At 58.8% G+C, this 57,671-nt stretch carries 40 protein-coding genes (2 of these 40 only partly in view); 11 read left to right on the top strand and 29 right to left on the bottom strand.

All coding sequences use genetic code 11. The features are described from left to right. The 9 genes from IGW04_RS04030 to IGW04_RS03990 form a co-directional block, all read right to left on the bottom strand. A protein-coding gene (locus IGW04_RS04030; RefSeq protein ID WP_194711732.1) for a glycosyltransferase family 2 protein crosses the window boundary here: on the bottom strand, positions 1-715 show its 5' portion. It extends 233 nt beyond the left edge of the window; 715 of the gene's 948 nt are visible here — the first part of the coding sequence; the start codon lies at positions 713-715; its stop codon lies beyond the left edge, outside the window. After that, positions 712-2,022 carry an O-antigen ligase family protein gene (locus tag IGW04_RS04025; RefSeq protein ID WP_194711731.1) on the bottom strand — a complete coding sequence of 437 codons (1,311 nt, stop codon included), beginning with the start codon at positions 2,020-2,022 and terminating at the stop codon, positions 712-714. Before IGW04_RS04025 ends, IGW04_RS04030 begins: the two co-directional genes overlap by 4 nt. A 347-nt stretch (positions 2,023-2,369) precedes the next feature. Continuing rightward, entirely contained in the window at positions 2,370-3,350 is a 981-nt protein-coding gene (locus IGW04_RS04020; RefSeq protein ID WP_194711730.1) for a hypothetical protein, read from the bottom strand. 2 nt (positions 3,351-3,352) lie between these two features. Further along, positions 3,353-4,819: a flippase gene (locus IGW04_RS04015; RefSeq protein ID WP_194711729.1), complete on the bottom strand. Its 1,467-nt coding sequence runs from the start codon at positions 4,817-4,819 to the stop codon at positions 3,353-3,355. Between the two features lie 244 nt (positions 4,820-5,063). Continuing rightward, positions 5,064-6,197 carry a DUF1972 domain-containing protein gene (locus IGW04_RS04010; RefSeq protein WP_194711728.1) on the bottom strand — a complete coding sequence of 378 codons (1,134 nt, stop codon included), beginning with the start codon at positions 6,195-6,197 and terminating at the stop codon, positions 5,064-5,066. A 540-nt stretch (positions 6,198-6,737) separates the two neighbouring features. Beyond that, on the bottom strand, positions 6,738-8,951 hold the full coding sequence (locus tag IGW04_RS04005; RefSeq protein ID WP_228526817.1) for a polysaccharide biosynthesis tyrosine autokinase: 2,214 nt from the start codon (positions 8,949-8,951) through the stop codon (positions 6,738-6,740). A gap of 111 nt (positions 8,952-9,062) precedes the next feature. After that, positions 9,063-9,497, bottom strand: coding sequence for a low molecular weight protein-tyrosine-phosphatase (locus IGW04_RS04000; RefSeq protein WP_194711726.1), 435 nt, complete (start codon positions 9,495-9,497; stop codon positions 9,063-9,065). Further along, a complete protein-coding gene (locus IGW04_RS03995) occupies positions 9,497-10,531 on the bottom strand; it encodes a polysaccharide biosynthesis/export family protein (RefSeq protein ID WP_228526815.1) in 1,035 nt (344 codons plus the stop codon). The genes IGW04_RS04000 and IGW04_RS03995 overlap by 1 nt, the downstream gene beginning before the upstream one ends. A 756-nt stretch (positions 10,532-11,287) precedes the next feature. Then, complete coding sequence (locus IGW04_RS03990) at positions 11,288-12,682, bottom strand: undecaprenyl-phosphate glucose phosphotransferase (RefSeq protein WP_194711724.1); 1,395 nt, start codon at positions 12,680-12,682, stop codon at positions 11,288-11,290. A gap of 534 nt (positions 12,683-13,216) precedes the next feature. On the opposite strand from IGW04_RS03990, the gene IGW04_RS03985 reads away from it, so the two are divergent. Genes IGW04_RS03985 through IGW04_RS03955 form a run of 7 tightly spaced genes read left to right on the top strand, consistent with a single transcriptional unit; the run spans position 13,217 to position 21,750 of the window. After that, positions 13,217-14,236, top strand: a complete 1,020-nt coding sequence (locus IGW04_RS03985; protein ID WP_194711723.1) for a hypothetical protein — start codon at positions 13,217-13,219, stop codon at positions 14,234-14,236. 59 nt (positions 14,237-14,295) lie between these two features. Continuing rightward, complete coding sequence (locus IGW04_RS03980; protein ID WP_194711722.1) at positions 14,296-14,958, top strand: TetR/AcrR family transcriptional regulator; 663 nt, start codon at positions 14,296-14,298, stop codon at positions 14,956-14,958. Between the two features lie 2 nt (positions 14,959-14,960). Next, positions 14,961-16,118, top strand: coding sequence for an efflux RND transporter periplasmic adaptor subunit (locus tag IGW04_RS03975; protein WP_194711721.1), 1,158 nt, complete (start codon positions 14,961-14,963; stop codon positions 16,116-16,118). A 12-nt stretch (positions 16,119-16,130) separates the two neighbouring features. Further along, complete coding sequence (locus IGW04_RS03970) at positions 16,131-19,349, top strand: efflux RND transporter permease subunit (RefSeq protein ID WP_194711720.1); 3,219 nt, start codon at positions 16,131-16,133, stop codon at positions 19,347-19,349. 42 nt (positions 19,350-19,391) lie between these two features. After that, positions 19,392-20,057 carry a protein-L-isoaspartate O-methyltransferase family protein gene (locus tag IGW04_RS03965; RefSeq protein ID WP_194711719.1) on the top strand — a complete coding sequence of 222 codons (666 nt, stop codon included), beginning with the start codon at positions 19,392-19,394 and terminating at the stop codon, positions 20,055-20,057. Between the two features lie 9 nt (positions 20,058-20,066). Next, positions 20,067-20,390: a rhodanese-like domain-containing protein gene (locus IGW04_RS03960; RefSeq protein WP_194711718.1), complete on the top strand. Its 324-nt coding sequence runs from the start codon at positions 20,067-20,069 to the stop codon at positions 20,388-20,390. 19 nt (positions 20,391-20,409) lie between these two features. Beyond that, on the top strand, positions 20,410-21,750 hold the full coding sequence (locus tag IGW04_RS03955; protein WP_194711717.1) for a TolC family outer membrane protein: 1,341 nt from the start codon (positions 20,410-20,412) through the stop codon (positions 21,748-21,750). A gap of 196 nt (positions 21,751-21,946) precedes the next feature. On the opposite strand, the gene IGW04_RS03950 is transcribed toward IGW04_RS03955, so the two are convergent. The 7 genes from IGW04_RS03950 to IGW04_RS03920 form a co-directional block, all read right to left on the bottom strand. Continuing rightward, a complete protein-coding gene (locus IGW04_RS03950) occupies positions 21,947-23,671 on the bottom strand; it encodes a DUF192 domain-containing protein (RefSeq protein ID WP_194711716.1) in 1,725 nt (574 codons plus the stop codon). Between the two features lie 7 nt (positions 23,672-23,678). Continuing rightward, positions 23,679-24,206 (bottom strand): REP-associated tyrosine transposase, encoded by a 528-nt coding sequence (locus IGW04_RS03945; protein WP_194711715.1) that lies wholly within the window; start codon positions 24,204-24,206, stop codon positions 23,679-23,681. A gap of 125 nt (positions 24,207-24,331) precedes the next feature. Further along, positions 24,332-25,009, bottom strand: a complete 678-nt coding sequence (locus tag IGW04_RS03940; RefSeq protein ID WP_194711714.1) for a hypothetical protein — start codon at positions 25,007-25,009, stop codon at positions 24,332-24,334. Next, positions 25,006-25,719 (bottom strand): hypothetical protein, encoded by a 714-nt coding sequence (locus IGW04_RS03935; protein WP_194711713.1) that lies wholly within the window; start codon positions 25,717-25,719, stop codon positions 25,006-25,008. Before IGW04_RS03935 ends, IGW04_RS03940 begins: the two co-directional genes overlap by 4 nt. 3 nt (positions 25,720-25,722) lie before the next feature. Further along, positions 25,723-31,095: a DUF6531 domain-containing protein gene (locus IGW04_RS03930; protein WP_194711712.1), complete on the bottom strand. Its 5,373-nt coding sequence runs from the start codon at positions 31,093-31,095 to the stop codon at positions 25,723-25,725. 366 nt (positions 31,096-31,461) lie between these two features. After that, positions 31,462-35,031 (bottom strand): hypothetical protein, encoded by a 3,570-nt coding sequence (locus tag IGW04_RS03925; protein WP_194711711.1) that lies wholly within the window; start codon positions 35,029-35,031, stop codon positions 31,462-31,464. Positions 35,032-35,204: 173 nt separating this feature from the next. Beyond that, positions 35,205-35,849, bottom strand: coding sequence for a TetR family transcriptional regulator (locus tag IGW04_RS03920; RefSeq protein ID WP_194711710.1), 645 nt, complete (start codon positions 35,847-35,849; stop codon positions 35,205-35,207). Between the two features lie 232 nt (positions 35,850-36,081). Here IGW04_RS03920 and IGW04_RS03915 point away from each other — a divergent pair, with 232 nt between their 5' ends. From IGW04_RS03915 to IGW04_RS03905, 3 genes are read left to right on the top strand one after another with little or no spacing between them, the layout of a single operon-like run. Further along, on the top strand, positions 36,082-37,302 hold the full coding sequence (locus IGW04_RS03915) for an efflux RND transporter periplasmic adaptor subunit (RefSeq protein ID WP_194711709.1): 1,221 nt from the start codon (positions 36,082-36,084) through the stop codon (positions 37,300-37,302). A 12-nt stretch (positions 37,303-37,314) separates the two neighbouring features. After that, on the top strand, positions 37,315-40,467 hold the full coding sequence (locus IGW04_RS03910) for an efflux RND transporter permease subunit (protein ID WP_194711708.1): 3,153 nt from the start codon (positions 37,315-37,317) through the stop codon (positions 40,465-40,467). Next, positions 40,464-41,882, top strand: coding sequence for an efflux transporter outer membrane subunit (locus IGW04_RS03905; RefSeq protein WP_194711707.1), 1,419 nt, complete (start codon positions 40,464-40,466; stop codon positions 41,880-41,882). The genes IGW04_RS03910 and IGW04_RS03905 overlap by 4 nt, the downstream gene beginning before the upstream one ends. A 186-nt stretch (positions 41,883-42,068) precedes the next feature. Here IGW04_RS03905 and IGW04_RS03900 read toward each other — a convergent pair whose 3' ends face one another. Then, positions 42,069-43,601: a leucine-rich repeat domain-containing protein gene (locus tag IGW04_RS03900; protein ID WP_323744807.1), complete on the bottom strand. Its 1,533-nt coding sequence runs from the start codon at positions 43,599-43,601 to the stop codon at positions 42,069-42,071. A gap of 214 nt (positions 43,602-43,815) precedes the next feature. After that, the gene (locus IGW04_RS03895) at positions 43,816-45,357 is read right to left on the bottom strand and encodes a leucine-rich repeat domain-containing protein (protein WP_194711705.1); all 1,542 of its coding nucleotides are present in this window, start codon (positions 45,355-45,357) and stop codon (positions 43,816-43,818) included. A gap of 426 nt (positions 45,358-45,783) precedes the next feature. Here IGW04_RS03895 and IGW04_RS03890 point away from each other — a divergent pair, with 426 nt between their 5' ends. After that, positions 45,784-47,175, top strand: coding sequence for a peptide MFS transporter (locus IGW04_RS03890; RefSeq protein WP_228526813.1), 1,392 nt, complete (start codon positions 45,784-45,786; stop codon positions 47,173-47,175). A gap of 17 nt (positions 47,176-47,192) precedes the next feature. Here IGW04_RS03890 and IGW04_RS03885 read toward each other — a convergent pair whose 3' ends face one another. The 11 genes from IGW04_RS03885 to IGW04_RS03835 all read right to left on the bottom strand — a co-directional run. Next, the gene (locus IGW04_RS03885; protein ID WP_407672028.1) at positions 47,193-47,387 is read right to left on the bottom strand and encodes an oxidoreductase-like domain-containing protein; all 195 of its coding nucleotides are present in this window, start codon (positions 47,385-47,387) and stop codon (positions 47,193-47,195) included. 5 nt (positions 47,388-47,392) lie between these two features. Next, on the bottom strand, positions 47,393-48,667 hold the full coding sequence (waaA, locus tag IGW04_RS03880; RefSeq protein WP_194711702.1) for a lipid IV(A) 3-deoxy-D-manno-octulosonic acid transferase: 1,275 nt from the start codon (positions 48,665-48,667) through the stop codon (positions 47,393-47,395). Next, positions 48,667-49,542 carry a Kdo hydroxylase family protein gene (locus IGW04_RS03875; protein ID WP_194711701.1) on the bottom strand — a complete coding sequence of 292 codons (876 nt, stop codon included), beginning with the start codon at positions 49,540-49,542 and terminating at the stop codon, positions 48,667-48,669. Before IGW04_RS03875 ends, waaA begins: the two co-directional genes overlap by 1 nt. Before the next feature lie 34 nt (positions 49,543-49,576). Beyond that, complete coding sequence (waaC, locus tag IGW04_RS03870) at positions 49,577-50,566, bottom strand: lipopolysaccharide heptosyltransferase I (RefSeq protein ID WP_194711700.1); 990 nt, start codon at positions 50,564-50,566, stop codon at positions 49,577-49,579. A gap of 39 nt (positions 50,567-50,605) precedes the next feature. Continuing rightward, positions 50,606-51,982 carry a phosphomannomutase/phosphoglucomutase gene (locus IGW04_RS03865; RefSeq protein ID WP_194711699.1) on the bottom strand — a complete coding sequence of 459 codons (1,377 nt, stop codon included), beginning with the start codon at positions 51,980-51,982 and terminating at the stop codon, positions 50,606-50,608. Positions 51,983-52,088: 106 nt separating this feature from the next. Continuing rightward, positions 52,089-54,023 carry a polysaccharide biosynthesis protein gene (locus tag IGW04_RS03860; RefSeq protein WP_194711698.1) on the bottom strand — a complete coding sequence of 645 codons (1,935 nt, stop codon included), beginning with the start codon at positions 54,021-54,023 and terminating at the stop codon, positions 52,089-52,091. Between the two features lie 161 nt (positions 54,024-54,184). Continuing rightward, positions 54,185-54,550, bottom strand: a complete 366-nt coding sequence (locus IGW04_RS03855; protein ID WP_323744806.1) for a GtrA family protein — start codon at positions 54,548-54,550, stop codon at positions 54,185-54,187. Continuing rightward, positions 54,540-55,526 (bottom strand): glycosyltransferase family 2 protein, encoded by a 987-nt coding sequence (locus tag IGW04_RS03850; RefSeq protein ID WP_194711696.1) that lies wholly within the window; start codon positions 55,524-55,526, stop codon positions 54,540-54,542. The genes IGW04_RS03855 and IGW04_RS03850 overlap by 11 nt, the downstream gene beginning before the upstream one ends. A gap of 324 nt (positions 55,527-55,850) precedes the next feature. Then, entirely contained in the window at positions 55,851-56,411 is a 561-nt protein-coding gene (locus tag IGW04_RS03845) for a sugar transferase (RefSeq protein ID WP_194711695.1), read from the bottom strand. Next, positions 56,408-57,424 (bottom strand): NAD-dependent epimerase/dehydratase family protein, encoded by a 1,017-nt coding sequence (locus IGW04_RS03840; protein WP_228526811.1) that lies wholly within the window; start codon positions 57,422-57,424, stop codon positions 56,408-56,410. Before IGW04_RS03840 ends, IGW04_RS03845 begins: the two co-directional genes overlap by 4 nt. Beyond that, a protein-coding gene (locus tag IGW04_RS03835) for a glycosyltransferase (protein ID WP_194711694.1) crosses the window boundary here: on the bottom strand, positions 57,411-57,671 show its final stretch. Its footprint extends 468 nt past the window's final position; the window shows 261 of its 729 coding nt (coding positions 469-729); the start codon falls outside the window, past its right edge; its stop codon occupies positions 57,411-57,413. The genes IGW04_RS03840 and IGW04_RS03835 overlap by 14 nt, the downstream gene beginning before the upstream one ends.

The following is a 57,671-nucleotide window of genomic DNA, read 5'->3' as shown; positions in this document are numbered from 1 at the left end:
GGTTAAGAGGCGATAACATGCCGACAAATCCTTGTTGACCGCGGGAGGACGATTGCACTACGTGCAGCACGAGTGCAGATGGCTCATAACGAATTTGCCAACCGAGTTCCTGTGCTCGTAAACAAAGCTCCAAATCTTCTTCGTACATAAAGAAGCGCTCATCGAAACCACGTAAATTTTCCATGAGATTACGTCGCACTAACAAAGCGCAGCCACTCGCGAAAGATACTTCCCTAGGTTGCATTGCTAACGGTGCATCACTTGGGCCTAGATAACCAGGAGCGACGGCTGCACCACGAATCCAACTTACCTCACCTCCACCATACCAAAGTCTATCTGGCGTATCCATAAATACGATTCTTGGGGTTGCAATTCCAGCTTTTGGAAAAACATCTAGTGTGGCTTCTAGCTTCGCTATTGTGTCCGGTTCGACTTTAGCGTCATTGTTCAGTATAAATATGAATTCGCAATCAGTTTGTGAAAGTACCCATTTAATGCCTAAATTGTTTCCAGCACCGAAACCCGCATTTTTCGGCGAGTAAATTAGATGCACTTTAGGGTAGCAGGCCAAAACGTCCGCAAGATCAGGATCATAAGGCGTGTTATCTACTAAAACGACAAGTGGTACCGGGTCACATTCATGTAACGACAGGAGACACATATCTGTATCTTTTGCCCCTTTATAATTCACCAAAACCACTGCAGTTCTACTCACCGCGCCCGCCTTTCATCAGCCATAATATCGACTTTAAATTTTTTAACTGCGCAATACAACACTCCAGTGAACAAGAAGCCTTGTTCGAACGAAAACGCAAAACGCCCCGTTGTGATCGAGTTAAATGCCAAGAAAACCAAATAACCACTTATTGCGTCCGTCAACCGGCTATGCAAGCCTCGCTTGGCAGAAAGCGCTCGGATGTAATGCCATATAAAATAAAACTGAAAAGATAATAATAAAAATCCGAAAACGCCAAATACGAAAATGATTCCGTAAAATCCGATATCAGAGGGATGAAAATAACCAATTACATTATAAAACCCACCTGACCATTGATTACTTATAAATCCATTTCCCCAAAGCCAGTTCTTTCTAACGTATGGCTCGGCCGTCGCAACTTCCGATATCCTAGCGTTTGCTGATACATCTTCGGACTCCTGGCCTGTCATTACGACGTGTATGGCATCACCAAACTTCTCTTGAAGATTATCAACCTTGTTCGAAGGGAATAAAAATAATACCAAAATAAATAAAAAGCCCGCTAAGATTAACCTCCCATATATAGCTATTAATCTTGATTTTTTACTCCACTTAAAAAGTAGGAAAAAGAACGCGGCCATCACACTTATTAACGCAAAACGACCTCCCGAAATAAAGATCAAATAAGAAAGGAACAACATAGCGCAACCCAGTCTCGTGCGACTCGTCACTTGAAGGTTTGAAAAAGCGTAATAAAAGAAACCAAAGATAATAAAAGCCGTATCGAGCTTTAACTTTCCATCACCCTCCCCCATCCCTACTGAGCTAAAACCGGCCTGCTCTTCCAATAAGTTTGGATCTATCATCATATTGCCTAAAGTATTCGCGATTAAACTAATCCACGCCAAAAACAATAATGCCGACTCAACTTCAAATAGGGAAAATTTCTTAGTTCGAAATAAATGCAAAAATACGAATGTAGCAGAAATTAGAGCGAACTGACGTTGACTCAAATAACCGTAAATAAACGGTTGACCAAACTCGACATAAGACGCATATGCAGCCATAACAGGGGCGGCCAATAAAACTACCATGCCATATTTCTCGAGAGACCCAAACCTCAGTTTGTTTTGCAAAACTGCAAAAAAAAGAATAGCGCCAAAATACAAGAAAATTAATAGAGTATAGGCATCTTGGACAACCAACATTCCAGGAAAATATTTTGTTACCGAAAAAGAAAATAGAAAAAAAACAGAAAGAAAAAATATAGAAAATCTCGATTTTTTCGAATTTACCGGGCGGAAATGAATTGATGACAATTTCATAGAGAGATCAGACAAACATAAACATATTTCAAAAAACCCGATCAGTTTCGCTAAAAAAGGCATTTATCAGTTTTATAGGAATGTATCTTGCTGTTCAAGTGAAGCATTCCGACAGGGAATATTTTCCAAAATACTCGTGTACCTTGTTAAAAATATTTTCCAATTTTTTTGATCCTGTTTTCCTTGTTTCAGAATTTAGGACCTTCCATATGTTTATCGAAAAGGTTTAAAGGATTAGATGACAAAATAAATCATCTTTCCCGCTGGATAGTTTATTAGCGGTACGAAGGATATTTTTTACCGGTCATCAATAGAAGCCGCCTTGCGACTGCATAAGTTTTCTATTTTTACCAATAACAACCATCTTCAACTTTTCTAAACTTTTTTGGTACCTCCGATGGAAGTGGAAATTCCCAACTGTCGTTCATTAACTTTGCCACCCTAGGGTCGTCGGTCCAGCGCTTACCTTTTATTCCAAAAAGTACTTGGAGCCATCCAGCCAAATGGACAGCCTGTTTACCCATTTTCTTCACATGCGCGGCGAGCGGCATACCGTACGCTCCACAACCAATTAAGGCGATATCGAATTCAGTCTGTGAAACTTTATTTTTCATTGATTCAAGAGCTTCAAACCAGTTTATAAAACTACTTTCTTCACCTGCAATAGTCTGCACAGCCTTAATCGTTAAAAGTTCAAATTCTGGCAAAAGGTCAGGGTTTTCCCATATGAGTCGCCTTTTCCTGTACTGAGAACGAATGCTATCTTCAAATGGATGAATGACGAGGACTTTCTTACCAGCAAGAATCTTGGTCCAAGGGTTATCATAAAAGAATGGCGCATAGTATCCGTCAATGTTAATTCTTTTCGCGGCGGCCAATTCTTTATCAAAAAATTTTTCCGCTATTAGGTACGATCCAAGCACGTCGATCTTCTGCATTGCATCAACATAAACATCGTGAAAGTAGGGAAGCAGTGTGTTGTCGATTGGAAAAAACCCCGCATTCGTTCCAAGCGCTTGCACGCCATCATTCCACCAGAGGGCGCACCGCTTGCCTAATACGTACTCATAGTAGTCTCTAAAATCGTATTTCGACTGGTTCATACTCCGAAAATTTGCAATGGCGAAAAGCTCGATAGTGCCAAATTTAGACACCATCAACGGAGCGCCTTGCGACAGCATAGTCGTCAACAAGTCGTTAGCTGCTTGGTCAAAAAACTCAACGCGTTCTTCAAATAGCGGAGTCGTATAAATTTTGCCATTTTTAGCTAAGAATATTTTCCGATATGCTTTTCTTGCGACTTTTAAAAAAAACCTTACAAGGTCCATATTTACGCAGTTCCTTTTTTTAAAATTTTTAATTTTTGCAGAACAGATTGAAACGCAATATCAACTACTTCGACTTTTGCAACGATTAAAACGGAGAAAAATATCAATACTGCAAGTGGGATTGAAATTAGAAGTCGGGCATGAGCGGAGGGAAAATACATTCTTACAAATGCTAAGCTACAAAGCATAACGAAAGTTGCCAGAATATAGAATTTTGTCGTATGCCAAGGAAACAGGGAAAAAGTACAGCACTTCTTTGCGTGAATATATAACATGATAAAAACAACTACCTCGGCAAAGAGCTTGGAAATTGCAGCGCCCACGTGGTAAAAATGAGCGATTAAAAAATAATTTGAGATCAGCGAAACAATAGCGGCCGCCGCAAGAGAGGTAATTACCTTATTATCTTTGTTTTTTGGAAACAAAATTTGCCATGCAAATATATTGGACAAAGAAGCAAATAATAGCCCAGGCAACGTAATACTTAAACATGCGACTGCCGGGAAAAATTTCTCTCCTGCAAAAATTTGGATAATATCGTTTCGCAAATAGAACGTAGCTGCTATAGCAGGGATACAAAGCAAAACTGTAATTTCTATAGATTTTTTTATAACCAGCTGAAATTCTTCAGCCTGTCCGCTTTCGCTATAGTATGAAAGCCGAGGAAGTAAAGTAGCCCCAAATGACGATATAAGCGCCCATACCGCAGTTAAAAAGCGAGACGCTGCTGTGTAGTATCCGAGATTCTCAGTGTTTCCCAGAAATCCAAGAAATAGGACATCTATGTTGAGGTAAAGGTTGCTTAACAACAAAATGGCGTACGATTTGCCTAAAGATTTGAAATGACGCCGAAACATAAAAGGACGATTGCGAACCACAAAAATGATTTTTCTTGCATTCCAAAAATTTAGTACCGAAGAACCTAATGAAGACGCAATTCCAATTGCTGCACATTCAACATATTGTTCGGGGTTATGCACGAATGTAAATAGCGCAATTAATGAGACTAAGGAAAAAACGAAGCTACGAATCGTAATATAGACGTATCTCTCCATCCCTTGGTATAACCAATCCAAGCTTAATGCGGCAAGTGGTATTGCGGTGGCTACGACCATGAAAAGTAAATGATGACGCATCAAATCTTCTTGAAAGCTAACTAAAACAATATAGGAAATCAAGGAGAGAAAAGATGCGGCAATATGCATCAGAAGAAGTTCTTGTGCCGTCGCCGATAATTCAGTTTGTTCGTTTCTTATTTTGGCAATTTCGCGTATTCCACAATAGGGTATACCTATTCCCGCTATAAGAATGAAATATCCAGAGAATGCAGTCGCAAAATTAATGAGTCCTATTCCATCCGGACCCAGTGTTCTAGACATGTATGGAAACGTAATCAGCGGGAACAAAAGCGCGATCACAGTTTTCAACGTATACATCAAGCCATTGATTTTTAGCGACGTCGTTTTCATGTATTGGCGACTTATCAAGTTAACTTATCTAGAAAGTAGTTTTTTAACATAGCAGTGACTGAGTTAGACTTAAGACTTGCGATCTGTTAAGGTAAACGCTAATTATTTATTTTTCGCTAATCAGATATTTGATTTACGTCATAGAAAAATGTCTAAGTGTGTAAATATCGGATTTTTACCCTTTGCTTAATTTTTATAAATAATCTTTTATTTAGATTCTTATATTCATAAAAATGGCAGTCACTTATGCTCTCCTCATATTTTCCAGATTAGTCGACGCTGGCAAGTGAGCATCAAGTAATACCTCATACGATTCAAGAATTTTTGTCCATGTAAACGCCTCCGAGTGCCGCTGAAGGCTTGAACTCCGCATACTCGAAACTACCTTTTCGTCATTGAGAATTTCTTCAAGATTATCGGAGAATTCATTCTCATCACTGAAGTAGCGCGCCCCGGTCCCTGCAACCCAGCGATTAAAACGATTATCGTGTGCAAGTACTGCATTTCCTGCTCCTAGTGCTTCAACTAAAGAAGGGTTTGTGCCACCTACTTGGTGCCCATGGAGATAAAAATACGAATAAAAACGCAATGCATTAACGACATTCGTATCGTAGATTGCGCCGAGGAATAAAACTTCCTCTGAACAGCAATTCAAGACTAACCGATGATAAGAATTGTCCTCGGTATATTTTCCAAGCACTACTAGCTTTCGCCCTCGCGGCTTCCGAGACCAAGCGCGCACCATTTCAAGGATTGAATTTTCTGGCTCAGCGCGCGCAATAATAATTGCATACATGTTTGGAATTAACCCATATTGCATGAGACAAGAAACATCGGCGCTATCAATTCGATGCGCGCCATAAGCAATAGTAGTAATTTTTTTTTCGGTAGTACGTGACAACAGATGTTTATTTATCTCAGGATGATCAGCGACCAAATGATTTCCACACCAAACAGCTATTTTTTCATTAATATAAAACCATATCTTTGCGGCCCATGGCCATTTTTTTCGACGCCACTCGATGCCATCCATGTTGATAATGTTTGTGACACCTTTGAACAGATACCAGACATTAAACACGGCGGTGTTATATCCTAAAGTTAAGACCAAGGTCGGCTCTTTAACCGCGTGAATAGTGGAAATATAATCAAATACGATAGTACCAAATGTGCCTTTTTGTTTGACCGGGATATGTATTCTTTTTATACCATTCCAATCATCTTCGTAAATGCCGCCTCCATTATCATCTTGGCAATAAACTATAATTTCCCAACCATGGCGGGCTAGATAAATCGACAGATGTTCAGCAAATGTTTCAAACCCACCGTGATTGGCAGGAATTCCTCTAATTCCCAAAATTTTTAAGGTTTTTTTCATATAAAATTTTTAAAACTGTGCTTACTTACGAACAAGGACCTTTTCCACTTTCGTCAAATCAATAGTGCACTTGAAGAATAAGTCCGTTTAAAAAATTTTGAGAAGCTTGATCAATTACCTAATACAAATAGTACGCCTGCAATATTCAGAATAATTAAGGACATGGCACCTGCGCAAGCAGCAAACAGGCCCGGTCTTTGCGTTGGTATCAATAAGAACTAATGGGCTGCTCTAATCGCACTTGCTATTTTAAAATTCCTAAGCTCTTAACAATTAAGCGTTATTGTTTTCTGAGAAATTTTTTTAGTTCTATTCATTGCCTGCTCTGCGATAGCATGGCAAGCCAGAGATTAGAGATTTTTTACTTTAAATTCGCAACAATATAAGTATGCGCGGAGCAAAAATGCTGTCTAAACGGACGGTTCAAGATTGTTTGCACCATTTACGAACACAGTGCAATCAAGAACAATCTACTTTTAGAGCTAAGGTAAATAAAAGTGCCCGCCAAGTTTTTCCCGGTTGTCTTCTTTTCTTTGTCCTTTAATACTTGTACTGCGCATACCGATACTTCCCATACTTCGATCCATACCCGTAACGCCCGGCCCGTGGCTTCAGGTCATTAAAGACCACACCGGTAACGGCCGTGCCGGCCTGCCGGAAGCGCTTCACGGCTTCCTCTATCTCGCCCATGGTGCTGATGCCTCCGCGTACCACATTGAAAATGGTCCCGACATGCGGCGCCACGACCAGCGCGTCCGATACCGCCAGGACAGGCGCGGTGTCGATCACGACGAAGTCATATTGCGCTGCCACTGCGTGCATGAATGCCGCGAAATTGCCATGGGAAAGCAGTTCTGCGGGACGCGGCGGGAGCTCGCCGGTTGAAATGAAATCCACGTTTTCCACGATGTTGCGGTGCGTTGCCTGCTCTAGGGTCAGCTGAGACGCAATCAGCTCTGAAAGTCCATTCTTGCGTTCCAGGCCGAAGTAGCGTTGCAGATAGCCCTTGCGCAAATCGGCGTCGATCAGCAGCACTTTCTTCCCGGTGGAGCCCAGCACTGCGGCGAAATTCACGGCAATGAAGGACTTGCCAATGCCGGGCGTCGGTCCGGTCACCATGACGATGCGATTCTTCGCGTCCAGCATCGAAAACTGCAGCGAGGTCCGGAAGCTGCGCAGGCTTTCCACGGCGGCGTCGCTCGGATCTTCCTGTGCCAGTACGGAGACGCGTTTTTCCTTGTTCTGCACGTGCATGTAGAGGCTGGTTTGGGTCTTGCTGTGTGGAATGGCGGCGCTGACGGTCAAACCCAGCATCTGCTCGATTTCATGCGGATCGTCGATTCCACCAAACAGGCTTTTGCGAACGAAGGCGCCGATCACGCCCAGGAACAGGCCAATCAATACGGCCAGCGCAACCACCACGGGCTTGTTGGGGCGCAGTGGTTTCATCGGCCGTACCGCGGAGTCGAGCAGGCGGGCATTGCCGACCTTGCTTGCCTTGAGCAGGCGCAGCTGCTGGGCGCTGTTGAGCAGCGAGGTGTACAGGTCGGTGTTGACCTTGACGTCGCGGGTCAGGCGTAGCACGTCCTGTTCGATCGACGGCAGGGTCTTGATCTTGGTATTGACCGAGCCGAGTTCCTGTTCCAGGGTACGGATCTGCTGGTTCACCGAGACGACCAGCGGGTTTTCATTCTGGAAGCGGGTTTGCAGTTCATCGCGCTTCTGCTTCAGTTCCACCAGGCGGGTCTGTGCCAGTACCGACTGCTGCAGCACGGACTTGGCTTCCTCACTCAGGTCCACGGTGCCGCGGCTGTTGCGCAGGTTGTTGTACCTGACTTCCGCCTGCTCCAGGCTGGCCTTCAGTTCGGGCAACTGCTTTTCCAGGAACAGCAGCGACTTTTCGGCTTCCTCGGATTTGCGGTCAACGTTCTGGCGAACATACTCGCGGGCGATTTCATTCAGCATGTTGACAGTCTTCGCCCTGTCAGCGCCTTCGAGCGAGACGGAAATGATGCCTGACTGCTTGCCTTTTTCAGCGATTGCAAGTTCGGCCTGAAGCTTTTCCACGGTGTCGGTGATCGGGGCGCGCACCAGTTTGAATTGCGCGCCCTCCTTGGCTTCCAGCACGTCCACACGCAACTCGATGTCGCCCTGCTCGGTACGCTGTTTCAGCGTTTCGCCGGTGCGGCCCGTCAGGTCGATGTTGGCGTCTTCCTGGGTAAGGCGAAAACCGCCCTTGCCGTCTGCGGTGATCAGAAACGGCTCGTTTTGCAGGCTGTCGGGCACGTTGAACAGTGGGACTTCGGCCTGTTCAGCGCCCCAGACATAACCGGCCGCAAACCCGAACAGACCCGGCTCGGACAACTGCTTCGAGCGCCTCGCATTCCAGGCGCCGAGCAGCGGAAAGTATTTGGGCTGGACGCTGATGTACTGGCGGGTATTGTTGACCGCACGCGTCACCACGAAGCGCGAACGCAGGATTTCCATTTCCGCGGTGGCGGCGGTCTTGAGGTCGAACATGCTTGCCATGTCGCCCAGGATGTTCTTGGACGACGAGGCGCTGTCTTCCACCTGGATCAGGATGTTGGCCTGGTAGATCGGCGTGGCCAGGAAGGCATAGCCAGCGCCCAGCAGTGTGATCACCAGCGCAATGGAGGCGATGAGCCAGCGGCTGTCCAGCAGCACATCAAGGTAGCTGGCGAGGTCCAGCGTATCGTCGTCCTGCTCATAGGACTGCGCAATCGGTTGCGCCATTGGTGGTAGAGGCTGATTCATCAAATTGCTTCGGTAATTTTCGTTAAACGCTCAAGTGGCGCGGCCATCGCATGCGGATGGCACGCCGCGCAGCCCCGGGCATTGCCGGGTTCAGCTGATCTGGGCAATTCGCTCCGCAAAGACCTTCACGCCGGCATCAATCAGGCGGAAAGCAGCCTGAAAACTTTCGATACCCTCACGATAAGGATCGGCAATGTCCGCCTTGGCAAATTCGCCGAGCCGGAATACTTTCCCGCGCGTGCCCACGTAGTGGGATTCGACATGCTGCTTCTGCTCCTGGTCCATCACCAGGATGAGGTCGGCTTCGCTGACCATGCGCGACGTGATCTGTTGTGCCCGGTGGGCCGATATGTCGATGCCGTGCGCTTGCATGATTTGCACCGAGAACGGATCGGCCGGCTTGCCGATCAGGGCGCCGAGGCCGGCCGAGCGTATTGTCTTGCCCGGCATGGCCTGCTTCAGCAGGCCTTCGGCCATTGGGCTGCGGCAAATGTTGCCTATGCAGAGGACGAGAATGTTCTCCATTACCGCAACTGCCCCACGGAGCTGACAGTGGTCTGCGCCGTCGGAATGATCAGGCTGACGATGCGGCTGAAGCGGGCCAGGCCGGACGCATCCACGAACACCACGTCGCGCGGGCTGAGTTCAAAGTTTTCGGCGAGCGCCAGCGCGACGGGCGACTGCGCATCGAGGTTATAGATGACCGGGTCGGGCTGGTCTGCATTGCGCACCACATAGACCTGGCGGGAAGACGCGCTCAGCTGGTTCAGGCCACCGGCTTCGCCCAGCGCCTGGGTCAGGGTCATATAGCCATTGACCATGGGCAGTGCCTTGGGCACCGAGACTTCGCCCAGCACATAGACCTTGTTCTCGTCACGGCTGCGCACGCGCACGACGTCGCCATGAGCCAGCATGATGCTGGACGGGTTGATGCCCTGCCGCACCAGCAGGGGAATGTTGATCAGGTGGGACTCGCCGTTGCGGGTAACGATGATCTGGCTCTGGTCGGCAGAGGGAAGCAGGCCGCCGGCGCGGGTCAGGCTTTCGAGCAGGGTCATCGGCATATCGTCGATGGGCTGGTTGCCTGGCGCCTTCACTTCGCCATCGACATAGACCCTCTTGCTGCGAAACGACAGCACCCGCAAGGTGATATCGGGCTTCTTGATGGACTTGATCAGCTTCTGGGCCAGCGCATCACGCGCCTGCAGTTCGGTCAGGCCGGCCAGCTTGATGGCGCCCACATAGGGGAATTGCACGATGCCTTCCTGGTCGACGACAAAGGCGGCGGGCGTTTGCGCGCCGGCCGACGCCGAGAGGGCTTGCGCACCAGCCGCGGCAATATTCAGTTCAGGGTGATCCCAAACCAGGATGGAAAGCATGTCGCCGTTGCCGATGACATAAGGCCGGGGCTCGCCGAACAGATTGCTGATGTTCTGCCTCGACTGCCTTGTCCTTGCTTCCTTTTCCGCTTTCAGCAGGTCTGGCGTGATCAGCTTGATGTTCGGCGTCGGCGGCGCTTCGGCAGTTGTGCTGGGCACCTGCGCCGGGCTGATGCGCATGCCCGACTCCATGTTTGCGCAGGCAGCCACGACAGACAGAAGCGCTACTGCACTTAGGCGCTTGAACGCAACATGCATGATTCCTGGGTTTTTGTTCGAAAAAAACATTGCAGTGATTCAGTCGGTAGTTCAAGCCCGCATGCACGATGGAATGTGGATAGCGTGTAACTTGGAGGGTTTTGCTTACGCGAGGTGGATCGTTGTAGAAACTTGACGAGAGCGTTACCAATCAAAAATATTGCCACGAGATAATATTCGATTATACAAGGCAACATCCGAAGCTTGAATCATTTATTCAAAAGTGTTGCGTGGCTGGTTCGTTTTTCGACGACTCTCTGCTGTACCAGCCTAGCTTCAATACGTTTTAAAAGAAGCATAAATACTTGTATTTATTGAATAAATTTATCCATATAGCACTATGCTGTACGCTGATATGTTTCTTTTGTTAAACAATCACAACGGCTAGCGCTTGCTTTTTGGATGTCAGTACTCGCATTGAAACAAACTGGGCAATGCCCGACGCGACGATCACCTGCATGCGCCTAATGGCTGACTTCGCTTGTGACCGAATGATCATAGGCTGTTGCAAACGCTTGCCTGGAAACGCAGGAGCACATAATTATTCGCTCTGTGTGATGCCAGACGGCTCACTGTTCCACGATGTTGCCTGGAAATTTGCTTTGGCTGTCGTTCCGGTAGGCATGCTGTTTTGCGATTCAACAGCATGCCTGTTACAGGTATTGCATGATGAAATGGTCAGTACACGTTCTTGCCTGTCCAACCTTTCAATGCGGTCCAGAAGATGATTTTCAGATCCAGCAACAGCGACCAGTTCGTTATGTAGTGCATGTCGAACTGGACGCGTTTTGCCATTTTGTCGAGGGTGTCGGTTTCCCCCCTCAGGCCATTGATCTGGGCCCAGCCGGTAATGCCGGGCTTCACCCTGTGCCGCAGCATGTAGACGTCCAGTTCATTCTTGTAGAAATCGTTGTGGGCCAGCGCATGTGGCCGCGGTCCAACGATGGACATGTCACCTTTCAGTACATTGATGAACTGCGGCAGCTCATCAATGCTGGTACGGCGCAGGAAGTTGCCTATCCAGGTGACACGGGGATCGTTTTGCGTCGCCTGCGTCAAAGCGTTGTGTTCGGCATGCAGCTTCATCGTGCGGAATTTATAGATCAGGAACTTCTTTCCGTTGAGGCCATGACGAGTCTGCTTGAAAAATACAGGGCCTGGCGAAGACTTCTTGATGCAGGCGGCTATGACGAGGAACGGCAGCGCCAGAGCGACCAGCACAAGAAAGGCAATTACCTTGTCGGATATGTCCTTTATCAAGCCACGCAGGCCATGTGACTCCGGACGGTTCAGGTCTACCGTCAGCATGCCGAGGAAATTCATGGAGCGACGGCTGGTGAAGGAAATGCCGAGCGCGTCTGGCATCCAGCGTATGTCGCAGAGCGCATTGCGCAGCAGGTATTGCAGTTGCTGCAGCTTGTCATATTCGCTCAGCGGCAGGGTCAGCCAGATTTCATGGACCTGGTGCTCGGCCACGAACTTCGCTATGCCTTCCACGTCATCGATCCGGGCGATGCTGGCATCCTGAATGTGATGCCGCTCCTCGAGGCTGCAATGAATAGCGGCAATGTCGTAACCAAACCAATCCTGCTGCAGCGCCCGCTGATGCATTTCCCGCCCTGCTGGGCCATACCCGACCAGAACGACGCGCTTGCCATTCATGCCCTTGCGCCGCATCCAGCGCAGCGCATTGTAGACAACCATGCGATGCACAGTCAGCAGTATCGCGCCCGCAGAGAACCAGTAGGCAAGCCACAAACGAGACAATACTGACGCAACATGAATGACATAAATGAAGAGCACGGCAATAACCAGGACTGCGCTCCAGGCCAGCAGAATCTGGCCGAACAAAACGTAGAGAGACCGGCCACGCCAGGAGGTATACAGCTGAAATTTCGGAAAAAGCTGAAATGCCAGGGCCGCGCCAAGGTAAGTGACCAGCAGATAAATCGATGACAGCTTCTCCAGCGAAAGCCCGAAGTACGCAAGACTGACAACGTGTCCGGCAAATACCACAATGCTTGCATCGAGCAAACGCTTGCATAGCTCTTGCTGGCTGGAATGTTTGACCATAACCCTTTGAACTCGTAATTCCTCGGTTAGCCCTGAAAATCAGACTGCGCGCCGACATTGTTGATGATGTTGATTGAGCGCAATATTATAGTTTAGAAACGTTGCAATGAGTCTATTTTTTATAGCAAAAATTTTGTGTTGCGTTAGTGTTCCCCTTTACAGATTGTTCCCATAAGGAGGATCTAATATTGATTCCTTATTGAAACATTGTAGTTACAAGCCTTGAACTGCTTTTCACTACCCCGCACGAGGGGAAAAAGCCTGCGGCAATCCACATAGCAACGAAGTGATTACTGTCTACGGTCAATTTAACCCGTTGCTCAAAATGTTTCTTATAGTAAAGAATTTTTGATATCTGCGGAGCGAGGATTCGCCCCATCTTTTCGCTGAACTTGCCATCGATTTAAAGGGTGATGTCAGCGCAGTAGGCGCGACAAACGCGACTGCACGCGCCCGTGGACATCGGAGCGTATGGAACCTTGCAAACTTGTGCGGTACCCAACGGGCCACTCTTCTTCTTGAAAAGGCGCCGCCATGAAAATCAATGGAAAAACTTTTCCCGAAGCGCCAGTTGGTTTTAATGAAGCCAGCAGTGCTTCAAGCCAACGAGAAATATTCGCCACCCCTAAACTGGTCACACGAACCGCGGACGCTGCGAAGCTCATGCAGGTCGAAAAACCCGGAAAAAGCGGGATGCCGCTACCGGCCGGCGATCCGCCGGAAATCAGCTGGTTGCCATTCGAGGATTTTTCCGCATCGACCGCTTCGGAGTGCATCAAGGTCGTGATGGACACAGATTCCTTGCTGCAAGGCGCCACGCCCAACGGGATCAGTCACGACCGGGCACCGACGCTGCCGCGTATCGCTCAACCGGACATCTGGCAGACGCTCCGGAAAACCACCACCCCGTCCGGGCAGGCCGTGTTATTTAACGAAGCGCCCGGCGACATGCGGATCGCCGCCGAGCACAGGAAGAATGTCGGCGTGTATTTCATGGCGCCCTGGGCCAGCCGCCTCCCGCTCCATCACCAGCAGCAGCTCGAGCAAGGCAACTACGTACTGAAACACCCCGATGGCGAAATCAGCCGCTGTACCTCCTATAGTGAATTCACCCAGTTCGCCGGCGTCGGCGCCCCCCTGCTTCCTGAACTGATATTGCATGTCGCCGGGCCACAGTTGCAGAACTTCCTTTGCCAGACTTACCTGTACAACCAGTTATTGTCCCTGTTCGCGCATATCGGCGAGCGCCGCGTGGAGCCGATGCCTGAGCTGCGCACGAGGTTCGCACTCGAACACAAGCAGGATGGCCGTATCTCGGCAACGTATGTGGCAATCGACGAAAACCTCAGCAAGGCCATGCTGGTAGGGCGCAAACCGTATGACGAACATGAGGCCAGCCCTGTTGCCCAGGCCAGCATTCACTTCAGTGGAGCGCTGCTGTTTTCCCCAACGCTGGCATTTTCAATTGCGCCGGTAAAGATATTCGCCACCGGGATGCAGTTCGCAGCAGTCGCGGAATCGGCCGCCCTGGCGGTTACCGACAGTTTCGCTTGACGCTGACCTAGACGGCACTTACATTACTGACTCGTCAGTAAGTTATAAGAAGTGCCTAGATGCAATGCCCGTTCAAAAACAAACCCCGCTGGACCCGCCGCAAGGATGCCCGGCCTCAGGAATTGCTGGCCGCTGCGCTGGCGCTGTTCGTTGAACGCGGTTATGCAGCGACCCGCCTGGATGACGTAGCCGCCCGCGCGGGGGTATCCAAAGGCACGCTTTACCTCTATTTCGCTGGCAAGGAAGAGCTGTTCCGGGCGGTGGTCCGGGAAAACCTGGTGCCGGTGCTGGACGAGGCGGAACAGATCATCGATGGCTATGCCGGTGACAGCGCCAGCCTGCTGCGTGAATTCATTCTCGGCTGGTGGCAGCGCATCGGCGATACGCCGCTGTCCGGCCTGACCAAGCTGATGATGGCCGAGTCGGGCAATTTTCCGGAAGTCGCCAAGTTCTACCACGATGAAATCATTTCCCGCAGCGACGCGCTGATCGTGCGCATGCTGGAACGCGGCATGGCGCGCGGCGAGTTCCGGCAGGTGGATGCGGCGCAGGCGCGGTTGGTGATCGTGTCGCCCATACTGATGCTGATGCTGTGGCAGCATTCGTTCGATCTCTGCCGGCCGGAACCGATTTCGGTATCGAATTACCTAGATACGGTTATCGACCTGATGATGCACGGCCTACTCCCCTCCTCCCCCCCTACTCTCTCTCCGACGGAATAGTCATGTTCAGACGCCGGTCATTCTGGATCATTGCCATCGTAGTGCTGCTCGCCGCGGTCGGCGGCCGCGGCTTCGTCAAGTCGCGCCAGGCAGCCGCCAGCACGCAGGCCAATGCGCCAACCGAAGCGCCGCCGCTGCAGTTCCTGGCCTCCGACCTGTTGACGGTGACGCCGCGCGACCTGCGGCAGACGCTATCGGTAACGGGTTCGCTGCGGGCCATCAACCAGGCTGCGGTGAAGGCCCGGGTAGCGGGGGAAGTGCGGGAAGTGCTGGTGCGCGAGGGCGAGGCGGTGACTGCCGGCCAGGTGCTGGTGCGCATGGACGAAAGCGACTACCGGGCGCGGCAGGCACAGTCGGAAGCGGCGCTGGTGGCGGCGCGCGGCCAGCTCGATATCGCCGTCAAGGCGCGCGACAACAACCGCGCCCTGCTGGAGCGCGGCTTCATCTCCAAGAACGCCTTCGACACCACCGCCAGCCAGTACGGCATCGCGCTGGCCAATGTCGATGCCGCGGCGGGCGCGCTGGCTGTCACCAAGAAGGCGCTGGGCGACACGGTGATCCGCGCACCGATCTCGGGCCTGGTCGCCAGCCGCAGCGTGCAGCCGGGCGAAAAGGTTGCGGTGGATGGCAAGCTGCTCGACGTGGTCGACCTGTCGAAGATGGAAATGGAAGTGGCGGTGCCGACCAGCGACATTCTCAGCATCGCGCCCGGCCAGGAAGTGGCGGTCAGGGTGGAAGGTTTGGACAAGCCGATGCCGGCGCGGGTGGCGCGGATCAACCCGGCGACGCAGGCCGGCTCGCGTTCCATCATGGCCTATCTGCAGCTGGATAATCCGCAAAGCCTGCTGCGGGCAGGCATGTTCGGCGAGGCGCGGCTGACGCTGTCGAAAAAATCCGGCGTGCTGGCCGTGCCGCAGGCGGCATTGCAGGGCAATGGCGACAGCTTCTTTATCTATGCGATCGAAAGCGACAAGCTGGAACGCAAGACGGTGCAGACCGGCATCACCGGCAGCGACGGCGACGCGGTGCTGGTGGAAATCACCGGCGGCCTGGCGCCAGGCGCACGGGTGGTGCGCCGCAATCTCGGCAACCTGCCCACCGGCGCGAAGGTGAAGGTGCTGCAGACCGCCGCCGGCCCGATCGACGCGTCGGCCCGCTAACAGGAGGCCGCCATGTGGTTTACCCGCATCAGCATAGGCAATCCCGTGCTGGCCACCATGATGATGGTGGCCTTCGTCGTGCTCGGCCTGTTTTCCTATCAACGGCTGCAGGTGGACCAGTTTCCGGACATTACCTTCCCCATCGTGGTGGTGCAGACCGAATATCCGGGCGCGTCGCCGGAATCGGTTGAGTCGGACGTCACCCGCAAGATCGAGGAAGCGGTCAACACCATCAACGGCATCGACAGCCTGACCTCCCGCTCCTACGAGGGCAACTCGGTGGTGATCATCCGCTTCCTGCTCACTGTCGACGCGGCGCAGGCGGCGCAGGACGTGCGCGAGAAGGTGGCGCTGGTCAAGCCGGCCTTCCGCAAGGAGGTCAAGGAGCCGCGCATCATGCGCTACGACCCGGCCGACCGCGCCATCTTCTCGATCTCGGTCTCGGCCGAGGAAGGCAGCCAGCGCAATCTGCGCGAGCTGACCACGATCGCCGACCAGGTGGTACGGAAGCGGCTGGAGAATGTGCGCGGCGTCGGCTCGGTGACGCTGGTGGGCGGCGTCAAGCGCGAGATCCAGATCTATGTGCGGCCCGGCGACATGGAAGCGCTGGGCGTGGGCGTGGACCAGGTGATCGCCGCGGTGCGCAACGAGAACCAGGAACTGCCAACCGGCGCGATCCGGGCGGCGGACAATGAAAAGGTGGTGCAGGTGCAGGGCCGCATCGGCGACCCGGCGGAATTCAGGCGCATCATCGTGGCCCGCCGCGGCGGCCAGCCGGTGCTGCTGTCGCAGGTGGCCACGGTGGTGGACAGCCAGCAGGAACAGGAGACGCTGGCGCTGTACAACGGCCGCCGCACCCTGGCCATCGACATCCTGAAGGCGCAGGGCCAGAACACCATCGAGGTGGTGGACGGCCTGCGCCAGGCCCTGGCCGAGATGGCGCCGACCATGCGTGCGCTCTACCCCGGCGTGCGGCTGGAAGTGATCAAGGACGGATCGCGCCAGATCCGGGTCGGCGTGGAAAACGTGCGCAAGACCCTGATCGAGGGCGCGGTGCTGACCATCCTGATCGTGTTCCTGTTCCTTAATTCCTGGCGCTCGACGGTCATTACCGGCCTGACGCTGCCGGTGGCGCTGATCGGCACCTTCCTGTTCATGTACGCATTCGGCTTCACCATCAACATGATCACGCTGATGGCGCTGTCGCTGTGCGTGGGCTTGTTGATCGACGACGCCATCGTGGTGCGGGAAAACATCGTGCGGCATGCCGGCATGCGCATCAACGGCCGCTACAAGACCCATCGCCAGGCGGCGCTGGAAGGCACGGCCGAGATCGGCCTGGCGGTGCTGGCGACCACCTTCTCCATCGTGGCGGTGTTCCTGCCGGTGGGCTTCATGGGCGGCATCATCGGCCGCTTCTTCCACCAATTCGGCATCACGGTGGTGGCGGCGGTGCTGATCTCGATGTTCGTCTCCTTCACGCTGGACCCGATGCTGTCCTCGGTCTGGCCCGACCCCGATGCCCATGGCCGCGCCGGCAAGCGCACGCTGTATGACCGCACCATCGGCCGCGTCACCGGCAAGTTCGAGGAATGGGTGCAATCCCTGTCGCGCGGCTACCAGGTGCTGCTGAAATGGTCACTGCGGCACCGTGTCGCCACTTTGGTGCTGGCCATCGCCACCTTCTTCGCCGGCCTGGCGCTGCCGGCCTCCGGCCTGATCGGCAGCGAATTCGTGCCGCAGGCGGATTATTCCGAAACCGGCGTGGCCTTCTATACGCCGGTGGGCTCCTCGCTGGAACTGACGGAAGCCAAGGCGAGGCAGGTGGAAGCGGTGCTGCGGGAGTTTCCGGAAGTGCTGGACCTGTACACCACCATCAATACCGGCAACGCCGCCGGCAAGAATTTCGCCACCACCTTCGTGCGCCTGAAGCCGCGCGCCGAACGCAGCCGCAGCGCGGCCCAGCTGACCACGCCGCTGCGGCAGCGCCTGGCCGGCATTCCCGGCATTACCGTCACCCTGGTGGGCAGCCTGGACGACGTCGGCGGCGACAACAAGCAGGTGCGCTTCTCCATCCTGGGCAACGACCTGACGCAGCTGGCGCGCATCTCCGACGAAGTGCAGGAACGGCTGCGCAGGATACCCGGCGTGGTCGACCTCGATTCCAGCATGAAGGCGCAGAAGCCAACCATTTCCATCCAGCCGCGGCGCGACATCGGCGCCGACCTCGGCGTGGGCGTGGCGCAGATCGGCAATGCGCTGCGGCCGCTCCTGGCGGGCGAAGCAGCCAGCAGCTGGCGCGGGCCCGACGACGAGAACTACGACGTCACCGTGCGCCTGGCGCCGTCCGACCGCGGCAGCAGCGAAGACCTGTCGCGCCTGATGCTGACCAGCTCCCAGCTCAATCCCGACGGCTCGCCACGCATGGTGCCGCTGCGCCAGGTCGCCACCGTCGCGCCCTCGCTGGGCGCGAACCAGATCAACCGGCGCAACCTGAACCGCGAAGTCGAGATCTCGGCCAACGCGGTCGGCCGCTCGGCCGGCCAGGTCAATGCCGAGATCAAGCAGGCGCTGGACGAGATGCACTGGCCGCCCGGCTACCGCTACGAGATCGGCGGCGCCGCCAAGAACATGAAGGAGTCGTTCGGCTACGCGCTGTCGGCGCTGGCGCTGGCGATCATCTTCATCTACATGATCCTGGCATCGCAGTTCGCCAGCTTCCTGCAGCCGGTGGCCATCATGTCGGCGCTGCCGCTGACGCTGATCGGCGTGTTCCTGGCGCTGATGTCCTTCCGCTCCACGCTCAACATGTTCTCCATCATCGGCTTCATCATGCTGATGGGACTGGTGACCAAGAACGCAATCCTGCTGGTGGACTTCGCCAACCAGTCGCGCCAGGCCGGCATGGAGCGCGGCGCGGCGCTGCTGGAAGCAGCGCATGTACGGCTGCGCCCCATCCTGATGACCACGCTGGCGATGGTGTTCGGCATGGTGCCGCTGGCCTTCGGCCTCTCCGAAGGCTCGGAGCAGCGCGCGCCGATGGGCCAGGCGGTAATCGGCGGCATCATCACTTCCTCCATCCTGACGCTGGTGGTGGTGCCGGTGATTTATACCTATCTCGACGATTTCGCCGCCTGGGCGAGGCGGCGGCGTCGCCCCGCCGAAGCGATCGGCCAGGGCGCGGCGCCGGTTATCGCGCCACAGGCCGGTCATCGCGACGACGGGCTTTGATAAAATTGCGCCATTTTTCCATTCCTGACACTGAGCCTCTCCATGAACATTGAGCAAGCCCGCTTCAACATGATCGAACAGCAGATCCGCACCTGGGACGTCCTGGATACGGAGATACTGGACCTGCTGCATGTGGTCAGGCGCGAAGCCTTCGTACCGGAAGCCGTCCGCAGCCTGGCTTTCGTCGACACCGAGATTCCACTGCCGGGCGGCGAAAACATGCTGCCGCCGAAGTTCGAAGCGCGCGTGCTGCAGGAAGTCGCGCCCAGGAAGCATGAAACCGTGCTGGAAATCGGCGCGGGCACCGGCTACATGGCGGCGCTGCTGGCGCACCGGGCGCTGCATGTGACGACCGTGGAAATCTCGCCTGAACTGAAGGCGATGGCGGAAAAGAACCTGGCCGACTACGGCGTGGGCAATGTCGACGTGGTGCTGGGCAATGGCGCCTTCGGCTGGGAAGGCAGCGGCCAGTTCACCGCGCCGTATGACGTGATCGTCATTTCCGGCTCCCTGCCGGTGCTGCCGGACGCCTTCCTGCGCCAGCTGAAAGTCGGCGGCCGCCTGCTGTGCGTGATCGGCGAGCGTCCGGTGATGGAAGCGCGGCTGATCAACCGCACCTCGGAAACCGGCTACCACACCCGCAACCTGTTCGAAACCAGCGTGACGCCGCTGCGCCAGGCGGTTCATCCTTCCCACTTCAAGTTCTGAGGACCAGCGATGCAACATCTGAGCGCGCCTGAACTGGCGCAATGGCTGGCCGACCCGGCCCGCGACAAGCCGCTGCTCTTGGACGTGCGCGAGCCCTGGGAATTCCAGACCTGCCAGATCGCCGGCTCGACCGAGATGCCGATGCGCACGGTGCCGGCGCGGCTGGCCGAACTGCCGCAGGATGCGCCGGTGGTCTGCATCTGCCACCATGGCGCGCGCAGCATGCAGGTGGCCAATTTCCTGGAGCAGCACGGCTTTTCCGAAGTGTCCAACCTGACCGGCGGCATCCATGCCTGGGCGCTGCAGGTCGACAACAACATGCCCACTTACTGAAATCCACGCCGGAGACTTTATGCGCCTATCCCGCCTTGCCGCCCTGTTTGCCACCACCTTCTTCGCCTGCCAGACGCAGGCCGCCGACCTGTTGCAGGTTTACCGGGAGGCGCTGGCGAATGACGCGGTGTTTGCCGGCGCCCGGGCGGCGCTGACGGCCGGCGCGGAACGCGCGCCGCAGGGCCTGGCCGGACTGCTGCCCAACGTCGGCGTCACCGGCAGCTATGTGCGCACCGACGGCACGGTGGATATCTCCAGCCTGAATGTGCGACGCGACAGCGGCGCCACCGTCAACAGCTACACGGTGTCGCTGGCGCAGCCGCTGCTGCGCTGGGCGAACTGGGAAACCTACCAGCAGGGCAAGCTGCTGACCGCGGTCAGCGAAGCCCAGTTCGCGCAGGCCCAGCAGGACCTGATCGTGCGGGTGGCGCAGGCCTATTTCGACGTGCTGGCGGCACAGGATGTGCTGGCCACGGTGCAGGCGCAGAAGGTTGCGATCACCGAGCAGCTGGCCTCGGCCAAGCGCAATTTCGAGGTCGGCACCGCCACCATCACCGACAGCCAGGAAGCCCAGGCGCGCTACGACCTGGCCGAAGCGCAGGAGTCGGCGGCCATGAATGACCTGGAAGTCAAGCGCAGCGCGCTGCAGCAGATCATCGGCCGCCCGGCCGGCGACCTCGCGACGCTGAAACCCGGCCTGCTGCTGCCCCGGCCGGACCCGGAACGCATCGAGCCGTGGATAGACAGCGCCGAGACCCGTAACTACGGCGTGATGGCGCAGCAGTTGTCGCTGGAAGTGGCGCGGCGCGAAATCAGCAAGAACCGGGCTGGCCATTATCCGACGCTGGACCTGGTGGCCAGCCGCACCCATTCGAACCAGAGCGGCGTGCTGCCCACTGCAGTGAACCAGGCATCCGGCATCGTCTCCAACACCAGCAACATCGGCGTGCAGTGGAATATCCCGCTGTTCTCGGGCTTCGCAGTGACCAGCCGGGTACGGGAATCGATCGCGCTGGAGGAGCGCAGCCGGGCCGACCTGGAAAACGCCCGCCGTGTCGCCACCCAGGGCGCACGCCAGGCTTTCCTGGGCATCAACAGCGGCCTGGCCCAGGTGCGGGCGCTGCAGGCGGCGGAAGTGTCGAGCCAGTCTGCGCTGGAATCGAACCGGCTTGGCTACCAGGTGGGCGTGCGCATCAATATCGACGTGCTCAATGCGCAGCAGCAGCTCTACGCCACCCGGCGCGACCTGGCGCGCGCCCGCTACGACACCCTGGTCAACAGCCTGCGCCTGAAATCGGCGGCCGGCGTGCTGCGCGAGGAAGACCTGACGCAGGTGAATGCGCTGCTGCAGTCGTTCTGAGCGCTAGGTCAGCGCGCGGGCACTTCATAGTGCAGCGGCCACGAGCCGACGCGATCGGCACGATCAGCGCGATCAGCGCGATCAGCGCTTCTTGTGCTTGGGCCGTTTCATTACCGGCCATGCCGTAGGCGAAAGGGCAGAAACCGCGATGCAGTAAATCTGCAGTGTCAGGCCCCGTCTTGGATCGAATCCGGCGTCAGGCCTGCCCTGCCCGCCTCACACTTATCACTACCCGCCTGTTTGGCGCCAGGCAGTCCTGCTGCTCCTGACCGCTGCCCGCGCAACTTGACAGCGGCACCTTGGGATCGGCCGCGCCCATGCCGCGCACCGTGATCGGCACGTCCGGCAAACCGTTGGCCTTCAGGTAATCCCGCACCGCTTCCGCCCGCGCCTGCGACAGCTTCAGGTTGACCGCATCGCTGCCGAGCTGATCGGTATAGCCGCTGATTGTCAGTGTCAGGCCGGCAACCTGCTCGCCATCTTGCACCGACGCTTTTGCTTCCTCTATCAAACTGTCCAGTTCTTCCTTTCCCTCCAATTTCAGCGTTGCCTGGTCGAAGTCGAACAGCACATCGGACGGCAAGTCCAGATCGTCCGACGCGGGCACATCCGCCTTGCAAACCGGGCACGGCGCTCCGCCACAGGCGGTGCCGCTGTCGGAAGTGGCGTTGGCTGGCGTATTGGCGTCGTCATTGCCGGGCGCGGGTTGATCGTTGCCATTGGTGGGTGGCGCTGGCGGATCGCCGCTGCCTTGGTTACCGGCCGGGTCGGACGAGGTGGGAGGCTGCGAAGCAGGCGGATTCGACGAACCGCCTGGTCCGGCGGGATCGGCAGACCTGGCGCCCTCCGGCGAAACCCAGACCGGGTTCGACCACTCGAAGGCATCGCTGTTCATGTGCAGCGTGATATCGGTGACCACCGGCACCCTGCCCTTGGCCAGCAAGGCGCTGACAAAGCTGTCCTTGCCATCGTCGGCTACCTGCAAGCCGCCGGCGAACACCTTGGCCACCAGCGGCACGCCCGGCCGGTAGCCATGAGTGATGCGCACCTTGAGCAGATTGGCGTCGAAGATGTTCTGGCCCGAACTGGCCTTGATGATGGCGGGATTGCGCAGCGCCAGCGACGAATTGGGCAGCACGCGGGCATTGGTATTGTGCTTTTCCTTCAGTTCCAGCTCGCTGAAGTCATCAAAGCTGGCCTTGGCGGGATTGATCAGCTCGAGGCGGAAGTTACCCTGCATGTCGACCGCCGCCCGCGCCGCCGCCTGCGCCACTTCCTCGGCATTGCTGCCGCCGCCGTACAGCGGCGCCAGATGGCGCAGGTAGGCGGCGCTGATGGACTCGGCGGTCGCATTGTGCATGCTGCCGGCCCGCACCGCCATGAAGCCGGCATGGTTGACCTGGTTCTTGGTGAAGAACAGCAGTGCGTATTGAAGTAGCGCCAGGCCGACCAGCAGCAACACCGGGGCGACGATGATGAACTCGGTCATCGAGGCACCGCGCTGGGGGTGGGAGGGTATCGCGGCTTGCTTGTTGAAAAAGGGATGGGCCAGACGGTGCCCAGGCGCGATGCCCAACCGCGTGATGCTGCCGGCGGCCATTTCCAGCACATGCTTTGCACCCGGCCTGGCACTGGCGCGCCACGGGGGGATGTCGGCGACGCAGCGCAGGACCACGCCGTGAGTGTCGAGATAGAGAACATCGATGGTTTGCCGCATGAAGGCGGTATGGATGCTGGCGCAACGGGTCAGAAGCAAGGCGCTCATTGGCTCCAGAGGGTGTGCGAACATCAGCCCGCGCAGGCGGTGCCAGAAGTTGTCGGCGGTCCGGACATTCAACGGCTTGAAGCCAGAGCAGGTATACAGACCGGTTGTGATGTCAGCACCCGTAGCCTGGGTTGAGCGCGGTGAAACCCGGGCCATCCCTGCCTCATTCACCAGAACCTCCGCTCCCAGCCTCCCCGCCACCCCCATCAACCGGATAAATCCCCTGACGTACAAACCGGTGAAATGAGGAAGAAGTCCACTGCACCACGTGCGATATCTGGCCATGCTTCACCGGATTGAAAGGAATGTAGTCGACGTGCCGCGTCTTATCGCGCTCATCACACAAGGCGCGCTCCCGGCACTGACTTTGCCAGGTTCCACGTTCCCCCTTCCTTGCGCGACTTGCACTACGCCATTCGCCACGGGGAATCTGGCAGGAAAACCGGGTCTTGATTGCACGCCAGCGGCCTGGGTAATCTGCTTCGCCGCTTGGTAGCGTCCATAGGGAATGCAAGTGGTCAGGCATGACGACTACGGCATCGAGGGGGAAGGATCGCTGCGCCTGCACTGGTTGAAATGCGTTGCACAGGATTGCAATTTGGTCAATCAGCAAAGAAGAAGTACGGTTCAGCAAGGCGATAGTAAAGAAGTAACTGGCACCGGAGAGGAAATTGCGACGGTATTGGACCATGGCTTTTCAAGTTATTTGCAGTTTTTGCTGGTGGTGTGACCCTAAGATGACGACTCAAAATTTTTTTGGCAAGAAATTTTCACTTCAACCTACAAATTCCCTCTTTAATTATTTAAACCCTTGAATTATTTTTCCGAACCATATAAAGATGCAGCTCGCTTAACATTTATGCATTCTTCGTAGCAAGCTTGACTTTTTCCACAATCCCATAAATTTTGGATTGCACCAATACCATTTCCTTCCTCATCCCACTTACCAGTATAGAATGCAATTTCATTTACAGGAAAATCGTATTCGTCATTTTTGACAACCATATAGACTATCTTTCGATCTTTATCAAAAATTCTATATTTTGGCGGATAACTTAATCCTCGATTTTCTGACCAATTTTTTCCATTAAACCTATAGAGAACACTATTAAGATACTTTCTAAATTCAGTTGGTCGATTGGTCATCCAATCTATTTTTACATCTAGAATTTGACAATCAGCCTTCCCGTCAATGCTAAGATAATATCTACCATACCAGAAAGAGTTCACAGGGAGCGCAGGCTCCCGGGCTTTTACCTTTTTACAGGTAGGCTCCGGAACGACATGAAACCTGTTTTTTATTTCTGCATCAGTCAATTCTTTAGCGTGAGAAAAAGACGTCAGCATTATATATCCCAAAAAATATATTGATTTTTTTCTTATTACATGGTTGCAGCAATACTTAAACTTAGAAAACTTTTTTCGAATACTCATTATATCTGCGCTCAATTTTTTCAGCCAAACCCCGGGGTCATAGCTATTGTAAAATATCATCTCTCCAGCCTTTCCGATAACGCGTCAATTACAAATCTATATTTGTCCTTACAACTAGAGGGCAAATCACTGCTCAAAATTTCCTCCTTTTCCATATAAAAAGAATAAAACCAAGCCGACTTAATGTCATTCCATTCCCCGTCGGGATTTGTTAACTCATCTCGCCGCGCCATCATTGGAAATTTAAAATATAGCATTGCACCAACAGCCAAGTATTGGCGCAAATCGTCACAAGTTGCGGGCACGCTTTTTAGAGACGGACTATACCCTGCATTACCATAAACGTAATCAACAACGACTCTTTGATTGCGTTCTTTATCAAACAAAATCATTGGGATCCAGGCATTTAACCCTCCGCCAAATTTTTTCCAATTTTTTCTTTGGAATTTGACTACTCTTGTCGGAAATCCATAAATTTTCCCGGTGAATTTCGATGACTCTAACTCAGCAACGTCATACAATTCGCACACTCCGTCGCCATCAGCATCTACCCAACGCCGGTATGATTTTTTTTCTGAATAATGATTAAAATCAATACCATGTATCATTATCTTTTGAGGTGCTCTCGCTTTTGGAATTTTGCAGTTTTTTAAATCTATCCAAACAAAATCAGCAAGAAATGATTCAAGTTTTTGCGACGAACTCGCATAACATGAATAAACGTTAAATACAATCAAAATACATGCAAACGAATGAAAAAAATTATTCATTTTTTAATCCAAATTCAATCGAATCATTAAAACTCCGCTCTCTTGAATCTCATTTTTCGATACGCATCGCAGCGATGGAAAATTACCGTAGACTTCGGGCTTAAAATCCCCCGAAATTTTTTTTACGTAATCTTTTGGATCATTTGACTTTAGGCGGGATAGCGAAAGCCACCACGTTCCTCCATTATGCCTTCGCGCCAAACGCATTGCCATTTCCAAATCTATTTTATTTTGATCCTCGCTGGATTTTTTATAAGCGAGGGGATAAAGCTTTTCCTCATCATACTTCAACCCAAAATCAGGATAACTTATCAATTGACTTTCTCTAATACGAAAATAAATAACTGCCAGTTTTTCCATCAATCCTCCTGGGGCATTGTCGCGTACAAGCGCTTTAAACCATTGAGATGAAGATTCGACAGTATCCCAAGCCGCCCATGCAGCTGCATCAATTATTTCAGTTTCATTTGTACCTCTTACATAATCTGTATTAGAAACCAAATCTCCTGACGCATTCTTTTTTAGAAACTCCCACATGCTCTTAGAAAGACCAGTTCTTTCAGAAAAATAGCTTTTATTCAAATCCTTTAGGTCGTCCCATGCAGTAGATAAAATTTCTTTAGAAGGACAGCGCATACCTTCACCTTCATAAGGATTTTTTTCTTCCTTCATACACCTTCCATAAACATAAATCCATTTTGCGCGGCTAGAGGCCTCTATAATATCTTGCTTATTGATTTCCCTACCAAATATAGAATCCAGATCCTTCTGATCTATTTTATTTTTTTCGACAAATTTCTTGTTTAATAAATTCTTTACAAGAAGTTCGGCAAGTGTTTCCGGAGCAAATTGGAGATGGCTATATGCAGCTGGCACTCTATCCACAAAATTTCTAGCTCCATCAATAAAAATTCCCGCATTAGATGGACAACCTTTGACACTGCAATCTTTATAAATTTGAGATACTTCGTTTATTGAGATTGCTTGATTTAGCTTGACAAATTTTCTTTTTCTTAAATCTTCAACAGTTGATGTCGATACCTCAGCATCCCCGCAATTAAGCAAACGTTGCGGCAAAGAAGCATCGGTTGGCGTTATCGGTATATCTTCTGGAGAAAATTTTATGGGCGGCAAAAGCAAGTTCTTGCTTACGCACAGTTTGGATTCATCGGAATTATTGGAGAATCCCGCCACCAACAACGCCGCATCCCGATTACTAAAATTCCCAATCGTAAAATTCGGCAACCCAATCAAATTCTTCCCGTAATGCTTCCTGAACCCATCGACCGTTTCATCCGCAGCCCCATTCCAGGAAACAGCCTTCTTCCCGCCCGTCAAATAATCCCCGCCTCCATCGAACAGCAGCCCCGTCTGGTTTTTCGCGTACTTTTCCATTAACTGGTTGATCGCATCGCTGCCACCGTCGCCGCTGGCTTCGATGCCGTCGATGCTGAAGGCCCAGCGGGCGCGGGTGAAGCCCTGGCTCACGCCTAGCTGCTTCCCCTTGGCGTCGGTGGTTAGGGCGTAATAGATCAGGCGGGCGGCGCCGTCGGGGTCGATGTAATGCCAGGGCTGGCCGGCGACGTACGCGGTCAGGTCCAGGCGCAGCGCGGGCGGGACGTTGGCGGACAGGGTGTCGGCGATGCCGGCCGGGTCGGGGCTCAGGAAACGGCCTTGCGATGGGTCGTAGTAGCGGGCGATGTGGTAGGACAGGCCGGTTTCACCGTCGGCGTACTGGTTTACCAGGCGCAGCCCGGGGTCGTGCGGGCTGGACGGCGCGCTTTTGGGGCGATTGCCCCAGGCGTCGAGCTCGGCACGCCACAGGGTTTGCGCCGGCTTGCCGTCGTCCGCCAGGGAGCGCACTTCACTCAGCGCACCGCGGCTGTCGGTCTGCAGCGCATGCGCGACGCCCTCGCGCAGCCATGCCACCGCCCGATATCCTTCGTACAGGTACTGGTTCAGGCTGCGCCGGCCCTTTGGATCGATATTTACCGCAGCGATCAGCTGCGTGCCCTCGTACAGATAGTACTCATCTCCGGCGGTGGTGTGCTTGCTGGCGCGACGGCCGCGGGCGTCGTAGCGGTAGCGGGCGACGGGTTGCGATTCTGACTGGCCGGCATTGAGCGCTGTACCCACCTCGCTCAGCTGGCTGGCGGCATTCCAGCGTAGCAGCAGTTCTCCCCTGGGTGCGGACAGACGATGTGGCAAGCCGGCTGCGTCATGGTCGGCGCCCGGGACTTGGGTGCTCAAACCGGGTTCGACCTGCGGCGCCCTGCCAGCCCAGGCGGTTGGTCCTGCCCCTCCTGCCCCTCCTGCCGTCATGGCAGGCAATGCCGCCGCGCCCGATGCCGCCGTCAACGCCTGGTCCGCTTCCCGCGGCGCGAACACCGCAATGCGGGTTTTCCAGCGCCAGCGGTCCAGCCAGGTTTCGGGCAGTCGGGTCATCAGCGCATCCAGCCAGACTGGCCAGTGGATCTGCTCAATCCCTGCCTGCTGGCCGCGATATGGTGCGCCGGCGTAATAGCGCCAGGCCAGGCGCTCGCCGCCCGGCAGGGTGCGCGAGATCAGGCGGCCGGCACTGTCGTAGCGTGACTGCAGGCTCATCCGCACCGGCGCGCCGCCCTCGCTGCCGGCGATGTCCACCTGCATCTGGCTGACCTGGCCCCAGGGCGCGTGGCGGTAATGGGTGGCGTGTGTCTGATGTCCGGCGATGTTCACGGTTTCAGTCAGACGCTCCGGACCGCGCCAGGTAATGTCCACTTGCTCGGGCAACTCGCCCGGCATGGTCCGCTCCACGCGCAGCAGGCGGCCAGCGGCATCGTAGCGGGCCAGCGTGATGGCAGCGCGCGCATCGCGGATCTCGACCAGGCGGCCGGCTTCGTCATAGCGGGCATGCTGCCAGCCTTGGCCAGGATTGCGTATTGCCACTACCTGGCCGAAATCGTCGATGCGGCGTTCGGCCGAGCGGCCATTGGCGTCGAAACGCAGCGCTTCATGGGCTGCTGCGGTCAGTGGATCGCCGTACTGGGTCGGCCAGAGCGCGTTGGGGGCGGCAACAGAAGCGTTGGTCTGGCCTGCCGGAGGCAACATGCCAGGCACGGCAAGGGCTGGGCTGGCCGCCGCGCCTGCCAGCGATGGCGCACGCGCCCTGGCGGCGGCTATGGCAGGCATTGCTGCTGACGTCATGGAAGTTTTGGAGGTTGTGGAGGTCGCAGAGGGTGCAGAGATCGTGGAGATCGTGGAGATCGTGGAAATCGCGGAAGTTGCGGATGCCATGAAAGCCTGCGTCCCAGCCACCTCCCCTTCCTCCAGCTCGCGCACCGTGCCATCGGCTTCCACCAGGGCGCTCGGCCGGCCCAGCGCATTCCAGCGCAGGCCCAGTTCGCGTTCGGCCAGCACCGTGACGCCGTCCGCATCCAGCGCCCGTTCCCGCACCTGCTCCACCTGCCCCAGCGGATCGTAGGCATAGCGCAGTTGCCGCACCGTGCGCTCCCAGCGCAGCGTCAGCACGGCGAGGCGGCCGGTGTGCGGGTCGTAGTCCATCTCGCTGATGGCGCCCATCGGGTGGCGGACTCGGCGCACATGGGCGCCCCGCGCGTCCCATTCATAGCGGGTGATGTCGGAGTCGGCCGGCGAGCCGGCCGGGCCGTTGGGCAGCGGGCCGTCGATTTCCGACAGCAGGCTGCGCCCTGCGATCTCTGCATAACGGTAACGCGTGGTGCGCGCCTGCATGCTGCCGTCCGCCGGGTGGTAGCCGGTTTCGGTCACTGCCAGCGCTTGCTGCCGCTGGTTATACTCGATGACGGTCCTGTGATCGTGCCCGGCCAGCACGCTGGGCATGGCGACCTGCTTCGGACCATGCTGGCTAGCCGGCAGCGATGTTGCAGGCGATGTCCCGGGCGCGACAGCCGCGATGCCGGCTGGCCGGTACAGCTGGCGCAGCACCAGGGTGCGGCTGGTCTCGCGGCCGTGGGCATACTGCACGGTCTTGCTGGCATACGTCCGGCCCCAAGCGTCGCGCTCCTCGCGCCGGCCTTCGACCGGCTTGCCGTGCGCATCCAGCCGCGTGACTTCCTGCAGCCGTCCCAGCCTGTCATAGCCGTAGCGGAGATTCACCGGACCGCAGCCCTCGCAACCGTCGCCGCGCGCTTCCAGCAGGCGGAAGGCGCCGTTGACGATGGCATGGCGGTAGATGGTGACGCGGCCGTCGCCATCGGTGAGCGTGGTGCGGCCGGGCGTGCACCGGTCCAGCATGATCAGGCCGGCGCCGGCATGCGGCTGACTGCCCGGTGCCGCGTCCTGCGCCGCCTTGCCGCTGGCCGACAGCACCGCCAGGCCGTTGCGGTCGTAGGCCCAGCGAGCAATACGCTGGTCGATCTGGCGATCGTCGCCGCCGGCGCCGGTGACGGAAATACCGGTCAGGAACGCGGGAAAGCGCGGGTCTTCGTAGTGATAGCGCCGGCGCAGGCTGCTGCGGCTGTAGTCCGAGGGACGATCGCCGCGGCCGTCGAGCGAGCGCAGCCTGCCCGGCTCGTGATGCGTCGGCAGATGGACCGCAATCAGGTTTTCCGCCTGCTGGCGCAAGCCGCCCGGCGTGGCGTCGCCATAGTCGTAGAGGATACGGCCGACCGGGGTATCCACATGGCGGATCGCGCTCAGCCTGCCCGGCCGCAGGCCTGCCTGCGCCAGGTAGTGGAAGGTAAGGCTGCGGCCCTGTGGATCGGTGACGGTGGCAAGGCGGCCGTCGGCCAGGCGCGCGATTGCCAGCGCCTCGCCGCTGGGCAGCATGATGCGCCGCAGCCGGCCGTTGCGGTCGAAGCCAAGCTCCCGGCCATCCGGCCAGCGCCAGCGGTAATGCAGCACGCTGTCGTCGCGCGCGATGCGCACCATGCCCTCGGCCGGGTTGGCGCTGGCAAACAGCGTCGCGCTCAAGGCGCTTTTCGTGAAGACGCGCCGTGCGCCGTCGGCCTGCACGATCCGCAGCGCGCGGCCCTCTGCATGCAGCCGGGTGTCATAGGAAAACTGCCAGCCGCGGCCGATGCCATGGAGCGGCATGCCGGGCCGCGCCAGTTCGCTGTTGTAGTGGCGGACCAGTTCCAGGCCCAGTGCGCCGGGCAGCGCCGCCATGTCGGTTTCGCGCTGGTGCTTGTTGCCGGTGATGAGATTGACCGGATTGCCCACGCCCTGCGGCGCGCCGCCGGTGGCGGGCAGTCCGGCGACCTGCTCCTCGCCGCAGGGAGAGCCGGCGACATCCGGCCCGCAGGCGGACGGCTCGGCAGCCCAACCGTGGCGGGCAATGACGCAGGCAAGCAGCAGCAACGCAATCGGAAGAATCCGGCAAAGGCATGCACGCATGACGAAGCGATCGGCAAACAATCAAGGCAATCGACGCGGCGGGCTGCTTGCCGGCCACGGGCTGCCGCGCTGCGTCGCAGGCGGGGAAGGAAGGCAATACGGGGCAATACGGGGCAAGACGGGTAGGACGGGTAGGACGGGTGAGACAAAGGCCGGTGCAGTGCCGGCAGGTGCCGGCGCGGGCATGCGCCCGGGCGCTACGGAAACGGTGTGGCAAAACAGGATTGCGATGCTGCTGCGCTTGGCGGGCAAAGGCAAGCGCTCCTGGCGCAATGGCAGAAAAACGGCGACGGCCGGCAAAGCCGTCCTGCAGACCGTTCTGCTATTGAATCCAGCGTACACAGGAGTCAACACGGCAACCCGTTGGCACCTGTTCCCGCCGCATGATCATCCAAATGGCGAAAGTGGCCGAAAACCGGGCGCGTGCGCCGGATAGGCTGGGCCAGCGGCGGGTATCGCGATGGGGGCAGACGCCGGCCGCGGCTGGGAGGCCTGCGCCAGCTCGGCATCAGCCTGCCGGGATGGGATGAGCTGGGCCGGGGCCATGGAAAGGTCAGGCGCTTGTGCGTCCAGTAACGGCGCCTCATGTCGTGTGTTGAGCGACAATTGCGCCATGTAGGCCTGCCAGACGGGCAAGCTAGCATCAGGCGGCGGTGCGACCGGAACGCCGTGCTGCACGGATGTCACTGTCGCCACTTGCGTGCCCGCCGGCAGTTCAGCATGGTCGTAGATCACTGCGCCTGGCGCCACCCGGACACCGGCGCCAAGGCGCGCACCGTAGCCGACCACGGCCCCCTGGCCCAGGCACAGGTCGCCTCCGACAATGAACATTGCCGGCAGACTCACGCGCGGACCGACGCAGAAGCGGCGCACGCGGGCGCCGTCCGCCACCGCAACGCCATCGGGAAGACGCACACGCGGTCCGATCACGACGTCCTTACCCAGCAGCACCCCATCGCCGATCAAGGCGCTCGACCGGATCACGGCATTCCCGGTGAAGACAATCTCGCGGCCCAGAGCGGCATTGCCGGCAACCTGCAGGCGGTCGATGCGGGCGCCGCTGCCGATGATGGCGCCATCCGGTATGACAACGCCCGGCCCCAGCCGGGCGTCGGGGCCGAATGCCACCTGCCGACCTACCGTCACGCCGCGGGAAATCCGCAGGTCGCCATATATGCGGGTGCCGGGCGGCAGCTGCACATCGCCGGAAATGTGGACCTCGCGCACGTTGGCGCCAGGCGCCACTTGCAGGCTGTCCGGGAGACATACGTACGGCCCGATTTCCACGCCGTGACCAAATTCGATATCACTGCCAAGCATGGCGCCACGCCGGACGACCAGGTTGCCGCCGACACGGCTTCCCTGTGGCAGCACTACGCCTTCGCCCAGGCGCAGATCAGTCAGGCAAGCGCCGTCGCACAGGATCACGCCCGCAGGCAGCCTCACGCCCGGGCCAATCACCACGTCACGCCCCAGCATCGCGTGCTCGCCTATGCAGGCGCCGGCGCCGATGACGGCATTGCCGTGCAGATGCAGGCATGCCGGCAGGCGCACATCCGGCGCGATATCGAACTGGGTGATGCGTGCCTGGTCGGCGATGCGCGCACCGGCCGGGATCCACACTCCCGGCCCGACTTCCACATCATCGCCAAACTCGACGCCCGGACCGACATGCACGCCCTGCCTCAGGCGCAGGCTTCCGCCAATCCGGGTCCCGGCAGGCAGTGTCACGCCTGGCGCCAGCTCGAAGCAGCGCACCCGGGCCCCGGCCCGGAATACCAGTCCATCGGGAATCCGGCAGGCAGCTTCGATGTGAACCCCGTGTTCGAACAGCGTGCCATCGCCGAGCTCCACGCCACTGGCAAGGTAAAGGTCGCCATCGATGCGCGTGCCCCGTCCCAGCCGCGCGCCGGCCACATCGCACTGACGCACGATAGCGCCGGCACCGACCGAGAAGCCATCCGGAATGCTGGCGCGAAGAGTGACATCTGCACCCAGCGCCACGCCGCGTCCCACTTTTGCATTCGGTCCGAGGACGAGATTGCCGCGGACGACAGTACCCGCCGGCAGGGGCGCATTGAGCCGCAGGTGGTCGATCCGGGCGGCTTCGGCGACATGCAGGCCGGCTGGCAGCTGTACCCCCGGCCCGATGCGGTTGTCGCCTTCAAACACCACGTTGCGCCCGACCTCGCAGCGGCGCCCCAATGTCAGGCTGCCGCCTATCATCGTCTGCTGGGGCAGCCGGCATCCATTCAGGTGCAGCCGCTCGATCCGCGCCCCCTCCATCACCGTTACGCCAGCCGGAACGACCACGTCTGGGCCGACATCGGCGCCGCCGCCGAATACCACGGCGATGCCGACCACGGCGTTCCTGCGCAACGTGAGGTCGCCATGCAGCACGGTGCCGGGCGGCATGCTGGCGCTGGAGGCGATGTCGCAGCAATCTACCCGGGCGCCGGCGGCGACCACGACGCCGCGCGGCAAATAAAGCCCGTCGCCTATCTCTGCCTCGGCACCGACTTCCACGCCGGCGCCGAAACAGACCCCTGCCCCGATGCTGCTGCGGCTTCCCAGGGACAGGCTGCCCTCGATCCGGGTGCCCAGCGGCAGAGCGACGCCGCGGCCCAGGTATAGCCGCCGCACCCGTGCCTGTTCGGCAACTACAATGCCGTCAGGCAAGTGCACGCCGGTCCCGATCTCCACATCGGCGCCCAGCGTGACCTGCCTGCCCAGGCGCGCTCCGCGCTGCAGGCGTGCGCTGCCGCACAGCAGGGTGCCCGGCGGAAGCGCAACCTCCTCCAGCGCCAGGCGCGCGACCCGGGCGCCGACAGCCACCACGACACCCTCCGGGATGACCACGCCGGCGCCGACGTCAGCGCCGCCATGAATGATCGCGCCGCTTTCGATCACGCTGCCCCTGCCTATCCTGACTCCTGGCCCCAGCAGGGCATCCGGCGCAACCTGCGCCATGTCGTCCACCTGTGCCATCCATCCCGCCATCAGCCGGGCAGAAGGATGGCGCGGATGCAGGAAGGCCGGCGGCCACAATGCGGCCACCCTGTTCACTGCGTACGCCAATAGCGCGGCAGCCAACGGCTCGCCTTCCGGAACGTCGCCGCCAGCGGCCTTGTCGACCGCGCTGCCGAGCAGCATGCAGGTTTCGCTCAAGCCATGGAATTCGGTCAGGCCCACCTCTTCCGCCTGCGCCATCAGTTCCGCCAGGCCGCGGCACTGCGCCGAATCGGCATCCCATCCCCAGCCCTGGCTGGCGCTGTGAAACATAAGCCGGAACAGCAGGAGCGCCGATGCATTGAAATGGCGGCCCAGCTCTTCCGAAATGCGGCGGTGCCAGGCGGGCGCGCAAACGAGCTGCGGCGGCTGCCCCGGCGCATCCAGGATGAAGCCATCGACCAGCGTCTCGGCATCGAGCTGCGCGCAGCTTTGCGGCATCGTCCGGACCGTCAGCCTCGATCGCCTGGCATCCGGTTCCAGCAAGCGGTCCCGCAGCAGCAGCTTCTCCAGTGGCGGCCAGGCCAGTTGCAGCCACGGCCCCTCTTGCCGCGCTGCGTCCACATCATCACTGCGTGGCAAGGGATGCATGGCGCAAGGCTCCAGGGCATCGGCCAGCAGCGGCACGGCAGAGAGCTCGGCCAGCATGCCGCCAACGCCCCGTGCCGCCATACCGATTGCATCTGGCGCGGCAGCGCGGCCGATGCTGAGCGCGGCGGCGTATAGCCTGTTCCATGTAGTTTCGCTGACACTGATGCACAGTGCCGCTTCATCGCCGCTGACCGTGCCGTGTTCCGGGCTCCAGCGTGCCAACTGATGCATGGCACTGTGCCATTGGCCTTGCTCCTGATAGACGGCGGCCATGCCGTCGGCGGCCGGCCTGGAGCATGCGAGAAACTCGGCAATGGCATCCAGCCCATCGGAATAAAATGCGGTTGCTTGATGCATGGCGGCCTTTCCTGCTTCCGGATAGATGAGGAAAGCGACAGTAAAGCCTGGCCGCCGGCGCTGCCTTGGGACCGCTCAAGCGGCTGTATCGAACCACGCGCGCCCGCGCGTCACCGGCCCCGAGAGGGCAGCGCATGCACTGCATGGAAAAAGGGACGGCGGAACCGGGGCGCTTATGCGCCGCGGCTTGCGCGCAGCGATGGCGCGCAGCGCAGCATCTCGATGGCGGCATCCACCATGCGTTCGGCATGGGCGTCGAAGTCGGCGCTGTCCGGCGTGAAAAGACTGATATTGATCAGGCCGTCGATCTGCGCCTGCATCATGATGCTGGCCAGTTCGGTGTCGAGGTCGGCGGGAAGCTGTGCCCTGGCCACTGCATTGTCGAGGATGCGGCGCAGGTCGCTGCGGCCTTTCAGGAACACATCCTGCTGGCGCTCGATGATGGGTCCGGCTGCCTCCACGAACTCGCATTTGTGAAACACGATGCCCAGCACCTTGCGCGAATGCGGATTGTGCCGCACGTCGTTGAACACGAACAGGATGGTCTTGCGCAACTGTCCCAGCGGATCGGCTTCCCGGTCATCCAGGCCGGCGGCTGCCATTTCCTCCATCGGCAGCCGCACCCGCTCGCACATTGCGTCGAACAGGTCGCCCTTGTTCTTGAAGTGCCAGTAGATCGCGCCGCGGGTAACGTTGGCTGCCTGCGCCACGTCCGCCAGCGAGGTGCGCGACACGCCATTGGCATGGAATACTTCCTCGGCCGCATCGAGGATGCGGTTGCGGGTTTCGAGGGCTTCTTCCTTGGTTGATCTGGCCATGATGGTCCGGTGGGAGACGTACCGTTGATGAATTTCCATTGCAGGATAAAAAAACTTCACCGGCGCGTCATACATACATTCATGAATGTATATATACTAGCAGACTTTGACGGCCACATTGACGGTTTTCGTTACCAAGCACTGTTCATCGCACCGTTACCCGTATTCCTTATCCACTGTTTCCAATGACAACCCGCCGTGTGCCAGCGCGGTCCTTTTGTGTGAGATTTCCATGACAGCTTTCCAACGTTCCTCCTGGGCAGCCGCCTCCCTGGCGCTGCTGGCGCTGGGCGCCTGCGGTGACAAGAAGGCCGATGCCCAGGCCCAGCCGGCGGCCATGCCGCCGCCCGAGGTGTCGGTCGTCACCGTCGCCCCCGAGCGCATCGCCATCACCAATGAATTGCCGGGCCGGCTGGAAGCCACCCGCACCGCGCAAGTGCGCGCCCGGGTGCCCGGCATCGTGCAGAAGCGCCTGTTCACCGAGGGCAGCGATGTCAAGGCCGGCGATGTGCTGTTCCGCATCGACCCGGCCTCGCTGCAGGCCTCGCTGGCCAATGCCCAGGCCGCCCGCGCCCGCGTGGAAGCCAACCTGGCGCAGGCCAACCTGAAGGTGCAGCGCTACCGGCCGCTGGTGGAAACCAATGCGATCAGCCGCCAGGAATATGACGATGCGCTGGCCGCGCAGAAGCAGGCCCAGGCCGATCTGGAAGCCGCCCGCGCCACCCAGCAGACCGCCAGCCTCAATCTCGGTTACGCCACCGTCACCGCGCCGATTTCCGGCCGCATTGGCCGCGCCCAGGTGACCGAAGGCGCACTGGTCGGACAGGGCGAAGCCACGCCGCTGGCCACCATCCAGCAGCTCGATCCGATCTACGTCAATCTGACCCAGTCTTCCAGCGAACTGATGCGGCTGCGCCAGGCGCTGGCGGCCGGCAAGCTGAAAACCGTCGGCAAGGACGAGGCCAGCGTGTCGCTGGTGATGGAAGATGGCACGCCCTACCCGCGCACCGGCAAGCTGCTGTTCTCGGACCTGGCGGTGGACCAGAGCTCGGGCGCCATCACGTTGCGCGCGCTGGTGCCCAATCCCGAACGCTTCCTGCTGCCCGGCATGTATGTGCGGGCGCGGCTGGAGCAGGCGGTTGCCGAGTCGGCCATCACGGTGCCGCAGCAGGCGGTCCAGCGCGACAACAACGGCGCGTCGGTGATGACCATAGCCGCCGACGGCAAGGTGGCGCCGCGTCCGATCAAGACCGGCAGCGTGCAGGGCAACAAGTGGATCGTCACCGAAGGCCTGAAGGAAGGCGATGTCGTCATCGTCGAAGGCCTGCAGAAGGTCAAGCCCGGCGCGCCGGCCAAGGGCGTTCCCTGGAAGCCCGCCGGCGTGGCCGGCACGCCCGTTGCCGCTGCCAGTGCTGCCCCAGCCGGCCCGGCAGCCGCAGCCAACCAGAAATAAGGAAGCCGCCACATGGCCAAGTTTTTTATTGACCGCCCGGTCTTTGCCTGGGTGATCGCGCTGTTCATCATGCTGGCAGGTCTGCTGTCGATGCGCACGCTGCCGATCTCCCAGTACCCGACGATCGCGCCGCCGCAGATCGTGATCACCGCCACCTATCCCGGCGCATCGGCCTCGACGCTGGACGAAAGCGTGACCAGCCTGATCGAGCAGGAGCTGAACGGCGCCGACGGCCTGCAGTACATCGAGTCGCAGAGCCAGTCCAACGGCCAGACCCAGGTCACCGCCACCTTCCTGCCCGGCACCAACCCGGACCTGGCGGCGGTGGACGTGCAGAACCGCATGAAGCGGGTCGAGCCGCGCCTGCCGGAGTCGGTGAAGCAGCAGGGCGTGCAGGTAACCAAGTCGCGCGCCAACTTCCTGCTCTTCACCACCCTCGCCTCCACCGACGGCCGGCTCGATCCGATCGCGCTGGGCGACTATCTCTCGCGCAATGTGCTCAATGAAATCCGGCGCGTGCCCGGCGTGGGCCAGGCCCAGCTGTTCGGCACCGAGCGCGCGATGCGCATCTGGATCGACCCCGCCAAGCTGGTCGGCTACAAGCTGAGCACCGCCGACGTCTCCAACGCGATCCGCGCCCAGAACGCGCAGGTGGCCTCCGGCACGCTGGGCGACCTGCCCGCGCCGAACCGGCAGCAGATCGCCGCGCAGGTGGTGGTCAGCGGCCAGCTGACCTCGCCCGAACAGTTCGGCGAGATCGTGCTGCGCGCCAATCCGGACGGCTCTACCGTGCGCCTGCGCGACGTCGCCACCATCGAGATCGGCGGCCAGGCCTATGCCACCGCCGCCCGTCTCGACGGCAAGCCCACCGCCGCCATCGGCGTGCAGCTGTCGCCCACCGCCAATGCGCTGCAGACCGCCGATCTGGTCAAGGCCAAGATGGCCGAGCTGTCGAAGTTCTTCCCGCCGGGCGTGAAGTACGAGATCCCCTATGACACCTCGACCTTCGTCAAGATCTCGATCGAGGAAGTGGTCAAGACCCTGGTCGAGGCGGTGATCCTGGTGTTCCTGGTGATGTACCTGTTCCTGCAGAACTTCCGCTACACCCTGATTCCCACCATCGTGGTGCCGGTGGCGCTGCTGGGCACCTTCGCCACCATGGCCGCCTTTGGCTATTCCATCAACGTGCTGACCATGTTCGGCATGGTGCTGGCCATCGGCATCCTGGTCGACGACGCCATCGTTGTGGTGGAGAACGTCGAGCGCATCATGAGCGAAGAGGGCCTGTCGCCGCGCGACGCCACCCGCAAGGCCATGGGCCAGATCACCGGCGCCATCATCGGCATCACGCTGGTGCTGGTGGCGGTGTTCATCCCGATGGCCTTCTTCGGCGGCGCGGTCGGCGCGATCTATCGCCAGTTCACGGTGTCGATGGTGTCGTCGATGATGTTCTCGGCGCTCTTGGCGCTGACGCTCACGCCGGCGCTGTGCGCGACGATCCTGAAGCCGGTGGAGAAAGGCCATCATGTCGAGAAGCGCGGCTTCTTCGGCTGGTTCAACCGCGGCTTCGGCCGCACCGCCACCCGCTACCAGGGCTTCGTCGGCCGCATGCTGACCAAGGCCGGCCGCTACATGCTGGTGTACGGCGCGATCCTGCTGTGCGTGGGGCTGCTGTATGCGCGCCTGCCGACGTCCTTCCTGCCGGCCGAGGACCAGGGATATGCGGTGACCAACATCCAGCTGCCGCCGGGCGCTTCCGCCGCCCGCACCGAGCAGGTGATCACGCAGGTCGAGGACTACTACATGAAGCAGAAGGACCTGGCCCATATCGTCGCGGTGCGCGGCTTCTCGTTCTCCGGCAGCGGCCAGAACGCCGGCCTTGCCTTCACGCCGCTGAAGCACTGGGACGAGCGCAAGGGCGAGGAACATTCGGTCAATGCCTTCGTCGGCCGCGCCTTCGGCGCGCTGTCGCAGATCAAGGACGCGATCATCTTCCCGGTCAATCCGCCGCCGATTCCCGAGCTGGGCAATGCGACCGGCTTCACCTTCCGCCTGCAGGACCGCGCCGGCCTGGGCCATGACGCGCTGCTGGCCGCGCGCAACCAGCTGCTGGGCATGGCCGCGCAGAGCAAGGTGCTGGCGGGCGTGCGTCCGGAAGGACTGGAAGACACGCCGCAGCTGCGGGTCAATGTCGACCGCGACAAGGCCAATGCGCTGGGCGTGTCGTTCGCCGACATCAACGCCACGCTGACCACCGCCTTCGGCTCGTCCTACATCAACGACTTCCCGAATGCGGGCCGCCTGCAGCGGGTAATCGTCCAGGCCGATGCCGAAGATCGTTTGCAGCCGGAAGACATCGGCCAGCTGTACGCGAAGAACAGCGCCGGCGACATGGTGCCGTTCTCGGCGTTCTCCAGCACCTCCTGGAACACCGGCCCGGTGCAGCTGAATCGCTACAACGGCTATCCGGCGATGAAGCTGGCCGGCAATGCCGCGCCCGGCCGCAGCACCGGCGACGCGCTGGCCGAGATGGAGCGCCTGGCCTCGCAGCTGCCGACCGGCTTCGGCTATGAATGGACCGGCCAGTCGCTGGAGGAAAAGACCTCCGGCTCGCAGGCGCCGGCGCTGTTTGCGCTGTCGCTGCTGGCAGTGTTCCTGGTGCTGGCGGCGCTGTATGAAAGCACCAGCATTCCGCTGGCGGTGATCCTGGTGGTGCCGCTGGGCCTCCTGGGCGCGCTGCTGGGCGCGACCATGCGCGACATGCCCAACGACGTGTACTTCAAGGTGGGCCTGATCGCCATCATCGGCCTGTCGGCCAAGAACGCGATCCTGATCATCGAGTTCGCCAAGGACCTGCAGGCAGAAGGCATGAGCCTGATCGACGCCACGCTGGAAGCGGTGCACCTGCGCTTCCGCCCCATCATCATGACCTCGCTCGCCTTCATCCTGGGCGTGCTGCCGCTGGTGGTGGCAAGCGGCGCCGGCTCGGCCAGCCAGCGCGCGATCGGCACCGGCGTGATGGGCGGCATGATCACCGCCACCGTGCTGGCGGTCTTCCTGGTGCCGGTGTTCTTCGTGGTGGTGCGCAGCCTGTTCAAGGGCAGCAAGCGCCAGCGCGAGTTCTACGCCTCCCACCGCATCCACACCCATGAGGAACAACTATGATCCCGACCCCTGCCCGCCTGGCTGTCACAGCCATCGCCGCGGCGGTGCTGGCCGGCTGCTCGCTGACGCCGGAACTGGTGCGGCCGCAGGCGCCGGTGGCGCCGGCCTTTCCGCCGCATGCCGCGGCAGCGCCTGGCCTCACGCCGGCGCGCGCCGCCGTCGACATCGGCTGGCGCGAATTCTTCACCGATGCGCGCCTGCAGTCGCTGATAGCGTCCGCGCTGGAAAACAACCGCGACCTGCGCACCGCCGCGCTGCGCATCGAGGAAGCGCGCGCCCAGTACAACGTGCAGTCGGCCGACCTGCTGCCCAACCTGAACGGCGTCGGCAGCGGCACCCGCACCCGCACGCCGGCGGGCGCCTCGCCGCTGGGCCGCGCCATCGACACCACGGTGTACCAGGTCGGCCTGAGCCTGGCGTCGTTCGAGCTGGACTTCTTCGGCCGCGTGCGCAGCCTGAACGAAGCCGCGCTCGCCGCCTACCTCGCCACCGAGGAAGCCCAGCGCGCCGCGCAGATCAGCCTGGTGGCCGAAACCGCCAAGGCTTATCTCAGCGAGCTGGGCGCCGGCGAGCAGCTGGTGCTGGCGCAGCGCACCCTGCAGTCGCGCGAGGAAGGCTACAAGCTGGCCAAACAGCGCTTCGACGTCGGCGCCTCGTCCGCGCTGGATTTGCGGCTGCAGGAAACCCTGGTGCAGTCGGCGCGGGTATCGGTGCTGACGCTGCAGCGCCAGCAGGCCCAGGCCCGCAATGCGCTGACGCTTCTGGTCGGCGCGCCGCTGCAGAATCTGCCGGCCGGCGCCGACCTGTCGTCGCAGAACGTGATCACCGCGATCCCCGCCGGCCTGCCGTCAGACCTGCTGGCCAACCGGCCCGACATCCGCGCCGCCGAGTCGCGCCTGGTGGCGGCCAATGCCAACATCGGCGCCGCCCGCGCCGCTTTCTTCCCGCGCATCTCGCTGACCGCCGCGCTGGGCACGGCCAGCAGAGAATTGTCCGGGCTGTTCGATTCGGGCACGATGTCATGGTCGTTCGCGCCGCAGCTGACGCTGCCGATCTTCGATGCCGGCCGCAACCGCGGCAACCTGGACCTGGCCGTGGTGCGCCGCGACCTCGCCGTCACCGACTACGAGCGCACGATACAGGGCGCGTTCCGCGAAGCGGCCGACGCGCTGGTCGCCCGCGGCACACTGGAGGAACAGGTGGAAGCCCAGCGCCTGGTGCGCGAAGCCCAGGCCGACCGCCTGAAGCTGGCCGACCAGCGCTTCCGCGCTGGCGTGTCGAGTTCGCTCGACGTGCTGGATGCGCAGCGTGAGCTGTTCACCGCGGAGCAGAACCTGGTGCAGACCAGGCTGCTGCGGCTGACCAATGCGGTGGATGTGTATCGCACGCTGGGGGGCGGGTTGAAGGCGGAATGAAACCTTGCCGGCTTCGGCTGGCAACGATTCATGCAGCGTGCACCTGGCCTGGCCGGTGCGCGCTTTTTTATGGGCGGGATGAGCGGGCGGCTTTGCCTGCCGGTTCGTGCATGGTCACTCTGCATGCTGTACAGACCACGCAAGCATTCGAACAGGATGGCTAGCAGGTCTCTGCAAGGTTGCCAGTCAAACCAGCCTGCAGCAATCAGGGACAGGCGCAGATGCGGTGCTCGCTGCGTTTTGCGCCGCAGAGGAATTACCGCCTGTGCCCTGCTGCTGCAACGACGGCGCCGGTATCTGCGCGTACGGCAAGCCCGGCGCATACGCGGAACTGGACGAATAGGGGAAGCTGGCTGCATGCCAGTCCAACGTTCCATGCAGCCTATGGCAACGCGCCGTGTTTTGCCTGGCTCGCTCTGCCTCTGCTTCCCGGGCGCATGCATTCAGTGCAGCATGCACATCCACGATGATGTCCTCATAGTGCTCTGTGCTTTTGGAAACGAGAATCAGGTATCGGGATAGCAGTTGTCCCACTTCCAGGGGCAGGGCAACCGGCAGGGATGGCTGTGCAAACATCTCACCGTCCTGCATCGAAAGAGAAGCCAGCGTACGGTTTCTCTGCTGGAGGTCATCGAGCCGCCCGCCCAACAGGTAAGGTATTGAGGGTTCGATGAACTGGTCCAGGTTGTTATTTATAAGACTCAGATGTATCAGCACAGGATTGCACTGGAATCCGTCAACTATGTGCTCGACCGTTCGGGAGCGACGAAACGTGTCCGTCATGCCGATCTTGTTGCTGGTCAGGTGAAGTGCGGTCAGGGTGCTGTTTTGCTTCAGCAACTGGCTTATCGTTTCCGCAATGCCGTGGTCAATCTGATTGCCGCTGAGATTCAGGGTAAGCACCGCCTTGTTGGTGTTCAAGGCAAGCAATATTTCCTGCGCGCCGCCCGTACCCAAAGAATTGCAGAACAGGTTCAGTGCGGTCAACGTGCTGTTGGTGCTCAAGGCGTGCCCCAGCATAACGCCACTTGCGCCGTCGAGGTCGCAACTCGATAGATCAAGTTCGTTCAGGCTCGTGTTGGCAGCCAGCATGCTGGAGAGGGTTGCTACGGCTTCTTCGCCAAGGTGGTTGTAGCCCAGGTCAAGGGAATTGAGCCGGATGCCGGACTGCAATGCATCACACAACTCCCCGATGTTTGCCGAGGATAGCTTGTTCCCAGCCAGACTGAGCCTGGTGAGGCAAACCGTGGTTCGAAGCGCATCGATGACCACGCAGATTTCCGCATCGCTCCACTGTCCAAACTTGAAGCTTGCTGTGCTGATATGACCATGCTCGAACAGATGCGCCAATGCCTTGGGTTCGCCGTTGCGCATGCACCAGATGCCGAGTTTCACGACGTCTGCCAGATCGTCCGGCACCTTGCCCTGTTCGATAAAGGCTCCGAATACCTGATGGCCGATGTTGTCGGGACAGCTTGGGCATGGCCTGGCCAATTCAAAAGCCGCACCGCCCTGTTCGCCGGTAGTTTGCGGGCCATCGTTGCGTACAGCAATGTAACCGGGTCCGTTCCGGCCATGACTACAAGAGCGCGAAAAAGCAGGTTGCATGAGTTCCCCTTTCAACACGAGTGGAATGAAGGCAATAGAAATGGTGATGCCGGTTGCGTGATTGCGCTCTTCTCCGCGCCCTGGCAGGCGTCGTCCGGGTACTATCTGCACGATCAGCAAAAAGACGGCGTTGGGTAACGCTTCCTAGAGCCATGTTCTGGTGGGTGCGGGAAAACATGCGTGGCATGGGGGAAAGCTTCTCCATCAAGCCTGATGGCGTTGACGCGTCAACAAATAGTTTGGGAAACCGGGCCGTCCGCATGACAACCTGGCATATGTTGCATTGCCACTCGGCCTTTCATGCGCCAGCGGACGACCTGCTCCTCTACACCAGCGTGCAGCCAGGAGGCAGCTCTTGGAGCGCTTCCCCACTGTGAGCAGCCGCTTGTTGCGGCCCATTTTGGGCATTGGCCGCAAGCGCCTGGATTGACAGCGCAATCTCTATCGTCGCCGACTCATAGGCGGCAGTGCTTTCAGAAAGCATCAACATCTGGTTGGCCAGTAAGGTGCCAAGTTCCGTCGGCAGGGCTATATGATTGGCCATACGGCTGTACAGCAAAGCGTCCTGCTGCAGGAAACGCTTGGCGTCATGATTGCGCTTGCATAGATTGTTTATCTTTGTCTTATGGTCATCGCTTAAATTGCTTTTCCACACATTTATCTTTTCCAGCACGGTATTTTTCTCGATTGACGCGCATAAATCCTCAGCTGCATCCCCTCGGAAAATACAGCCATAAAGATCCAACTCGTACAAATTTTCATTTCCCTGCAAAGCAACCACCAAAGCGCGTGTGCTTTCCTCATTGAAATTCCCATTTTCCAGGGAAAAACGCTGCATTCGGCGATGATCAATCAGTTCGCTAGCAATTTTTGCAATATCGTCATCGTTCAAATCTTTACCATCCAGACTAATTTCGGAAAGACCGCGACTTTTCTTGATGATTCTATCGAAGCTGACAGCAGGACCGGAATCAAAATCAATCTGGCTAAAACGCATGCTCTTCAGGCTGCTTTCGATCAGCGCCTCTTCCAGCAGCAAAGCTGTCCCAGGCTCACACTGGTTTTGAAAAAAATTAAATTGCTTCAAACCAGAACTGGCTTGGAGGCAGCTTGCAATTTCACTCATGCTTGCCTTATCAATTTTCTGACGGGATAAAGTCAAACTCTGAATTTTCGTACTTTTCTTGATTGCTCCGAAAATTTCCCTGGCACTGTCGGAATTCAGTCGAATGCCGGAAAGCGTAAGGGACACCCTGTCGCAGTTTTGCAGAGCTTGGATCAGGCAGGCGAAATTTTGGTCGTTCAAGCCTGGACCAGAGATATTGAAGTCTTTCGTGCCGACTTGGTGGCTCAGGCCTTCCGCCAGGCAGGGCAAGGTGTCGGGAGCAAATTCGAGGTCATGTAGAAAAATGCGCTTTAAATCCTTATTTACCTTGAATGCATTACCCAATTCTTTCGCCAACTCAATCGTACAATGCGCTTTAGACAACTCAAAACGTTGGATTGAAGAATTTCTGCAAAGGACGTATGCCATCATGGAAATTTCTTCAGGATTAGGATTATAAGCAGAAAGTGTTTCTTCCTGATTTTTTTCCAGCCACCAGACTAACGCATTTTTCTCATTATTTTTCATACACCACTTGAAAATTTCTTCCTTTTCATGGTGATTGGGCGCAACTTTTCCGGAACAAAATTTCAGGAAACTCCCTAGTTCGACGAAATTGTATTCAAAAAAATTCTTCCGCAATGGCGGCACTTTCGCCTTCCTGATGGAATCGATATCCATGTCACTTTCCGGGCCAGCCGTTGCCGTGGAAAACGGGCTCTCAGGAAGAAAGCTGCGCACGGAATTTAGCAATTCATTCATTGATATTTCTCCTTTTATTTAATATTGATAGCCAGATACGGAACTTCATCATGGATTAATTACAAGACCATTTTTTTGAAAAGACTGCAATTAATCCAAATTTTCAGTTGCATGAAATTCAATGGTTTAGATTAATTAACGCAAAAAGAAGACCGGTTCCTTTAAAGGCAACGAGCCAGACCGATGCCAACAGGGCGAATGAATAGTCTGCAGCCAACTCCACAAGCGCCAAGTCCTTTCGCTGTGCTGTGCTGTGCTGTCAGAGACCAGTATCAGGAACAAGCTCGCTGACTAAGCAACCAATCCTGTTCGAAGCACATCTGGCAGGATCGTGATCCGTCGTTCGTTCTGGCGGCCGGCATGTACGCGAACTTTTTTACCGCAAACAGCAGGTACTATCCTGACTTCCTCAGGCAAGGAGATATCTTGGATTTCGCCACATCGCCGAGTACGGCAGTCAGCCTGGAGAAGGATTTTCTGGGCCATCCCAAAGGCCTGTTCGTGCTGTTCTTCACAGAAATGTGGGAGCGGTTTTCCTACTACGGCATGCGGGCGCTGCTGGTGCTGTACATGACCAAGCACCTGCTTGCGCAAATCGAGCAGGGCGCGGAAGTGCTTGGCTTTGCCGCGCTCAGGTCCGGTATCGAAACCCTGTTCGGCCCGCTGAGTCACCAGGCGCTTTCAAGCCAGATCTATGGCCTCTATACCGGGCTGGTGTACCTGACGCCGGTGTTCGGCGGCCTGCTTGCCGACCAGTACATCGGCCAGAAAAGATCGATCTATTACGGCGCGGTGCTGATGGGCATCGGGCACTTCCTGATGGCTAGCGAACGGTTTTTCCTGCTGGCCCTGTTGTTCCTCATCGTGGGCAACGGCTTCTTCAAGCCCAACATCTCCACCCAGGTCGGCTATCTCTATGCCCCGGGCGACATGCGGCGCGACCGCGCCTACATGATCTTCTACATGGGCGTGAACCTGGGCGCATTCCTCGCGCCGCTGGTCTGCGGCACCCTGGGCCAGAAGGTGGGATGGCACTGGGGTTTTGGCGCGGCCGGCGTCGGCATGTGCATCGGGCTGGCGGTGTACCACTTCGGCCAGCATCGGCTGCCGCCCGCCGGCCTGCCGCTGCGCCCGCATCGCAGCCATGCCGGTGCAGCGAAGCCGGAGCGACTGACTGCCGAAGAATGGCAGCGCGTGGTTGCGCTCATCGCAGTGTGCACCGTGACCGTGATCTTCTGGGGCATCTATGAACAGCAGGGCAATACGCTGCAACTGCTGGCGGACCGGCAGGCCGACTGGCATGTCCTCGGCTGGGAGATGCCGTCGAGCTGGTTTCAGTCCTTCAATCCTCTGCTGATCTTCGTGCTGACGCCGTTCCTGAACCGGTTCTGGGGCTGGCAATCGCGCCGCGCCAGCGAACCCGGCAGCATCGTCAAGATGGGCATGGGTTGCCTGATCATGGGGCTGGGCTTCATTCTGCTGCTGGCCCTGATGCATGATCTGCCCACGGGCCGCAAACTGCACTGGCTATGGCTCCTTGCCTGCGTGTTCTTCTTCACGGTCGGTGAAATCTATCTGTCCCCGATCGGACTGTCCTTCGTCAGCAAGATCGCGCCGCGCAGGATCATCGCGATGATGATGGGCATCTGGCTGCTCTCCAGCTTCTTCGGCAACTACATGGCCGGTTACCTGGGCAGCTACTACGAACGCATCGGCAGCGAGCGTTTCTTCGGGCTGATGATTGCGCTCTCGCTTGCGGCGAGCGTCATCCTGATGCTGCTCGCCAGGGGCTTGCGGCGGACCGTGCAGGGCATGTAGCGGGCCGCAGCTACCGTCTATTGCGCAGCATCCTCGCCGCCTTGCCTCGCCGCCTGCCGCGCTTCCCACTGCGCCAGGCTTTCCCGGTACCGCTGCAGCTCCTGCTGGTAGAGATCGAAGATGCAGGGATCGCAGCCGCTGCGGCAGCATTCATCGTCGCCCGGCTGCTCGGGCGGCTGCGGGCGGGGGTCGTGAGAGATGCGGGTGGCCATCGTCGTCATCCAAGCAGGGGCGCCAGCAGCCATACCGTGCGGGCGGTGGCGCCGCGGTGCTGCAGCGCGTATTCACGGGCGCGCATGCCCATGGCCTTGCGCGCGTCGCCATCGGCCAGCAGCGCGGCCGACTGCTGCAGCATGGCGGCGGCGCTGTCGACGCGAATGGCCGCGCCATCGGTGATGGCATCCTCGCTGACGGCGCTGAAGTTGAAAGTATGCGGGCCGATCAGCACCGGCGTGCCGACCGCGCAGGCCTCGATCAGGTTCTGCCCGCCCAGCGGCGTCAGGCTGCCGCCAATGAAGGCCAGGTCGGCCGCGACGTAGTAGGCAAACATCTCGCCCATCGAGTCGCCCAGCACCACCTGCACTTCGGGCGGCACCTCGTATCCCAAAGACGAGCGGCGCCGGTAGGCCAGGCCGCGCGCCTCGATCTCGCGCGCCACGTCGTCGAAGCGCTGCGGATGGCGCGGCACGATCACCAGCAGCGCCTCGCCCAGCGGCGCTTCCGTCTGCACCAGCGCATCGAGGATCATCGCCTCCTCGCCTTCCCGCGTGCTGGCGCACAAGAGCACCGGACGCTTGCCGAAGCGGCCATGCATGGCCGCGCCCGCATCCAGCATGGCCGGCGTCGGGCTGACGTCGAACTTGATGTTGCCGGTGACTTCCACGCTGTTGGCGCCGGCCTGGCGCAGGCGCTGGGCATCGGCCTCGGTCTGGGCGGCGATGCAGGCAATGCCCTGCGCGGCCTTCTGCAGCAGGCCGCCGAAGCGGCCGGCGCGCGCCAGCGAGCGCGCCGACAGCCGCGCATTGACCAGCGCCACCGGCACGTGGCGGGCATTGCACTGGGCGATCAGGTTGGGCCAGACCTCGGTCTCCATCAGGATGCACAGGCGCGGCGCGAAATGCGTCAGGAAGCGCTTGACCATCCAGCCGGTGTCGTACGGCAGATAGACCTGGTGGAAGCGGTCGCCATAGTGGCCATACAGTTCGCGCCCGGTGGCGCGGCCGGTGGGCGTCATATGGGTCATCAGCAGGCTGCGGTCGGGATAGACATCCAGCAGCGCAGCAATCAGCGGCTCGGCGGCGCGGGTCTCGCCGACCGATACGGCATGCAGCCAGATCAGCTGATTGCCCGGCGCCGGCGCGGCGTCCCGGTAAAAGCCCAGCCGCTCGCCGATGTGCCGGCGATAGCCCGGCTCCTTGCGGCCGCGCCACCACAGGCGCATCAATACCAGCGGCAGGCCAACCCACCACAACAACGAATAAAGCAGACGCATCAGATAAGGGTGCGGCCGGTCAGCCGCGTCAGGATGGCAAGGGGACTGGATGCCGGGTCGTACTGGGCATCCGCGGGAAGATGAAAGGTCTGCTCCAGCATGTACTGGCCGGACATGACCGCATGCGAGGTCTGGTCGGAAAAGCAGACCCAGACCGCGCCGGGCGCGAACGGCATCGTGACCTGCCGCGCATCGCGCTGGTAGTCCTGGTCCGATTTCATCGCATCATGCAGTTGCAGCATCAGGTGGTCATATTCGCTGCGCAGCGACTTGGTCACATGCAGCGCGCGGAGCAGGCGCGCCTGCACGGGCGAATACTTTTTCATGCGCGGGAGGAAGTGCCGGGCAACGTCCTCGAACGGCTCGCCCACGCGCCAGACGCGCGGCTGGCCTTCGGGGTTGACGTTGGTGAACACGCGCAAAATGCGCTCGCCATAGTTGGGCCGGGACGGAAAGGCGTCGACATGCAGCCGGCGGTCGTCGGCGCGCCAGGACTGCGCGCGCGTCTCGACCTGCGACGGGCGGAAGCTCGTGGGCGCACTGCGCAGCTTGCCGGTATAGGCCGGCAGCAGCTGGGCCACCAGGGTCTGCGCCTGCTGGCGAAAGCGGCCGACCATGCGCGCGAGTGCAGCCTGACCGGCAGCGTCCAGCACCGTGCCCTTCAGGCCGCCGTTCGCGTCGAGGCTGATGTTGCGCACCTTGGGGTCGCGCACATCGGGCGTCAGATAGGCTTCCTCGCCCGGCTGTAATGCAAACGGCAGCCGCGGAAAGTGCAGCACCTTGCCGGCTTCCAGCGCGGCGATCCATTCGGGGTTGGCTGGTTCGGAGCCGGCGTCCCAGTCGCGCCGGTCGATATCAATGATTTGCTGTTCCATCAGCCGTATTATGCCGTGTCGGGTCGGTATCAGGCTAACGAATGGCCTGGCGTTCCAGCAGGGACAGCGCGGCCGCTTCCACTTGGGCCACGTCAGGCGGCATGCCCTGGTCGCCGAGATTGATGATGCGCGGCGACCAGTTGCCCTCGGTCTTCCAGCGCGGCGAATCGCAATACAGCTCCACCGTGGGCCGGCAGAAGGCCGCGGCGATATGGGTCAGGCCGGTGTCGACGCCCACCGCCAGCGTCGCGCGCTGGGCCAGTGTGACTGCCTCCATCAGCGGCAGCGCCGGCAGCACCCGGGCGCCGGGAATGCCGGCCGCAATCTGCTGCGCCGCCTCGCGTTCCGCGGCGCTCCCCCATGGCAGCAGCACGGCCAGTCCCTGCGCGGCAAGGCGATTGCCGAGCGCAATCCAGCTCTGCTGCGGCCACTGCTTGGCCGGGCGCGCGGTGCCGTGGAAGAACACCGCATACCGCTCCCGCGGCAGCCAGTCGGGTTGCAGCGTCGGCGGTTGAAGATTGAAATCGGCCGGCCCGCTGACCTGGTAGCCCAGGGCGCCGGCCGCCACCTCGCGCGCACGCTGCACCGCATGGGTACGCCTGCCTACCGCGATGCTGCTTGTATGAAAAACGCGAGACACCGCCTCGTAGCCCGAACCTTCGGTGGCATTGGCCAGGCCGATGCGGCGCCCGCCCGGCGCCAGCCGTGCCATGCGCATCAGCAGGCCGGTCTTGAACAGGCCCTGGGTGTCGAACACCAGGTCATAGTCGGTTGCGCGCAGCGCCGCGCGAAAGGCGCGGATCTCGGCGCGCGTGGCGGCCGAGGCCAGGCTCTTGCGCCAGCGCCGCAGCGCCACCGGGATCACATTGCGCACGCCGTCGTTCAGGCGCACCAGGCTCACATACGCCTCTTCCACTACCCAGTCGATCTGCGCATCGGGCGCATGGCGGCGCAGGTCGGCCACCATGGGCATGTTATGCACCACGTCGCCCAGCGAAGAAACCCGCACGATCAATATCTTCATGCCGGCTCCGCGCCGGGCTCCTGGATGCATCTCGATGCGTCAGTAAGGCAGCGCGGCGTCCGGCTTGGCAGCCTGGATCACCCGCTTGAACTCGGACTGGATGCGCGCGAGCGCCGCGTCGTTCTCGGCCTCGAAGCGCATCACCACCACCGGCGTGGTGTTGGAAGAACGCGCCAGGCCAAAGCCGTCCGGATATTCGACGCGCAGGCCATCGATGGTGATGACCTGGTCGGACCCGGGGAACTGCGCTTCCTTCTGCAGCTTCTCGATCAGCGCGAAGTTCTCGCCCTCGTTGAGCTTCAGCTGCAGCTCGGGCGTGCTGGTCGATTGCGGCAGCGCGTTGAGCACCGCCGATGGGTCGCTCTCGCGGCTCATCAGTTCCAGCAGGCGCGCGCCGGCATACATGCCGTCGTCGAAGCCATACCAGCGGTCCTTGAAGAAGATGTGGCCGCTCATCTCGCCGCCCAGCGGCGCGCCAGTCTCGCGCATCTTGGCCTTAACCAGCGAATGGCCGGTCTTCCACATCAGCGGCTCGCCGCCGTTCTGCGTGACCCAGCTCGCCAGGTGGCGGGTGCACTTGACGTCATAGAGAATCTTTTCGCCGGGATTGCGGGACAGCACATCCTTGGCGAACAGCATCAGCTGGCGGTCGGGAAAGATCACCTGGCCATCCTTGGTGACCACGCCCAGGCGGTCGCCGTCGCCGTCGAAGGCCAGGCCCAGCTCGGCGTCGGAGGTCTTCAGCGCATGGATCAGGTCTTCCAGGTTTTCCAGGTGCGCCGGGTCCGGATGATGGTTCGGGAAGTTGCCGTCGACCTCGCAGAACAGCTCGGTGACTTCGCAGCCCAGGCCGCGGTACAGGTCGCCCGCGAAGGCGCCGGCCACGCCGTTGCCGGCATCGATCACGATCTTCATCGGCCGCGCCAGCTTGATATCGCCGATGATGCGCTGCAGGTAGTCGTTGCGGATGTCCTGCTGCCGGTAGCTGCCCTGCCCGCTTGCATAGCCATTGCTGTCGATGGTGCGGTACAGCGCGGTGATGGCGTCGCCATAGATCGCCTCGCCCGACAGCACCATCTTGAAACCGTTGTAGTCCGGCGGATTGTGGCTGCCGGTCACCATAATGCCGGAGCGCGCGTCCAGCGTGCTGGTGGCGAAGTAGACCATGGGTGTGGCCACCACGCCGATGTCGATCACGTCCACGCCGGCGGCCTGCAGGCCTTCGGCCAGCGCCGCGGCCAGCCCCGGGCCGGACAAGCGGCCGTCGCGGCCGATGACAACCGTGGTTTCACCCTTGGCGCGCACGGCGGTGCCAAAGGCCTGGCCGATGCGGCGCGCCACGGATTCGTCCAGCGTCTTGCCGATGATGCCGCGGATGTCGTAGGCCTTGAAAATGGAGGGAGAGAGATTGAGCATGGTTGTCTTGTCGTTTCGTTGTCTCGGTTGGCAAAGGCGCCGGCGTTCGGCCGGCGCCGCTCTGGTCAGGAGCAATGGCAATCAGCGCAGGGCCATTGCGCAATGCTTATTTCACGGCATGGATGCGTGCCGTCTCTGGCTTGATGCGCGCGGTGCGCGCGGTCCAGATAAAATCCTCGATCCCGCACTGCGGCGCATATTCCGACACCGCTTCAAGCAGCAGCTCGCGCACGGTCTCCACGTCGAAGCGGTTGCATGCGTCGTTGAGCCGGTCCAGGATGCGCTGCAACGCCGGCCATGCCAGCTCCGCCTCCTGCGCCCGCATGATCAGCGGATGACCGGTGCCCTGGGCATTGGCGCCGATCAGCAGTTCCTCATACAGCTTTTCGCCGGGACGCAGGCCGATCTGCCGGATCTCTATCGTGCCTTCCGGCGTGGCATCGCTTTTGACCTCGTGGCCGCTCAAATGGATCATGCGCTTGGCAAGGTCGATGATTTTAACTGGTTCGCCCATGTCCAGAACAAACACATCGCCGCCCTCGCCCATCGCGCCGGCCTGCAGCACCAGCTGCGCGGCTTCCGAAATGGTCATGAAGTAGCGGGTGATTTCAGGATGGGTCACGGTGATCGGGCCGCCTGCCATGATCTGGCTATGGAAGAGCGGCACCACCGAACCCGAGGAACCAAGCACGTTGCCGAACCGTACCATGCAGAAGCGGGTATGTTTTTGCTCGCGGGCAAAGGCTTGCAGGATCAGTTCGGCCATGCGCTTGGTGCAGCCCATCACATTGGTGGGCCGCACTGCCTTGTCGGTGGAAATAAGCACGAAGCGGCCGACCCGGGCATCGACCGCGGCACGGGCGATGGACAGCGTGCCGAACACATTGTTGCGTATGCCCTCGACCGGATTGTGCTCCACCAGCGGCACATGCTTGTAGGCCGCGGCGTGATAGATGGTATCGACATTGAAGGTCTGCAGCATGCGGGTGCATTTCTGCTGGTCCAGCACCGATCCCAGGAAAGGAATCAGTTCCAGTTCGATGCCCAGCGACTGGCGCATGCCCTGCAGTTCCTGCTCGATGCTGTAGAGGTTGAATTCCGCGCTCTCCAGCAGCAGCATGCGGCTGGGTTTCAGGCGCAGGATCTGCCGGCACAATTCGGAGCCAATCGAGCCGCCAGCGCCCGTCACCAGCACCGACTTGCCGGTAATGCAGGAGGACAGCAGCCCCATGTCCGGCACCACGGGGTCGCGCCCCAGCAAGTCCTCGATCTCGATGTCGCGTACATCCTGCAGACGCAACTGGCCCGACAGCAAGCTGCCCACCGGCGGCGTGATCTTGACCTTGACCTTCAGCGGTTCCAGCCGGTTCAGGATGTCCTTCTGCTGAGCGCGGCTCAGGCTGGGCATGGCGACAAGGATTTCCTTGATGCTGCGGCGGGTAATCAGTCGTTCCAGATTGTCCGAGCCATGGACCCGGATGCCAGCAATGGTGGCGCCCTGCAGGTCGCGGTTGTCATCGATGAAGGCCACCGGGGTATAGTCGGGCACCATGCGCAGTGCGCTTGCCAGCTGCACGCCGGCGTTGCCGGCGCCGTAGATTGCCACCCGGGTGCCGTCCAGCGGACCCATTGCCCGGATGAAGTACCCGCGGGCGATAAAGCGTCCGGCCACCATGTACAGGATGGCGCTGACCCAGTAGATGCCGAACACGCCGCGCGACAGGCCTTCCAGGCGGGTGACGATGGCGGACATGGTGACCAGCACTACCAGCGACAGCGACACGCCGAGCACGACCACATAGACGATCTTCGGATCGATGAAGCGGATCATGGCCCGGTACAGGCCGATGCGGATGAAGACCGGGATCGACACCAGCGGTGCGGCCAGCATCAGCCAGGCATATTGCTTGATCAGCAACAGGTCGACATGGTCGTAGCGCAGCCAGATGGCGAAGAAAAGCGTGAGCGGCAGCATGACGGCGTCGACACTGGCTGCCAGAAGTTGCTTTTTGAAACGGGATAATTCCAGAATGGCTCTCATCGACGCCGGTTTTATGCAATAAAAACAGCATTTTACCCGGCGATGCCGCTTTGCAGCATTGCAACGCTGGTCGGTTTTCGAATTAATTGATCGGCCGCAGCCTTCGTTGAGTAATTTGCAAAATTTTCAGCCCGCAAATTTTTCTTTCATTGCGGAAGTTTTCATTTGAAAATCCAGTGCTTCCCCGCAAAGAATCCAATAATGGCAATCACAGGCAAGGAAAGAATCTTCCCTGTCAGCGGACTATCCAGCAAGGACGCCGCAAGCGACACCATGCCCAGCGCAATTCCGTAATTGAACGCTACAACAATCAGATATTTGCCGAATGACGCGGTGCGCGCGGCGGAGGTAAAGGTGAACTTTGCATGAAACAGATAATTCACCACCAGGGAAATGAAGAAGCCGGTTGACGTGGCAACAACGAGGCTGGCGCCGTAGGCCAGCAGCCCCTGGAAGATGCCGACATCGATCGCCGCGCTTAGCACACCGCCAGCCAGATAAATCAGAAACCGCTGATCAAGCACCACGCGACCGTCTCCTGGCAAACCTGGCGCTGCGATGCACAGCCCGCGACGGCACGGACGCAATGTCATAGGAGAAAAAGGCAAGAATCAGTTGTATTCCCATGATGACCGGCAGCGCCGACAGCATCACGGTGCCGGCCGGCGTGGCAACGCCCGCCTCGCTCGATCCGGCCCAGCGCAGCCCGCCGTAGATCAGGCCGAACAGCAGCGAAATCACGCCCAGCGGCAACTCCAGCGAGGCAAGCGACATGTCGCGCAGATAATAATTGTAGAAAATCCGCTTGCCGAAATTCCGGATGTGCTTGCCCATGAATTCCCCGACGATCTTCGAGATCTTCAGGTTGCTCACCTCGTCGCCATAGGTGGCATCCATCGGCACGTCCTGCACCACGGCACGCAGGGTATTCAGGCGAAACAGGATATCGGTCTCGAAAAAATAGCGCTTGCTGATCTTTGCATAGGGCAATTGCCCGGCGATGTTGGCATGGATGGCGGTATAACCGTTGGTAGGATCAAAGACATCCCAGTAGCCGGACGACAGCTTGGTCATCAGCGACAGCAGCGCATTGCCGAACATCCGCACCGGCGGCATGTTGCCGATCTCGTCCAGATTGAAGAAGCGGTTGCCCTTGGTGTAGTCGGCCTCGCCATCCAGGATGGGCTGAACGAAGGATGAGATCATGTTCGGGTCCATCTGGCCATCGCCATCGATCTTGACGATCACTTCGGCGCCATCTGCCACCGCCGCCCGGTAACCCGTCATCACCGCGCCGCCGACGCCCTGGTTGACCTCATGCCGCAGCACGACCACGCGATGGTCGCGACATTGCGCCGTCACCAGGTCGCCGCTGCCGTCGGGACATTTATCGTCGACTACATAAATAGCCGAAACTTCCTGGCCGATGGAGTCAATGACGCCGAGAATATGGCGGGTTACCTTGTAGCTCGGAATGACGACCGCGATGCGGCGCGCAGGCATTTCCTGCTCCTGGGGAAATTCACAAACCCCTGGCCTGGAATCGGTAAAAAACGAAGTTGTATTGTTGGTCATGATGAGTGCTGCGCATTCAGTACATTCGCCGGGGCAAATGCGCTGCACACGCCCTTTCCTGCGTTCAATGCAAGATGCTGAACCGGCTTCTTTACGCCGCGAGCGACACCACGGAACAGGTCACCGAAGCCGGCTAACTGCCTTGAAGATCCCGGACTGGCCGGGCAGCACAAGATAGCATTCATCGACAGGCCGCCTTTTGCTTGTCTGCAAAGGCTTGCCGAATTGTCCAGCTTGAATCAAGCCACCCTGCTAATGCGTGACGCCCTCGCGACGCACTACTTTGAGGAAGGTAAGGACGAGGATATTGAGATCGAACAGCAAGGATTGCCGTTGCAGGTACTCGACATCGAGTTTCACCTTGTCGGGAATCGCCAGTTCATCCCGGCCATTGATCTGCGCCCAGCCTGTCAGTCCGGGCAACAATTCGTCCACGTGGTGGCGGGTGCGCAGTTCGATCAAGTCATACTGGTTGAACAGCGCCGGCCGCGGCCCGACGAAGCTCATGTCGCCCTTCAGGATGCTCCACAGCTGGGGCAACTCGTCCAGGCTGGTCTTGCGCAGGAAGGAGCCGATGGGGGTCAGGAACTGGTCAGGGTTGCCGAGCAGGTGGGTGGCGACGGCGGGCGTGTCGATGCGCATGGTGCGGAACTTGGGCATGCGGAAGATGGCGTTCCTGCGGCCGACGCGGTCGGACCAGTAGAGGGCTGGGCCGGGGGAAGTGAGTTTGACGACGGCAGCGATTAATAAGATAGGTACAAAAAGGAAAATGGAAAGTAACGCTGCCAGCCACCAATCTAATACCCTTTTCATTTCGGGGTCGTTTTCGTATTCAAGAATTGCCTGACCGTATTATTAATTGCTTCCTTAGTAGATATGACGGGTGTCCAGCCGAGCTCATTTACGGCGCCGGAAATATCAACGCGTAAGGGATTCACGAACCGATCAAGCTGTTCGCCTTTTCCCGCCAGTGTGGCGAAAAACCGCAATACAGGGACAGGCAAGGGAAACAGTAAAGCGGGCCTACACATTGCCGAGGAAATAAGTTTGATCAGGTCGCCTATTTTCAAGTCGCATCCATCCGAAACTAGCCAGATGCGATTCGCAGCTTTTGGATGCGAGCAGATCAGAACGAGGAAGTCGGCCAGATTTTCTACCGCTATCATGCTTCTCTCAGCGGTAATTGATCCGAATGGCAGCGGCATCCCAAGGCACACCAATTTCATTAAACGCAGGAAATTGGCCCTCACGCCAGGACCATACACTAATGGCGGGCGGACAATGACCAGCTCCATTGATGACGACTGACATAGGGAGATCAAGGCCTGTTCGGCCTCGAATTTGGAAATACTGTAACTGCCATGCGGTTTCGGTACGTCGTCTGGCGAGAAAGGGATTATCCCGCTTGATTCGCCATTCACCTTGATCGTGCTGACGAAAATGAATCTTGCAACGCCATGCTTCAAAGCCTCTTTTGCAAAGTGCAGGGTTGCATCAAGATTCGTTTTCCTGTAAGCGCAAATCCCTGCAATACCGTTTTCATTCATAACATGCACGCGTGCGGCAAGATGGATTACAGTGTCGCACCCGTTAAGCGCGCTGCTCCAGTTCGTTACCGTAGATATCTCGGCAATATGAGACACAGCTTCGCCATCGGGGCGACGAGCCGAACCTATGAAAGCCAGATTTCTTTTACGTAGTTCTTGGCAGACAGCGCGGCCGACAAAGCCGGCTGCTCCAGTAACCAATATTTTCTTTGGCCTATTCATCTCGATTTCTTCTGACTCATTAGCTCCATTATTTGGCAGAATTTCATCGAAGGCCAAATACTCTTCGCGCAGCAATGTAAAGGTAAGCTGGTGATATAAAAAACCTCAACGCACTTCGCAGATGCCAAAACGTATAGCGGAGCCTGCGATGACTATCGCGCTGTGCCATATGAACCGCCGCGACATTACTGACAAGAAAAACTGAAACTCCCTTGCGGCGGGCGCGAGCGCAAAAATCAACATCTTCATAGTAAAGAAAATAATTTTCGTTCAAGCCACCGAGTTCGGAATAAAGCGTCGAAGG

Source organism: Noviherbaspirillum soli (genome assembly GCF_015352955.1).
Classification (GTDB): Bacteria; Pseudomonadota; Gammaproteobacteria; order Burkholderiales; family Burkholderiaceae_D; genus Noviherbaspirillum_A; species Noviherbaspirillum_A soli.
This window is presented reverse-complemented; position numbering and strand designations above follow the sequence as displayed.

Excerpts from the sequence above, each read along its gene's own strand:
- IGW04_RS04025 (WP_194711731.1), bottom strand. The coding sequence starts at position 2,022 with ATGAAATTGTCATCAATTCATTTCCGCCCGGTAAATTCGAAAAAATCG.
- IGW04_RS04020 (WP_194711730.1), bottom strand. The coding sequence starts at position 3,350 with ATGGACCTTGTAAGGTTTTTTTTAAAAGTCGCAAGAAAAGCATATCGG.
- IGW04_RS04015 (WP_194711729.1), bottom strand. The coding sequence starts at position 4,819 with ATGAAAACGACGTCGCTAAAAATCAATGGCTTGATGTATACGTTGAAA.
- IGW04_RS04010 (WP_194711728.1), bottom strand. The coding sequence starts at position 6,197 with ATGAAAAAAACCTTAAAAATTTTGGGAATTAGAGGAATTCCTGCCAAT.
- IGW04_RS04005 (WP_228526817.1), bottom strand. The coding sequence starts at position 8,951 with ATGGCGCAACCGATTGCGCAGTCCTATGAGCAGGACGACGATACGCTG.
- IGW04_RS04000 (WP_194711726.1), bottom strand. The coding sequence starts at position 9,497 with ATGGAGAACATTCTCGTCCTCTGCATAGGCAACATTTGCCGCAGCCCA.
- IGW04_RS03995 (WP_228526815.1), bottom strand. The coding sequence starts at position 10,531 with ATGCGCATCAGCCCGGCGCAGGTGCCCAGCACAACTGCCGAAGCGCCG.
- IGW04_RS03990 (WP_194711724.1), bottom strand. The coding sequence starts at position 12,682 with ATGGTCAAACATTCCAGCCAGCAAGAGCTATGCAAGCGTTTGCTCGAT.
- IGW04_RS03985 (WP_194711723.1), top strand. The coding sequence starts at position 13,217 with ATGAAAATCAATGGAAAAACTTTTCCCGAAGCGCCAGTTGGTTTTAAT.
- IGW04_RS03980 (WP_194711722.1), top strand. The coding sequence starts at position 14,296 with ATGCAATGCCCGTTCAAAAACAAACCCCGCTGGACCCGCCGCAAGGAT.
- IGW04_RS03975 (WP_194711721.1), top strand. The coding sequence starts at position 14,961 with ATGTTCAGACGCCGGTCATTCTGGATCATTGCCATCGTAGTGCTGCTC.
- IGW04_RS03970 (WP_194711720.1), top strand. The coding sequence starts at position 16,131 with ATGTGGTTTACCCGCATCAGCATAGGCAATCCCGTGCTGGCCACCATG.
- IGW04_RS03965 (WP_194711719.1), top strand. The coding sequence starts at position 19,392 with ATGAACATTGAGCAAGCCCGCTTCAACATGATCGAACAGCAGATCCGC.
- IGW04_RS03960 (WP_194711718.1), top strand. The coding sequence starts at position 20,067 with ATGCAACATCTGAGCGCGCCTGAACTGGCGCAATGGCTGGCCGACCCG.
- IGW04_RS03955 (WP_194711717.1), top strand. The coding sequence starts at position 20,410 with ATGCGCCTATCCCGCCTTGCCGCCCTGTTTGCCACCACCTTCTTCGCC.
- IGW04_RS03950 (WP_194711716.1), bottom strand. The coding sequence starts at position 23,671 with ATGGCCCGGGTTTCACCGCGCTCAACCCAGGCTACGGGTGCTGACATC.
- IGW04_RS03945 (WP_194711715.1), bottom strand. The coding sequence starts at position 24,206 with ATGGTCCAATACCGTCGCAATTTCCTCTCCGGTGCCAGTTACTTCTTT.
- IGW04_RS03940 (WP_194711714.1), bottom strand. The coding sequence starts at position 25,009 with ATGATATTTTACAATAGCTATGACCCCGGGGTTTGGCTGAAAAAATTG.
- IGW04_RS03935 (WP_194711713.1), bottom strand. The coding sequence starts at position 25,719 with ATGAATAATTTTTTTCATTCGTTTGCATGTATTTTGATTGTATTTAAC.
- IGW04_RS03925 (WP_194711711.1), bottom strand. The coding sequence starts at position 35,031 with ATGCATCAAGCAACCGCATTTTATTCCGATGGGCTGGATGCCATTGCC.
- IGW04_RS03920 (WP_194711710.1), bottom strand. The coding sequence starts at position 35,849 with ATGGCCAGATCAACCAAGGAAGAAGCCCTCGAAACCCGCAACCGCATC.
- IGW04_RS03915 (WP_194711709.1), top strand. The coding sequence starts at position 36,082 with ATGACAGCTTTCCAACGTTCCTCCTGGGCAGCCGCCTCCCTGGCGCTG.
- IGW04_RS03910 (WP_194711708.1), top strand. The coding sequence starts at position 37,315 with ATGGCCAAGTTTTTTATTGACCGCCCGGTCTTTGCCTGGGTGATCGCG.
- IGW04_RS03905 (WP_194711707.1), top strand. The coding sequence starts at position 40,464 with ATGATCCCGACCCCTGCCCGCCTGGCTGTCACAGCCATCGCCGCGGCG.
- IGW04_RS03895 (WP_194711705.1), bottom strand. The coding sequence starts at position 45,357 with ATGAATGAATTGCTAAATTCCGTGCGCAGCTTTCTTCCTGAGAGCCCG.
- IGW04_RS03885 (WP_407672028.1), bottom strand. The coding sequence starts at position 47,387 with ATGGCCACCCGCATCTCTCACGACCCCCGCCCGCAGCCGCCCGAGCAG.
- waaA (WP_194711702.1), bottom strand. The coding sequence starts at position 48,667 with ATGCGTCTGCTTTATTCGTTGTTGTGGTGGGTTGGCCTGCCGCTGGTA.
- IGW04_RS03875 (WP_194711701.1), bottom strand. The coding sequence starts at position 49,542 with ATGGAACAGCAAATCATTGATATCGACCGGCGCGACTGGGACGCCGGC.
- waaC (WP_194711700.1), bottom strand. The coding sequence starts at position 50,566 with ATGAAGATATTGATCGTGCGGGTTTCTTCGCTGGGCGACGTGGTGCAT.
- IGW04_RS03865 (WP_194711699.1), bottom strand. The coding sequence starts at position 51,982 with ATGCTCAATCTCTCTCCCTCCATTTTCAAGGCCTACGACATCCGCGGC.
- IGW04_RS03860 (WP_194711698.1), bottom strand. The coding sequence starts at position 54,023 with ATGAGAGCCATTCTGGAATTATCCCGTTTCAAAAAGCAACTTCTGGCA.
- IGW04_RS03850 (WP_194711696.1), bottom strand. The coding sequence starts at position 55,526 with ATGCCTGCGCGCCGCATCGCGGTCGTCATTCCGAGCTACAAGGTAACC.
- IGW04_RS03845 (WP_194711695.1), bottom strand. The coding sequence starts at position 56,411 with ATGAAAAGGGTATTAGATTGGTGGCTGGCAGCGTTACTTTCCATTTTC.